The 49,837-nt window shown below is 60.7% G+C and carries 45 protein-coding genes and 6 tRNA genes; 43 read left to right on the forward strand and 8 right to left on the reverse strand.

Annotated elements, in window-relative coordinates:
- Window positions 1–57: 57 nt before the first annotated feature.
- Entirely contained in the window at window positions 58–1,197 is a 1,140-nt protein-coding gene (locus tag PHD22_RS03590; protein ID WP_299862402.1) for a CNNM domain-containing protein, read from the reverse strand.
- Between the two features lie 52 nt (window positions 1,198–1,249).
- Window positions 1,250–2,077, reverse strand: coding sequence for a cytochrome c biogenesis protein CcsA (gene ccsA / locus PHD22_RS03595; RefSeq protein WP_299862405.1), 828 nt, complete (start codon window positions 2,075–2,077; stop codon window positions 1,250–1,252).
- 38 nt (window positions 2,078–2,115) lie between these two features.
- On the opposite strand from ccsA, the gene ffh reads away from it, so the two are divergent.
- The 5 genes from ffh to PHD22_RS03620 all read left to right on the forward strand — a co-directional run bounded on the left by ffh (window position 2,116) and on the right by PHD22_RS03620 (window position 7,429).
- A complete protein-coding gene (gene ffh / locus PHD22_RS03600) occupies window positions 2,116–3,474 on the forward strand; it encodes a signal recognition particle protein (protein ID WP_299862408.1) in 1,359 nt (452 codons plus the stop codon).
- A 5-nt stretch (window positions 3,475–3,479) separates the two neighbouring features.
- Window positions 3,480–5,009 carry a PAS domain S-box protein gene (locus PHD22_RS03605; protein WP_299862411.1) on the forward strand — a complete coding sequence of 510 codons (1,530 nt, stop codon included), beginning with the start codon at window positions 3,480–3,482 and terminating at the stop codon, window positions 5,007–5,009.
- Window positions 5,010–5,102: 93 nt separating this feature from the next.
- A complete protein-coding gene (locus PHD22_RS03610) occupies window positions 5,103–5,711 on the forward strand; it encodes a response regulator (protein WP_299862413.1) in 609 nt (202 codons plus the stop codon).
- Window positions 5,712–5,918: 207 nt separating this feature from the next.
- Window positions 5,919–6,479 carry a phasin family protein gene (locus PHD22_RS03615; RefSeq protein WP_299862416.1) on the forward strand — a complete coding sequence of 187 codons (561 nt, stop codon included), beginning with the start codon at window positions 5,919–5,921 and terminating at the stop codon, window positions 6,477–6,479.
- Window positions 6,480–6,604: 125 nt separating this feature from the next.
- Window positions 6,605–7,429, forward strand: coding sequence for a ferritin-like domain-containing protein (locus PHD22_RS03620; RefSeq protein ID WP_299862419.1), 825 nt, complete (start codon window positions 6,605–6,607; stop codon window positions 7,427–7,429).
- Between the two features lie 20 nt (window positions 7,430–7,449).
- Here the strand turns inward: PHD22_RS03620 and ccsB are convergent, their stop codons facing one another.
- The 3 genes from ccsB to PHD22_RS03635 form a co-directional block, all read right to left on the reverse strand.
- The gene (gene ccsB / locus PHD22_RS03625) at window positions 7,450–8,589 is read right to left on the reverse strand and encodes a c-type cytochrome biogenesis protein CcsB (RefSeq protein WP_299862422.1); all 1,140 of its coding nucleotides are present in this window, start codon (window positions 8,587–8,589) and stop codon (window positions 7,450–7,452) included.
- 15 nt (window positions 8,590–8,604) lie between these two features.
- Window positions 8,605–10,647 (reverse strand): cytochrome c biogenesis protein ResB, encoded by a 2,043-nt coding sequence (locus PHD22_RS03630; protein ID WP_299862425.1) that lies wholly within the window; start codon window positions 10,645–10,647, stop codon window positions 8,605–8,607.
- Window positions 10,648–10,795: 148 nt separating this feature from the next.
- Window positions 10,796–11,431, reverse strand: a complete 636-nt coding sequence (locus PHD22_RS03635) for a c-type cytochrome (RefSeq protein WP_299862428.1) — start codon at window positions 11,429–11,431, stop codon at window positions 10,796–10,798.
- Between the two features lie 110 nt (window positions 11,432–11,541).
- Between PHD22_RS03635 and yihA the strand changes: the two genes are divergently transcribed.
- Window positions 11,542–12,168: a ribosome biogenesis GTP-binding protein YihA/YsxC gene (gene yihA / locus PHD22_RS03640; RefSeq protein WP_299862431.1), complete on the forward strand. Its 627-nt coding sequence runs from the start codon at window positions 11,542–11,544 to the stop codon at window positions 12,166–12,168.
- Between the two features lie 61 nt (window positions 12,169–12,229).
- On the opposite strand, the gene PHD22_RS03645 is transcribed toward yihA, so the two are convergent.
- Window positions 12,230–12,754, reverse strand: coding sequence for a DUF2946 family protein (locus PHD22_RS03645; protein ID WP_299862433.1), 525 nt, complete (start codon window positions 12,752–12,754; stop codon window positions 12,230–12,232).
- 19 nt (window positions 12,755–12,773) lie between these two features.
- Window positions 12,774–13,577, reverse strand: coding sequence for an outer membrane protein assembly factor BamD (locus PHD22_RS03650; protein WP_299862436.1), 804 nt, complete (start codon window positions 13,575–13,577; stop codon window positions 12,774–12,776).
- Between the two features lie 97 nt (window positions 13,578–13,674).
- Here PHD22_RS03650 and PHD22_RS03655 point away from each other — a divergent pair, with 97 nt between their 5' ends.
- The 36 genes from PHD22_RS03655 to PHD22_RS03835 all read left to right on the forward strand — a co-directional run bounded on the left by PHD22_RS03655 (window position 13,675) and on the right by PHD22_RS03835 (window position 47,776).
- Window positions 13,675–14,556 carry an RluA family pseudouridine synthase gene (locus PHD22_RS03655; protein WP_299862521.1) on the forward strand — a complete coding sequence of 294 codons (882 nt, stop codon included), beginning with the start codon at window positions 13,675–13,677 and terminating at the stop codon, window positions 14,554–14,556.
- Entirely contained in the window at window positions 14,553–15,284 is a 732-nt protein-coding gene (pgeF, locus tag PHD22_RS03660) for a peptidoglycan editing factor PgeF (RefSeq protein ID WP_299862439.1), read from the forward strand. The genes PHD22_RS03655 and pgeF overlap by 4 nt, the downstream gene beginning before the upstream one ends.
- 100 nt (window positions 15,285–15,384) lie before the next feature.
- Window positions 15,385–16,191: a ZIP family metal transporter gene (locus PHD22_RS03665; protein WP_299862442.1), complete on the forward strand. Its 807-nt coding sequence runs from the start codon at window positions 15,385–15,387 to the stop codon at window positions 16,189–16,191.
- A 280-nt stretch (window positions 16,192–16,471) separates the two neighbouring features.
- Window positions 16,472–18,211: a class I poly(R)-hydroxyalkanoic acid synthase gene (phaC, locus tag PHD22_RS03675; RefSeq protein WP_299862447.1), complete on the forward strand. Its 1,740-nt coding sequence runs from the start codon at window positions 16,472–16,474 to the stop codon at window positions 18,209–18,211.
- 128 nt (window positions 18,212–18,339) lie between these two features.
- Window positions 18,340–19,080 (forward strand): acetoacetyl-CoA reductase, encoded by a 741-nt coding sequence (gene phbB, locus PHD22_RS03680; protein WP_299862450.1) that lies wholly within the window; start codon window positions 18,340–18,342, stop codon window positions 19,078–19,080.
- Between the two features lie 43 nt (window positions 19,081–19,123).
- On the forward strand, window positions 19,124–19,864 hold the full coding sequence (gene phbB, locus PHD22_RS03685) for an acetoacetyl-CoA reductase (protein ID WP_299862453.1): 741 nt from the start codon (window positions 19,124–19,126) through the stop codon (window positions 19,862–19,864).
- Between the two features lie 197 nt (window positions 19,865–20,061).
- Window positions 20,062–20,670 carry a polyhydroxyalkanoate synthesis repressor PhaR gene (gene phaR / locus PHD22_RS03690; RefSeq protein ID WP_299862456.1) on the forward strand — a complete coding sequence of 203 codons (609 nt, stop codon included), beginning with the start codon at window positions 20,062–20,064 and terminating at the stop codon, window positions 20,668–20,670.
- A 59-nt stretch (window positions 20,671–20,729) separates the two neighbouring features.
- A complete protein-coding gene (gene rimO, locus PHD22_RS03695) occupies window positions 20,730–22,058 on the forward strand; it encodes a 30S ribosomal protein S12 methylthiotransferase RimO (protein ID WP_299862458.1) in 1,329 nt (442 codons plus the stop codon).
- 17 nt (window positions 22,059–22,075) lie between these two features.
- Complete coding sequence (locus PHD22_RS03700) at window positions 22,076–22,984, forward strand: patatin-like phospholipase family protein (protein ID WP_299862460.1); 909 nt, start codon at window positions 22,076–22,078, stop codon at window positions 22,982–22,984.
- Window positions 22,985–23,012: 28 nt separating this feature from the next.
- Window positions 23,013–24,419 carry an FAD-binding oxidoreductase gene (locus tag PHD22_RS03705; protein WP_299862462.1) on the forward strand — a complete coding sequence of 469 codons (1,407 nt, stop codon included), beginning with the start codon at window positions 23,013–23,015 and terminating at the stop codon, window positions 24,417–24,419.
- 223 nt (window positions 24,420–24,642) lie between these two features.
- Window positions 24,643–25,407, forward strand: coding sequence for a PEP-CTERM sorting domain-containing protein (locus tag PHD22_RS03710; RefSeq protein WP_299862464.1), 765 nt, complete (start codon window positions 24,643–24,645; stop codon window positions 25,405–25,407).
- Between the two features lie 147 nt (window positions 25,408–25,554).
- Window positions 25,555–25,630: transfer RNA gene (locus PHD22_RS03715), tRNA-Ala, on the forward strand.
- A gap of 14 nt (window positions 25,631–25,644) precedes the next feature.
- Window positions 25,645–25,720 (forward strand) — tRNA-Glu (locus PHD22_RS03720).
- Window positions 25,721–25,787: 67 nt separating this feature from the next.
- Window positions 25,788–25,864, forward strand: a tRNA-Asp gene (locus PHD22_RS03725).
- 13 nt (window positions 25,865–25,877) lie between these two features.
- Window positions 25,878–25,953: transfer RNA gene (locus PHD22_RS03730), tRNA-Ala, on the forward strand.
- Between the two features lie 13 nt (window positions 25,954–25,966).
- Window positions 25,967–26,042 (forward strand) — tRNA-Glu (locus PHD22_RS03735).
- Between the two features lie 35 nt (window positions 26,043–26,077).
- Window positions 26,078–26,154: transfer RNA gene (locus PHD22_RS03740), tRNA-Asp, on the forward strand.
- Between the two features lie 657 nt (window positions 26,155–26,811).
- Window positions 26,812–28,314 (forward strand): MraY family glycosyltransferase, encoded by a 1,503-nt coding sequence (locus tag PHD22_RS03745; RefSeq protein ID WP_299862467.1) that lies wholly within the window; start codon window positions 26,812–26,814, stop codon window positions 28,312–28,314.
- 15 nt (window positions 28,315–28,329) lie between these two features.
- The gene (locus PHD22_RS03750; protein WP_299862470.1) at window positions 28,330–28,767 is read left to right on the forward strand and encodes a low molecular weight protein-tyrosine-phosphatase; all 438 of its coding nucleotides are present in this window, start codon (window positions 28,330–28,332) and stop codon (window positions 28,765–28,767) included.
- A gap of 114 nt (window positions 28,768–28,881) precedes the next feature.
- The gene (locus tag PHD22_RS03755) at window positions 28,882–30,102 is read left to right on the forward strand and encodes a polysaccharide export protein (protein ID WP_299862472.1); all 1,221 of its coding nucleotides are present in this window, start codon (window positions 28,882–28,884) and stop codon (window positions 30,100–30,102) included.
- Window positions 30,103–30,175: 73 nt separating this feature from the next.
- On the forward strand, window positions 30,176–32,410 hold the full coding sequence (locus tag PHD22_RS03760; RefSeq protein WP_299862475.1) for a polysaccharide biosynthesis tyrosine autokinase: 2,235 nt from the start codon (window positions 30,176–30,178) through the stop codon (window positions 32,408–32,410).
- A 77-nt stretch (window positions 32,411–32,487) separates the two neighbouring features.
- The gene (gene pseB / locus PHD22_RS03765) at window positions 32,488–33,486 is read left to right on the forward strand and encodes a UDP-N-acetylglucosamine 4,6-dehydratase (inverting) (RefSeq protein ID WP_299862478.1); all 999 of its coding nucleotides are present in this window, start codon (window positions 32,488–32,490) and stop codon (window positions 33,484–33,486) included.
- On the forward strand, window positions 33,486–34,640 hold the full coding sequence (gene pseC / locus PHD22_RS03770) for a UDP-4-amino-4,6-dideoxy-N-acetyl-beta-L-altrosamine transaminase (protein WP_299862481.1): 1,155 nt from the start codon (window positions 33,486–33,488) through the stop codon (window positions 34,638–34,640). The genes pseB and pseC overlap by 1 nt, the downstream gene beginning before the upstream one ends.
- On the forward strand, window positions 34,637–35,968 hold the full coding sequence (locus tag PHD22_RS03775) for a hypothetical protein (protein WP_299862484.1): 1,332 nt from the start codon (window positions 34,637–34,639) through the stop codon (window positions 35,966–35,968). The genes pseC and PHD22_RS03775 overlap by 4 nt, the downstream gene beginning before the upstream one ends.
- An 80-nt stretch (window positions 35,969–36,048) precedes the next feature.
- Window positions 36,049–37,302: a hypothetical protein gene (locus PHD22_RS03780; protein ID WP_299862487.1), complete on the forward strand. Its 1,254-nt coding sequence runs from the start codon at window positions 36,049–36,051 to the stop codon at window positions 37,300–37,302.
- Between the two features lie 94 nt (window positions 37,303–37,396).
- The gene (locus tag PHD22_RS03785; protein ID WP_299862489.1) at window positions 37,397–38,158 is read left to right on the forward strand and encodes a hypothetical protein; all 762 of its coding nucleotides are present in this window, start codon (window positions 37,397–37,399) and stop codon (window positions 38,156–38,158) included.
- Between the two features lies 1 nt (window position 38,159).
- Complete coding sequence (locus PHD22_RS03790) at window positions 38,160–39,419, forward strand: hypothetical protein (protein ID WP_299862491.1); 1,260 nt, start codon at window positions 38,160–38,162, stop codon at window positions 39,417–39,419.
- 163 nt (window positions 39,420–39,582) lie between these two features.
- Window positions 39,583–40,269, forward strand: coding sequence for a pseudaminic acid cytidylyltransferase (pseF, locus tag PHD22_RS03795; protein ID WP_299862493.1), 687 nt, complete (start codon window positions 39,583–39,585; stop codon window positions 40,267–40,269).
- 1 nt (window position 40,270) lies between these two features.
- Window positions 40,271–40,732 (forward strand): MaoC family dehydratase, encoded by a 462-nt coding sequence (locus PHD22_RS03800; RefSeq protein ID WP_299862496.1) that lies wholly within the window; start codon window positions 40,271–40,273, stop codon window positions 40,730–40,732.
- Between the two features lie 2 nt (window positions 40,733–40,734).
- A complete protein-coding gene (locus PHD22_RS03805; protein ID WP_299862499.1) occupies window positions 40,735–41,643 on the forward strand; it encodes a CoA ester lyase in 909 nt (302 codons plus the stop codon).
- 65 nt (window positions 41,644–41,708) lie between these two features.
- Window positions 41,709–42,365 carry a hypothetical protein gene (locus PHD22_RS03810; protein ID WP_299862501.1) on the forward strand — a complete coding sequence of 219 codons (657 nt, stop codon included), beginning with the start codon at window positions 41,709–41,711 and terminating at the stop codon, window positions 42,363–42,365.
- Window positions 42,366–42,369: 4 nt separating this feature from the next.
- Entirely contained in the window at window positions 42,370–43,377 is a 1,008-nt protein-coding gene (locus PHD22_RS03815; protein WP_299862504.1) for a hypothetical protein, read from the forward strand.
- 49 nt (window positions 43,378–43,426) lie between these two features.
- Window positions 43,427–44,473 (forward strand): pseudaminic acid synthase, encoded by a 1,047-nt coding sequence (pseI, locus tag PHD22_RS03820; protein ID WP_299862507.1) that lies wholly within the window; start codon window positions 43,427–43,429, stop codon window positions 44,471–44,473.
- A 108-nt stretch (window positions 44,474–44,581) separates the two neighbouring features.
- Complete coding sequence (locus PHD22_RS03825) at window positions 44,582–45,082, forward strand: WbuC family cupin fold metalloprotein (protein WP_299862510.1); 501 nt, start codon at window positions 44,582–44,584, stop codon at window positions 45,080–45,082.
- Between the two features lie 74 nt (window positions 45,083–45,156).
- Window positions 45,157–46,314 carry a glycosyltransferase gene (locus tag PHD22_RS03830; protein WP_299862512.1) on the forward strand — a complete coding sequence of 386 codons (1,158 nt, stop codon included), beginning with the start codon at window positions 45,157–45,159 and terminating at the stop codon, window positions 46,312–46,314.
- Between the two features lie 46 nt (window positions 46,315–46,360).
- Window positions 46,361–47,776: a mannose-1-phosphate guanylyltransferase/mannose-6-phosphate isomerase gene (locus PHD22_RS03835; RefSeq protein WP_299862513.1), complete on the forward strand. Its 1,416-nt coding sequence runs from the start codon at window positions 46,361–46,363 to the stop codon at window positions 47,774–47,776.
- A gap of 138 nt (window positions 47,777–47,914) precedes the next feature.
- Here PHD22_RS03835 and PHD22_RS03840 read toward each other — a convergent pair whose 3' ends face one another.
- Complete coding sequence (locus tag PHD22_RS03840; RefSeq protein WP_299862515.1) at window positions 47,915–49,204, reverse strand: right-handed parallel beta-helix repeat-containing protein; 1,290 nt, start codon at window positions 49,202–49,204, stop codon at window positions 47,915–47,917.
- A gap of 262 nt (window positions 49,205–49,466) precedes the next feature.
- Here PHD22_RS03840 and PHD22_RS03845 point away from each other — a divergent pair.
- On the forward strand, window positions 49,467–49,837 hold a 371-nt coding region (locus PHD22_RS03845), incomplete at its 3' end, for a UDP-N-acetylglucosamine 2-epimerase (RefSeq protein WP_299862518.1).

Below are 49,837 nucleotides of genomic sequence, written 5' to 3' on the forward strand. Positions count from 1 at the left end.
CCCCCGCGATCTTCACCGAAACACCCGACTCGGGGATGTCCTGCAGGTGCTCGAGGATCAGCCCGTTGAGCGTCTTGGGCCATCGATGGGCAGGTTCAGGCCCAGTTTCCGGTTGAGGGCCCGGATGTGCTGGCTGCCATCGGTGACCACCGAGCCGTCCGCACGCCACTCGAGCTTGCTGGCTCCGTCGGGCGTGCTGGTGGTGAATTTGCCGATCAGCTCCTCGATGATGTCTTCCAGGGTCACCAGGCCGAGGATCTCCCCGTACTCGTCCACCACCAGCCCGAGGCGCTCCCGGTTTTCCTGGAAGAACTGGAGCTGGGAATAGATGGGGGTGCTGGCCGGGATGAAATACGGCTTGGTCAGCATCTCCCGCAGGTCCCCCGCCGACAGGCTGTGGTCCAGGGTCTGGGCCAGCACCCGGCGCACGTGAAGGATGCCGATCACCGAGTTCATCTCCCCGTCGAACACCGGCAGGCGGGTGTGATAGCAGGTGGCCAGGTGGCCCTCGATCACGCCCAGCGGATCGGAGATGTCGAGGGCTTCGATCTGGTTGCGGGGGGTCATCACATCCTCGACGGTGATGTCCTCCAGTTCGAACAGATTGAGCAGGATGCTGCGGTGCTTGGGAGGAATGAAGGCGCCGGATTCGATGACCATGGTGCGCAGCTCCTCGGCGGACAGTGTGTGGGCTTCGCCGTCACCGTTGTTGCGGATGCGCAGCAGGCGCAGCAGTCCGGCCACGAACAGATTGACGAACCAGACCACGAAGTAGAGGCCCTTGAGCAGCCCGGTCAGTGGGTAGCTGACGACACAGGCCAGCCGGTTGGCGTGATTGGCGCCAACGACCTTGGGCGTGATCTCCGAGAACACCAGGATCATGAAGGTCACCACCAGGGTGGACAGGCCCAGCACCCACTCCTCGTTGCCCAGCAACTGGATCGTGATCACGCTGACCAGGGTGGCCGCCGCCGCATTGACCAGGTTGTTGCACAGCAGGATGATGCCCAGCAGCTTGTCGGTCCGGGCGAGGAGATCCAGGGCCAGGCGGGCCCCCCGGGAGCCGAGGTTGGCCGCCGAGCGCAGGCGATAGCGGTTGGACGCCATCATGGCCGTCTCGGCCATGGAGAAGAAGCCGGACAGCGCCAGCAGCACCACGAGGATCGTGATCTGGGCGGAGAGGGGAATGCTGTTCAAGCGAAGCTGACGGAATGACGACAAGCCAGTATTCGGCCCGTCCGGAGGCTTGTCAAGCCGCCCGGCCCAGCAGGACGTCGGCCACGAAGCGGCTGCCCACATAGGCCAGCATCAGCGCCACGAAGCCCGCGAGGGTCCAGTAGAGGGCCCTTCGGCCGCGCCAGCCCCAGGCCCTGCGGCCCACCAGCAGGGTGCCGAACAGGGTCCAGGAGATGATCGCGAAGACGGTCTTGTGGTCCAGCCGGAAGGCCCGGTCGAACAGGGCCTCGGAGAACAGGATGCCCGAGCCGAGGGTCAGGGTCAGCAGGATGAAGGCGATGCTGATCAGACGGAACAGCAGGGTTTCCATGGTCATCAGCGGCGGCAGGGCGTCGAAGGCCCGGCTCAGGCGCGCCCCGTGGAGACGCCGTTCCGCCACGGCCATCAGCATGGCGTGGAGGGCTGCCAGGGTGAACAGGCTGTAGGCCAGCATCGCCACCACGAAATGGGCCCGGAACAGGGGGGCATTGACGTTGTCGAGGAGGTGCTGGTCGGGGAAGAAGGCCGGTAACAGGGTGCACAGGGTGGCCACCGGCATGGCCAGGGTCTGCAGACCCTCCAGCCGGGAATACAGGCTCTCGATCCAGTAAAAGAGCACGGCGAGCCACAGCATCAGGGACAGGGCCAGGCTGAAGCCGAAATGGATGCCCTCCGCCGAAAAGAACAGGGAGTGGAGGGAAAAGCCGTGGCTCAGCAGGGCGAAGGCCATGATCACCCGCTCCCAGGGCAGCAGATCCAGGCGATGACCGGGCCGGGGGGCTACCCAGCGGCTATGCCAGAAGTGCACGCCGAGTGCGGCGTACAGGGAGGCGGGGAGCAGATGAAGTAGAATCGCAGGCATTCCTCAAGTTTACTCCAAGGCCTCGGTCACGAACCATCATGCTGGATAACCTTACAACCCGCCTTGCCAAAGTCGTAAAAACCCTTCGCGGTCAGGCCCGCCTGAGCGAAGACAACATCCAGGACGCCCTGCGTGAAGTCCGCATGGCCCTGCTGGAGGCCGATGTGGCCCTGCCCGTGGTCAAGGAGTTCGTTGCCCGCGTCAAGGAAAAGGCCGTCGGCACCGAGGTGCTGAGCTCCCTCACGCCGGGTCAGGCCCTGATCGGGGTCGTCCACAAGGAGCTCACCGATCTCATGGGGGGCGCCCACAGCGGCCTCAACCTCGCCACCCAGCCGCCGGCCATCATCCTGATGGCGGGTCTGCAGGGGGCGGGCAAGACCACCACCACCGGCAAGCTCGGCAAGATGCTCGTCGAACGGATGAAGAAAAAGGTCATGGCGGTGTCCACCGACGTGTACCGCCCTGCGGCCATCGCCCAGCTGCAGACCGTGTCCCAGCAGGCCGACATCGAATTCTTTCCCGCCACCCCCGACCGGAAACCCCGGGATATCGCCCGGGCGGCAGTGGACTTCGCCCGCCGGCACTACATGGATGTGCTGCTGGTGGATACCGCCGGCCGGCTCGCCATCGACCAGGTGATGATGGAGGAGATCCAGGCCCTGCATGCGGCGCTCAATCCCATCGAGACCCTGTTCGTCGTCGATGCGATGCTCGGTCAGGATGCGGTCAACACCGCCCGGGCCTTCAACGAAGCCCTGCCGCTCACCGGGGTGGTCCTGACCAAGCTCGACGGCGATGCCCGGGGGGGCGCTGCCCTGTCGGTGCGCCACGTCACCGGCAAGCCCCTCAAGTTTGCCGGTGTGGGCGAAAAGCTCGGAGGTCTGGAGGAGTTCCATCCCGAGCGGATGGCCAGCCGGATCCTCGGGATGGGCGACATCCTGTCCCTGGTGGAAGACGCCCGGCGCGGCGTGGATGAGGACAAGGCCAAGGAGTTTGCCCAGAAGCTCAAGAGCGGCAAGGGGTTCGATCTCAACGACTTCAAGGATCAGCTGGGGCAGATGAAGAAGATGGGCGGTCTGACCAGCCTGCTCGACAAGCTGCCGGCCCAGTTCGCCCAGGCTGCGGGTCAGCTCCAGGGCGGTGTCGAGGACAAGGCGGTCAGGCGTATCGAGGGCATCATCAATTCCATGACCCCGGCCGAGCGGGCCAAGCCGGAAATCCTCAAGGCGTCCCGCAAGCGTCGTATCGCCGCGGGCGCAGGCGTGACGGTGCAGGAGGTCAACCGCCTGCTCAGCCAGTTCGAACAGACCCAGAAGATGATGAAGCAGTTCTCCAAGGGGGGCATGCAGAAGATGATGCGTGCCATGAAGGGACTGATGCCGGGCGGCCTGCGCTAGGTGTCGTGAGCTCGATCTCCCTGCGTTCGCTCTGCGATCGCCTGCCCATGGGTGATGAAGCCGCCCGTGAAGCCTGTGAGGTCTGCTACCGGGCCGTCTTCGAAGCCGTTTCCGATCCGTGCCTGGTGGTCAACCGCCAGGGCCGGATTGCTTCGGCGAATCCGGCGGCCGGAAAACTCTATGGCGTCGATCCGGCGACGCTGCCTGGGCAGCCCCTGGCGGAGTTCATCGCAGAGGCCCCTCCTGCCGGGCGGCTGTTCCATGAGCGGCCCGAGACCCTGGTGGCCGCCGGTTTCCAGCGGATCGATGGCCGTCACTTCATCGGCGAGGCCAGTGTCGCCTTCATCGGAGCGAACGAGAGCGAACTGGCCATCCTGGTGGTCCGCGATGTCACCGAGGTGCGGGAAACCCGCTCCCGGGTGGAGTCCCTCCAGGCTTCCGAGCGCCTCTGGCAGTTTGCCCTCGAAGGGCATGGGGATGCGCTCTGGGACTGGAATCTGGAAAGTGGCGAGATCCACGTCAGCCCGTCCTTTCAGGCCATCATCGGATGGCCTGACGAGCGCCCTCTGCGGGGCAACGACATCTGGCCGGCCCGCATTCACCCGGATGACCTGCGTCGCGCCATGGGCGCTTTTGCCGCCCACCTGTCCGGTGCCCGGCCGATCACCGAGGTCCAGTGCCGCCTGCGTCTCGAGGACGACAGCTACCGCTGGGTCGCCGTGCGGGGCAAGATCATGGAGCGGGACGAGCAGGGCCAGGCCCGGCGCATGATCGGCTCGGTGCGCGACATCCACGACAACTTTCTCAGTGCCGAGCAGGAAAAACGCCAGCAGCGGGAACTGGAACGAGCCGCCCGCCTGATTCATCTGGGGGAGATGGCCTCGGCCCTGGCCCATGAACTCAATCAGCCCCTCACCGCCCTGCGCAATTTCAGTGCCGTGGCCCTGCGGCGTCTGGACGAACTCGGAGCGGACCCGGCGGGCCTGCGGGAGCCGCTCCAGATGATCGCTGATCAGGCCCTGCGGGCCGGTGACATCGTTCACCAGGTGCGGGGCTTCGTGCGCAAGGGGGGGCGGGTGGTGACGCCGGTGGCCATCAATGAAGTGGTGCGCAGCGTCCGCCGGCTCATGCAGTTTGATGCCCGGGCCCATGGGGTGCAGTGCCAGCTCGACCTGGCCGACGCCCTCCCGCCGGTGCTGGCGGATCAGGGGCAGCTGGAGCAGGTTCTCGGAAACCTGATCAAAAACGGCATCGACGCCATGAGCCTGATGCCCCGGGCGCGGATCCTGCGGGTGAGTACCCGGCTCAACCCTGAGGGACAGGTGGAGGTGGCCGTTGCCGACACGGGGCCCGGCCTGGCTGAGGCCGTACGGGCCGATCCCTTTGCGCCCTTCGCCACCACCAAGCCCGATGGGGTCGGGCTGGGGCTGGCCATCTGCCGCACGATCATCGAAAACCACGCGGGGCGCATGTGGGTGGAGGCGGGTGACTGCGGTGGTGCCACCTTCTTTTTCAGTCTTCCGCCGGCACCCTGAAAAAGTCCGGCAGCCGGGATGAACGTCCCCGCGCCGGAGGGTCAAACTTCATGAAAAAGGTTCTCACCGCTGTCCTTTTGCGAGGAGTCCGCCATGGCTGACAGATTGGTCTGCGTCGTGGACGATGACGATGCCGTTCGTCTCTCCATGGGTCTGCTTGTCGAAACCCTGGGGCTGCCGGTGCGCTGCTATCCGGATGCGGGCAGCTTGCTGGCCGACGAAGGCGCCTTGGCACGCGCCCACTGCCTGATCCTGGATGTGCGCATGCCTGGCCTCTCGGGCATTGGTCTGCAGGAGCGCCTGCTCCGCCTGGGCAGCACGGTGCCCATCATCTTCGTGTCGGCCCACGGCGATGTGCCGATGGTGGCCCGGGCCATGCGTGAAGGCGCCTTCGATTTTTTCCAGAAGCCCTTCAACGAACAGAATCTGCTCGACCGGGTCAATGAGGCCGTACATCTGGCGGCCCGGCGCCGGCAGGAGGATGCCTGGCAGCGGGACATCCACGCACGGCTGGATGGACTCACCCAGCGCGAGCGGGACGTCCTGGACGGCATCCTCGCCGGCCGCCTCAACAAGCAGATTGCGGAAAACCTGGGCATCAGCATGAAGACCGTGGAGCAGCACCGGGCTCGGGTCATGGAGAAGCTGCGGGTGGAGTCCCTGGCCGAACTGGTGCGCATCGTCACCCGCGCCGACCCCTGAGGGATCAGGATTTGCTCAGGGTTAACCCTGATGGAGCGGGGGGAAAGGCCGGATTTGGCTTTTCCGCCGGATTTGCGAACATGATGGCTGTTGCTGTTCGCCGTCAGGCGGACGCGTTTAAGGCCTGCTGCCCGAGCAAACCCGATAGAGGTGGGGGAGACACCCTTCAGGGCGGCATGTCGCAACCACCCAAGGATGGAGTGCCTCATGTCCGTAACGCCAATCGACCACATCAACCGTTTTCACCAGAGCGCCCTCGACCAGTGGATGGGCTTCGGTCAGCTGGTGGCTGATCAATTCGAACAACTCGCCCGCCTGCAGATTGCGGCCGGCTTTGAATCCACCCGGCGTGCCCTCGAGGCGGGCCATGCCCTGGCCGAGGTCCGCACCGCCGAAGGCCTGCTGCAGTGGCAGGGAGCCCACGTTCACCCCGGCATCGAATACGCCACCGAGGTCTCGCGTGAGCACTTCGACGCCCTGCTGGCAAGCCGCGATGTGATCGCCGAGGCCCTGCGCCAGTCGGCGGCCAACGGCACCCACCAGATCCAGGCCGGTCTGGAGCGCCTCGCCGAAACCGCCCCGGCCGGATTCGAAGCCTTCTTTGACGCCCTGCGGGGCAGCTTCCAGGCCCACCTGAACGCCATGGAGCATGCGGAGCGTCTGGGCGAGCAGGTGGACAAGCTCACCGGCGCCAGCGCCCTGGTCAGCCAGATTGCTGCTGCCCAGACGGCAGCGACCCGCGCGCCCGCGCGCCGCAAGGTGGCCTGAGTCCAGCCCGGCCGGCAGAGCCCGGCCCAAGGCGGCTGTCCACCGGCCCTCCCGGTGCTCCGCCGCCCTGCGATGGTGCCAGCCCTGGCCCGAAAATCCGGTCAGGGCTGCTACCATCGCGTCCCATGATGCTCCAGGATGATCTTCATGCCCGGGCCTACGCGGCCCTGATGGCACCCGACCCCGTCACGAAATGCCGCCTTGCCAGCACGCTCCAGGCCGACTGGCTGGACAGTGAGCGCACGCCTCCGCGCTGCAGCGCCACCCCCGTGCTCCCCGTTCCGGATGCCGGCCGTCCCGAACGCCCCGAACTGCTCCCCCACACCGATCTGCCCCGCCGCAAACCCGGAGCGCCGGGGGGCCACGCCGCCCTGCTGCACGCCATCGCCCATATCGAGTTCAATGCCATTAACCTTGCACTGGACTGCATCTACCGCTACCGGGAGCTGCCCGCCGATTACTACACCGGCTGGCTGCAGGTGGCCGTGGAGGAGGCGTATCACTTTGGTCTCATCAGCGACCGCCTGGCGGACCTGGGGCACGCCTACGGGGATTTTCCGGCGCACCGGGGCTTGTGGGACATGGCGGTCAAGACGGCAGAGGATCCTCTCATCCGGATGGCCCTGGTGCCTCGGGTGCTGGAGGCCCGGGGCCTCGACGCGACGCCGCCCATCGTCGCCAGCCTGCGCCGGATCGGTGATCAGGCCTCCATTGGGGTGCTGGACATCATCCTCCGGGACGAGATCGGTCACGTGGCCCTGGGAGACCGCTGGTTCCGCTATTTCTGCGCGCAAAGGGGGCTGGAGCCCGAGGCCACCTACCTGGAGTTGATGGAGGCCTTCGACGCCCCCTGGCCGCCCCGTCCCCTGAATGCGGAAGCCCGCCGTCAGGCGGGCTTCAGTGAGGCCGAGATCGCCCGGCTGGAGGCAGGTAAGCCCCGCCGCCCGTAGGGTACGGCGGGCCCGCGACCTTACAGCGACCCGTAGGAGTGCAGGCCCGACAGGAACATGTTGACGCCGACAAAGGCGAAGGCAGTGACCACCAGACCGACGATGGCCCACCAGGCCAGCAGCGGGCCGCGCAGGCCCTTGGTCAGGCGGATGTGCAGCCAGGCCGCGTAGTTGAGCCACACGATGAAGGCCCAGGTCTCCTTCGGATCCCACTGCCAGTAGGTGCCCCAGGCCTCGGCTGCCCACAGGGCGCCCAGGATGGTGGCGATGGTGAAGAATGCGAAGCCGATGGCGATGGCCTTGTACATCACATCGTCCAGCACCTCGGCGGGCGGCAGGCGGCTGGCCAGGATGCCTTTGCGCACCAGCAGATCGGCCACGCCGACCATCGCCGCCAGGGCAAAGGCCCCATAACCGATGAAGTTGGCGGGCACGTGCACCTTCATCCAGTAGCTTTGCAGGGCCGGGATCAGCGGCTGGATCTCCTGGGCTTCCCGGCTGAAGGTGTACCACAGCAGGAAGGCCACCGCCGCCGAGATCACCAGCAGCACGAAGGCCCCCATCCGGCGGGTGGCGTACTGGCCCTCGTAATACAGATAGAGCAGGCCGGTGATCAGCGAGAACAGCACGAAGACTTCGTAGAGGTTGCTGATGGGGATGTGCCCCACATCGGTGCCGATCAGATAACTCTCGTACCAGCGCACCAGCAGGCCGGTGGTGCCCATCAGGGTGGCCAGCCAGGTCAGGGCCGAGCCGGTTTTGTCGCCAAAGTCCGAGCGGGCGGCCAGGCCGATCCAGTAAGCGCCGGTGGCGATGAAGAAGAGGGCGCTCATCCACATGATCGCCGTCTGGCTGGAGATGAAGTACTTCAGCAGAAACACCTGCTCGGCGCGGGCCAGATCGCCCTGATAGAGGCTGAGGCTGGCCAGCGCCAGCACGGCGGCCGCGGCCAGGAACAGCCGGAAGGGCTGCCAGGCGGCTCCCAGGGCCACCAGGGCCGGGACGGTCAGGAACAGGATGCCCTTGTCGTAGACGTCCATGAAGTCGCCGTACTGGCGCAGGGCAAAGACTGCGCCACCGGCCAGGGCCAGGGCAAACAGCCAGTCCCCGGGATTCAGGCGGCTCAGGAAGGAGGAGTGACCCTTGTGGGCGATTTCCATGGCGGGAACCTCGGATTACTTGGAGACGGAAGGGGCGAGGAGGGTGGCGATGGCATCCCGGTGCTGGCGGAAGCTTTCGTCCACATCCATCGACTTGCGGTTGGAGCTTAGCGCAACCAGCGCTTCGCCGGAGTCCTTGATCAGCACGAAGAGGCGACGCTCCCGGACATACAGCATGGCGAACACCCCCAGCACCAGCAGCAGGGAGCCCAGATAGACGATCGGCTTGCCTGGCGAGCGGGTCACCTGGAGCACGGTGGCACGCACCTCCTCGAACGCCTTCAACTGGAAATAGAGGGGCGCACCGTAGTGCAGGCTGTCGCTGGTGGCGTTGAGGGTATCCCGCAGCAGGCGACCGTTGCCGCCGGTGGCTTCGGGGGCCGGCTGGCCGGACGCCGCACGGGCCATCTTCCAGGCCTCCCAGGCCGTGCCTTCGAGGATCTTGATGAACACGTCGGCGGCCTTGTCCCGTTCGCCCTCGGGAACGCTGCTCTCGATGAACCTGCCCAGACTCTCGAAGCCCCCCTGGGCAAACAGCTCCAGGCTGCGGGCGGTGGTTTCCTGCAGCCGGCTGCGGGTCTCCGGGCCGGCGTCGGCGCCCAGGGCGGCGGCGGTGAAGCGACGGGCGATTTCCTCATGCTTCGTGGGGTCCAGCAGCACCTGGCGAATCGCAAACCAGCTGTCCGGGCGGCCGTCCATGTCCATCGGAATGCGCATGAAGCGGAAGGGGGCCGAGGGTTCGGCGCGCATCCCGGACAGCAGATACCAGGCCCCGTCCTGCTGGATCGGCAGCATGTAGTTCTGGTATTCCCGGGCCTGGCCGGCCGCATCCCGCAGTTTGTACTGGATGCTGGGCCCCACGTTCTGCATGTCCTTCCGGGTGGGTGACTTGGCCCCGCTGCCCAGATTTTTCTGGAGGAGGGCGAGGGTGCCGGTCTCGGCCGGCGCCTCGTTGCTGGCCATGTTCTCGATGTTGAAGGGCTTGAAGCTCACCAGCTCCAGGGTGTATTCCAGCCCGCGGGTGCTGATCTTGAGGCTGTCCCCCACGGCGCCGCCCGTTTCGAAGGGGCTCGCCTGGCTGGCCGGGCGCAGGTCATGGCCGGTGAGCTTCAGCCGGGAGCCGCCATCCTCGAAGCTGGCCTGATACATCATGATGCCGGCGTACTCGAAAGGCTTGTTCACCTCGATGGTCTTCTCCACCGACTGGCCCGTGGCGTTGTCGGTGATGATGATGTCGCTGGCGAAGCGCTTGGGCATCCCGCTCTCGTAGTGGTCCAGATGGAATTTCTTGAGGGACACGGTAAAGGGCAGGTCCTGCAGCAGGATCCCGTCCTTCACGTTGAGGATGCCCACGTTGGCGCTCTTGCCCTCGGGGATGAACACATTGCCGCGATAGCTCCAGTTATCCACGCCGAGCCGGCTTTCCGGCCCGATCTCCGAAATCAGCTGATTGCCTGAGGTGACCTGCTTGCCGCCCAGGGCCATCTGGATCCGGAGGGGCAGGTTGCCATCGAGCAGCCCGCCCACGCAGATCAGCACGATCGCGCCGTGGGCCAGGAAATAGCCCCAGCGGGTCCAGCTGCCCTGCCTGGCCGCCAGCAGCAGGCCGTCGCTGCGCTCGTTGATGCGCAGGGCAAAGCCGGCGCGGGACAGATAGGCGCTCAGCGGTGCCCGGGCGTCGGCCGGGGGCAGGGTCGTCGTGATCCGGTCGTGGTGGGCAAACTGGGCGAGGGAGGCTTCCCTGGCGTTTTCCCGGAAGCTCCGCATGTCCTTCAGCATCGGCCGGGTCTGGCGCACGATGCAGGTGGTGGTGGAGAGCACCAGAAAGGCCAGGATCACCAGGAACCAGGCGCTGTTGTAAACCGCGTACAGGTCCAGCGCCTCGAACACCGGAAACCAGAACGGACCGAACTGGTTGAGGTAATTGTTATAGGGCTCGTTCTGCTTGAGTACCGTCCCGATGATGGAAGCAATCCCGAGAATGGTCAGCAGGCTGATCGCAAAGCGCATCGAGCTGAGCAGCTCATAGAAGGCGCGGGCAGTACTGCGGTTTCGCATGGGGCGTGGCGTGAGGGTATCGGCGTGAAGATCGGACCGGTCAGGGCAGGCCGGGTTCCGCGGTGGCGTATTTCTGGACAGCCATGAAAAAGGGGCGGCCTCAACCACCCCTTTCTTGCAGCCGCTGAGCTCCGGGCGGAGCCTTGATTCAGCGCAGGCCGGCAGCGTAGTCGGCGACTGCCTTGATTTCCGGATCGGTCATCTTGAGGGCAATCGTGCGCATCATCTTGTTGGGGTCGTTGGCCCGCTCGCCCGCACGGAAGGACTTCAGCTGGGTTTCGGTGTACTCGGCAAACTGGCCAGCCAGGCGCGGGTACTGGGCGGGCAGGCCGGCGCCGGCCGGGCCGTGACAGGCAGCGCAGGCGGGGATCCCGCGGGAGACGTCACCGGCACGCCACAGCTTCTGGCCGAGGGTGATGGAGTCCTTGTTCTTGGCAACTTCGGGCTTCAGGGTCTGGCTCGAGAAGTGGGCGGCGAGGCCCTTCATGTCGGCATCGGACAGGCCGGCAACCATGCCTGCCATGATGCCGTTGTTACGTTCGGCGGGCTGGCCGTTTTCGCCCTTGAAATTCCTGAGCTGCTTGTAGAGGTACTCCGCGTGCTGACCCGCGAGCTTCGGGTTGGCGGGGATCTGGCTGTTGCCGTCAGCGCCGTGGCAGGCGCCGCAGATCTGTTCTGCGGTCAGTTTCGCCTTGGCCAGGTCAGGTTGGGCAGCAGTCTTGTCTTGGGCCTGAACCGCGCCAGTGGCCAGAAGCAGCGAAAGCAGCAGGGAACGCTTGATCATGATGTCCTCGGAAAGCCAAGAATATGGAATGTCTCAAACCTGCTATTCTATAGCAATCCCAGTCAGTTGCGCGATGCAATACCGTCTCCCGCGCATCCCAAACACGCCCCATGCCCCTGTTCCAAAACGCCCGGTTCGAAATCTCCATTGCCAAGACCAGCGGTCTGCCGACGCCCATCGGCGCCGAGATCGCCTTTGCAGGTCGTTCCAATGCCGGCAAGTCCAGCGCCATCAACACCCTGGCCAACCATACCCGCCTGGCTTACGTGTCCAAGACCCCCGGCCGGACCCAGCTGATCAACTTTTTCCGCCTGCAGAACGGTGCGGTTCTGGTGGATCTGCCCGGCTACGGGTATGCGGATGTACCCGAGCCGGTTCGGCGCCAGTGGCAGGGCCTGCTCGAGGATTACCTCACCCGCCGGCCCAATCTGGTGGGGCTGGTCCTGATCATGGATTCCCGCCACCCGCTCAAGGATCTGGATCGGCAGATGATCGGCTGGTTCGCTCCCAGCGGCCGCCCGATCCATGTGCTGCTCACCAAAAGCGACAAGCTGACCCGCCGTGAAGCGACCGCGACCCTCGCTGCGGTGCACAAGGAGCTGACCCAGTACGGACCCCAGGTTACCGTGCAGCTTTTTTCAAGTCTCAAGAAAATCGGCACCGAAGAGGTCGAGCGGGTGGTTGGCAGCTGGCTGGCGGATCCGGCCGCCCCGGCGGAGGCGCTGCAGGCCGGCTGAGGCCGGTTGTGCTGCCCGACCGGCCGGGCAGCAGGAATCTGAATCCTGCCGTCCGGTGTGCTCAGGGCAGCTTGGGCTGGGGCACGAAGCCGAAGCGGGCCGCGACATCCTGCCGGGCGATGGGGGCCACAGGCAGCGCCAGGCCACCCCAGTGCAGGTTCAGCGGGCAGTCTGCGTCGGTGGGGTCACCCTCCAGCCTCTCGATGAAAGAGGCCAGATCCCGGTCATCCAGCAGGGCAATTCCGTGCTCCGAGTGCAGCAGCAGGTTGCCTTCCTCGTCCAGCCAAGCGCCATCCAGTCTGTTTACCGCCTGGTCCGTGTGGGTGTGCAGGGTGTCCGGCGTGGCCAGGCGCACCACCACGGGGGTGTAGTCCAGATCCACAAACACCTGCTGGGGCCCGTTTTGCACGTACCACCGGCCATCTGCCGTGGCCAGGTAGTTGCGGCCGATGAAGGCCGTGATGCCGGCATGGCGGATGGGGCCTTCCGGCACCCGCCATTCGCCCCGCCGGGACAGGCGCAGCCAGCCCGTGCATGCCGGCACGTTGGGCCATTTGGCCAGGGCGAGGCGGACGGCTTCATCCATGGGCGTCAGCTCCGTGGGTTCACCACATCTTCCACCAGGGGGCCTTCTTGTCTTCCGGCTGGGCCTGGCTCAGGAAGCGGCTCTGGGGAAAGTTCTGGCGCAGCACCCGTTCGGCATCGCTGCGCAGGTCGGCGATCTGCAGGGCGTCATAGCTCTGCATCATCATGTACAGGGCTTCTTCGGTGGCGCTTGAACCCGGAAAGTCGCGGATCACGGCCTGGGCCCGGTTGGCTGCCGCCAGATAGGCGCCGCGCTTGAAGTAATAGCGGGAGACATGCACCTCATGGTTGGCCAGGGCGCCGACCAGATAACGCATCCGCAGGGTGGCGTCCGGGGCGTAGCGGCTCTCGGGGAAGCGCTCCACCAGCTCCTTGAAGGTGTTGAACGCCTCGCGGGAGGCCTTGGGGTCCCGCTCGGACAAATCCTGGTTGGCCAGCACGCCCAGAAAACCCAGGTCTTCGTTGAAGTTGGCCAGGCCCTTCAGGTAGTAGGCGTAGTCCACATTAGGGTGCTTGGGGTGCAGCTTGATGAAGCGGTCACACGCGGCAATTGCCGAGACGGGCTCGTTCGACTTGTAGTAGGCGTAGGCCACCTCCAGCTGCGCCTGCTGGGCGAAGCGGCCATAGGGATAGCGCGCCTCCAGCTTCTCGAACATCTTGATGGCCCGGTCCCAGGCGCCGTCGGACATGGATTCCTTGGCTTCCGAGTAGAGCTTCTGGGCGCTCCAGCCAACGGTTTCGTCAGCTTTGTCGGACATGCTGCTACAGCCGGCAAGCAGGATGAAGCCGGCAAGCGTTAAACTACGCAGGGTGAAATGCGCCATTGAAGAAAACTCTTTCGAAGAAGACTGGCTCGATTATAGCCCAGTCCCCCCAACTCCTTCCCCGCAACGGGAGGTGATTCCTGCCGACTGTGCAGGGATGCGGGTGGATCTGGCCCTGGCCCGTCTGTTTCCCGAACATTCCCGCAGCCGCCTGCAGTCCTGGCTCAAGGCCGGCCGCATCCGCATTGCGGGGGCCTCCCCTGACGCCAAGACCAAGGTCTGGGGCGGAGAGACCATCGAACTCTCCGCCGAGCCTTCCGAGGCGGTGCTGGCCGAACAGCCCGAGGCCATCCCCCTCGACGTGGTCTTTGAAGATGACACCCTGATCGTCATCAACAAGCCCGTCGGCCTGGTGGTCCACCCGGGCAGCGGCAACTGGTCGGGCACCCTGCTCAACGCCCTGCTGCATCATTACCCGGCGTCCCGGGCACTGCCCCGGGCCGGCATCGTCCATCGCCTCGACAAGGACACCAGCGGACTGCTGGTGGTGGCCAGGACCCTCGAAGCCCAGACCGACCTGGTGCGTCAGCTCCAGGCCCGCAGCGTCAAGCGCCACTACTATGCCCTGGTCCACGGAGCCCCCCAGCCGAGCGGCGAGGTCAATGCCCCCATCGGGCGCCATCCGGTGCAGCGAACCAGGATGGCCGTCACCCCCGGCGGCCGCGAAGCCCTCACCCGTTACCGGGTGGTCGAGCGCTTCGAGCGGGCGACCCTGGTCGAATGCCAGCTGGCCACCGGCCGTACCCACCAGATCCGGGTCCACATGACCCACACCGGCCACCCGCTGATTGGTGACGCCACCTATGGCAAGTCGCGCAGCGCAGACCCGCGCCTCGATGCCTTTCCCCGTCAGGCCCTGCACGCCTGGCAGCTGGGCCTGATTCACCCCGCAAGCGGCGAAGTCTGTCGCTGGCAAGTTCCCCTGGCCGCCGACATGGAGGCCTTGCTGGCCGAACTGCGCAGCCCCCCGAGCCCATGACGGAAACCTTCATCAGCCCCGACTGGCCGGCACCGGTCCGGGTGCGGGCCCTGTCCACAACCCGTGCCGGCGGGGTCAGTCAGGCGCCCTATGCCAGCCTCAACCTGGGCACCCATGTGGGCGACCGGCCCGAGGCGGTTGCCGAAAACCGTCGCCTGCTGGCTGCCCATCTGCCCGCCGAGCCCTGCTGGCTCAACCAGGTCCATGGGGCGCGGGTGGTCGATGCGGCAGGCCCCGGAGGCCTGCCCGATGCCGATGCCGCCTTTGCCCGGGAGACCGGGCAGGTGTGCGCAGTGATGACCGCCGATTGCCTCCCGGTGCTCCTCTGCGACCGCTCCGGTCAGGTCGTGGCGGCGGCCCATGCCGGCTGGCGCGGGCTGCACGGCGGGGTGCTCGAAGCCACGGTGGGCGCAATGGCAGTCCCCAGTAGCCAGATCCTGGCCTGGCTCGGTCCTGCCATCGGGCCGGACGCCTTTGAGGTGGGGGAGGAGGTCCGGGCACGCTTCATGGCCCTCGATCCGGCCTCCGCCAAGGCCTTTCGCCCGGCCCCGGCCCACGGCAAATGGATGGCCGATCTCTACCTGCTGGCCCGTCAGCGCCTTGCCGCCCTCGGCGTCAGCGCTGTCCATGGCGGTGGCGCATGCACCGTCAGTGATGCCCAGCGCTTCTTCTCCTACCGGCGCGACGGCACCACTGGCCGGATGGCCAGCCTGATCTGGCTGGAGTAGGGCGCCCATTCCGGCTGCCCGGGCCGCGCCCGGGGGCATCGGCCGGATGAATCCAATCCTGCAACGCTATAATGACAAGCCTTAATTTTCGTGTAGCCCCATGACCGCCCTGACCTGGATCATCGTAATGAGTTTGGCCGGGGGCCTCATCAGCGTGCTAGTGGCGGCCGGATTCTCCTATGCCGCCCGCCCCAACTGGGTACCGGTGCTGATCAGCTACGCCATCGGGGCCCTGCTGGGGGCCGCCTTTCTCGAAGTCCTGCCCCACGCCATCGAAGCGGCCGAGAGTCCCGAGCACGCCACCATCACCATCCTGGCCGGCATCCTGCTCTTTTTCATCCTCGAAAAGCTCGTCCTGTGGCGCCACTGTCATGACGAAGGCTGCCACGGCCACGGACAGGACCACGCCGGGCACGGCCACGGGCACAGTCACGCCGGCCACGACCATGGCCGCAGCGGCCTGATGATCCTGGTGGGCGACACCTTTCACAACTTCGTCGACGGCGTGCTGATCGCCGCCGCCTTCGTCGAAAGCACCCCCCTGGGCATCGTCACCGCAATGGCGATCATCGCCCACGAGATCCCCCAGGAAGTCGGCGACTTCCTGATCCTGCTTCACTCCGGCTACAGCCGGGCCAAGGCCCTGGCCTTCAACCTGCTCTCCAGTCTGGCGACCCTGTTGGGCGGCATCCTTGCCTATTTTGCCCTGTCCCACGTCCAGGCCCTGGTTCCGGTGTTCCTCGGCCTCGCTGCCGCGAGTATGATCTACGTCGCGGTGGCCGACCTGATTCCGGGGCTGCACAAGCGAACGGAATTGCGCGCTACCATGCAACAGGTATTATTGATTGCCGCCGGCATCGCTTCCGTCGTCCTTGCCCACCCCCTCGCGGAGGGCGCGCTGGGCTGATCTGCGACGGCGGGCCGGAGTGCCGAACAGCCAGAGAAACAGGGAGAGCGGAGCAAGCCCATAGAACAAGAAGGTCAGGACCCCGCCAATGACGGTGGTCTCCGCTGCGGTGGCAAGCAGCGCCACATAAAGCCAACCAATAGCAACGATATACATATCCGGATTCTTCAGGGCCGTTGTTCTGGCCGGCAGGTCTGCGCGGCGGTCAGTTTTGGGCCGTGCAGCACTATACTGGTTCGTCCCGGTCCTGTTTCATCCGTCAGGTACAAAGGAGAGGTGGATGTCTGTAACCCCGGAGCAAACAGCGGAAGCCCTGCAAGGCATGTTCAAGTTCAGCCAGTCGCTGGCGGAAGGTTTCTTCAATTTCCTCGGCAACCACAACGCCGCGGCCCAGCAGGCCGCCCCGGCGGCCGGCAACCCCATCCCCCTGCCAGAAGCCGAAGCCCTGGCGCGCCTGCAGCAGGAACTGGCCGAAGCCCACGCCCGTCTGTGGACCACCATGGCCCAGGCCAAGCCCGGCGAAACGGTCCCGCCCCTGATCACGCCCCAGCCCGGTGACCGCCGCTTCAACGCCCCCGAGTGGTCCTCCAGCCCGTTTTACGACTACATCCGCCAGGCCTACCTGCTCAACGCCAGCTACCTGGACAAGCTGGCCGACGCCCTGCCGGTCACGGACGGCCGCAGCAAATCCCGGATGCAATTCCTCACCCGTCAGTACATCGACGCGATGGCCCCGTCCAACTTTGCGGCCACCAACCCCGAATTCATCCAGACTGCCCTCGCCACCAAGGGTGAGAGCATCACCCAGGGCATCAAGAACCTGATCGCCGACATGGAGAAGGGCCGCATCTCCATGACCGACGACTCGGCCTTCGAGATCGGCCGCAACCTGGCCACCACGCCGGGCTCCGTAATCTACGAAAACGAGCTGATCCAGCTGATCCAGTACGCCCCGATGACCGCCAAGGTCTACAAGACCCCGCTCCTCATCGTGCCGCCCTGCATCAACAAGTTCTACATCATGGACCTGCAGCCGGCCAACTCGCTGGTGCGCTTCATCGTCGAACAGGGTTTCACCGTCTTCCTCGTTTCCTGGAAAAACGCCAAGGCCGAACAGGCCCATCTGGGCTGGGACGACTACCTCGAAAAAGGCCCCATCACCGCCCTCCAGGTGGTGCGTGAAGTCACCAAGGTCGCCAAGCCCAACGTGCTCGGCTTCTGTGTCGGTGGCACCCTCCTGTCGGCCGCGCTGGCCGTCCTGCGCGGCAAGGGCGAAGACCCCGCCGAAAGCCTCACCCTCATGACCACCCTGCTGGATTTTGCCGACGCCGGCGAAATCGGCTGCCTGGTGGATGAAGCGTCCGTTGCCGCCCGCGAAGCCGCCATCGGCCGGGGAGGGGTGTTTTCCGGGCGCGAGCTGGCCCAGGTTTTCTCCAGCCTGCGCTCCAACGACCTGATCTGGAACTACGTGGTCGGCAACTACCTCAAGGGCCAGCAGCCTGAGGCCTTCGACCTGCTCTACTGGAACTCCGACAGCACCAACCTGGCCGGACCCTTCATCGCCTGGTACCTGCGCAACATGTACCTGGAGAACAACCTCCGGGTGCCGGGCAAGCTCGAGATGCTGGGCGTCAAGGTCGACATGGGCAAGGTAGACCTGCCCGCCTACCTGCTGGCCACCCGCGAAGATCACATCGTTCCCTGGACCAGCGCCTACCTGGCACGTCAGATCCTCGGTGGCGACACCACCTTCGTGCTGGGGGCCTCCGGCCACATTGCCGGCGCCATCAACCCGGCCTCCAAAAACAAACGCAGCTACTGGACCAGTGGTGCCACCGCCGCCGTTCCCGAAGAGTGGCTGGCCAGCGCCGTCGAGCACAAGGGCAGCTGGTGGGTGCACTGGATCGAATGGCTCAAGTCCCGCAGCGGCACCCAGGTGAGCGCCCGCAACAAGCCTGGCAACGCCACATACAAGGTCATCGAAGCCGCCCCCGGACGTTATGTAAAGGAAAGCGCGTAAACTACATGGCGCGCCCGGCCACAACGGGCACTTAAAAAAACTAGAAAAACGCACCGTCAGCCAAAAAAAGGGGGAGGTTGAAGGTGTTGGTGTCACCCCCGAAAAAACTGCACTAGGAGGGAAACAACATGGCACGTGTAGCACTGGTTACTGGTGGAATGGGGGGACTCGGCGAGTCCATCTGCGTCAAGCTGGCCGCGCTCGGCTACAAGGTGGTCACCACCCATTCGCCCGGCAACAGCAAGGCCGCCGAATGGCTCCAGACCATGAACAACATGGGTTACGGCTTCCGGGCCTACCCCTGTGACGTCTCCGATTTCGACTCCTGCAAGGCCTGCGTCGACCAGATCGTCAAAGACATCGGCCCCGTGGATGTGCTGGTCAACAACGCCGGCATCACCCGCGACATGACCTTCAAGCGCATGACCAAGGCGGACTGGGACGCCGTCATGAGCACCAACCTCGACAGCGTCTTCAACATGACCAAGCAGGTCATGGACGGCATGGTCGAGCGCAAATGGGGTCGTGTCATCAACGTTTCTTCGGTCAACGGTATCAAGGGGGCCTTCGGCCAGACCAACTACTCCGCCGCCAAGGCCGGCATGCATGGCTTCACCAAGGCCCTGGCCCTGGAAGTCGCCCGGCAGGGGGTTACCGTCAACACCATTTCTCCGGGCTACATCGGCACCAAGATGGTCATGGCCATTCCCCAGGAAGTGCTGGAAAGCAAGATCCTGCCCCACATTCCGGTGAGCCGTCTGGGCAAGCCTGAAGAAATCGCCGGTCTCGTGGCCTACCTCTCGTCCGAAGAGGCCGCCTTCGTGACCGGCGCCAATATTTCCATCAATGGCGGTCAGCATATGTTCTAATCGCCTGTTTGTTTTTTTTGCACCGCAACAAAAGGAAAGTGAAATGACGCAACGCATCGCTCTTGTTACTGGCGCAGTCGGTGGTCTCGGCACTGCAATCTGTAAATCCCTCGCCGCCGCAGGTGTGCGCGTGGTGGGCAACTTCTTCCCGGGCGATCCCGCCAAGGACGCCTGGGTGGAAGCCCGCAAGGCCGAAGGCCTGGACATCCCCGTGTACGGCTTTGATGTCTCCGACTACGAGCAGTGCAAGGCGGCTGTCGAGAAGATCGTCGCTGAAGTCGGCCCCATCGACATTCTGGTGAACAATGCCGGCATCACCCGCGATAAGTTCTTCCCCAAGATGGAAAAGAGCCAGTGGGATGCCGTCATCTCCACCAACCTGAGCAGCCTCTTCAACGTCACCCACACCATCTCCCCCAAGATGGCTGAGCGTGGCTTTGGCCGCATCATCAACATCTCCTCCGTGAATGGCGTCAAGGGCCAGGCTGGTCAGACCAACTACTCCGCTGCCAAGGCGGGTGTGATTGGCTTCACCAAGGCCCTGGCTGCCGAGCTGGCCACCAAGGGCGTCACGGTCAACGCCGTCGCCCCGGGCTACATCGGCACCGACATGGTCATGGCCATCAAGGAAGAGATCCGTAACGCCATCATCGACACCGTGCCCGTCAAGCGTCTTGGCAAGCCGGAAGAGATCGGTGCTGCGGTGGTCTACCTGGCCTCCGACCTGGCCGGCTACGTGACCGGCGCCACCCTGAACATCAACGGCGGCCTCTACAGCCAGTAAGCCTTTCCGTCGTTCCAGGTGTCTCCCGGCCCCGCCTCATGGCGGGGCTTTTCATTGGGGCGGCCGGCAGGACGCACCCGTAAAATCGTCATTGCCGTGTCATCTTTCCGCAAGCCCGGGCGTTTAAAAGACTTTTTTTTGCGCAGCGCAGTATAATTCTCCGCGGCGAGCATCGTCGCCGCTTGGAGAAGAGACCGATGGCAGACCAGATTCGCCTGATAAAAAAATACCCCAACCGCCGCCTGTACGACACCCAGACCAGCTCCTACATCACCCTTGCGGACGTCAAGGCCCTTGTGCTTGAAAGTGGCAACTTCCAGGTCGTGGACGCCAAGACCGGTGAAGAACTCACCCGCAACATCCTTCTCCAGATCATCCTCGAGGAAGAAGCCGGGGGTGCCCCCATGTTCACCAGTGAACTGCTGTCCCAGATGATCCGCTTCTATGGCAATGCCATGCAGGGGATGATGGGCAAGTACCTGGAAAGCAACATCAGGGCCTTCACCGACATGCAGGCCAAAATGCAGGACCAGGTCCGCTCCGTGTACGGTGACAACCCCGCCGTCAATCAGGACCTCTGGGCCCAGTTCCTCAACTTCCAGGGGCCGGCCATGCAAAGCATGATGGGCGCCTACATGGAACAGTCCAAGAAGATGTATTCCCAGATGCAGGAACAGCTCGACAGCCAGACCCGCAACATCTTCTCCGGCTTCCCGTTTCCAGGTTTCCCGCCCCCGGGTTTTACCGGTGAGCCGCGGGATCCCGACACCCCCGAAGCCGAGCCGCCGGTCGCGCCTCACAAATAAAGCCCGGGCCGCGCAATCGTCGCGGCCTTTGCACTTATTCCCCAAAGGTTTTTCTGCCCATGAGCCAAGCCAAAACTGCGGCCGCCCCGAAGGTCGGATTCGTCAGCCTCGGGTGCCCCAAGGCCCTCGTCGATTCCGAAAACATCCTTACCCGCCTGCGTGCCGAAGGCTACGAAATCTCCCCCTCCTACGAAGGGTCCGATCTCGTGGTCATCAACACCTGCGGCTTCATCGACTCCGCCGTCGAAGAATCCCTCGATGCCATCGGCGAAGCCCTCGCCGAAAACGGCAAGGTCATCGTCACCGGCTGTCTGGGTGCCAAGGACGACGTGGTCATGGCCGCCCATCCCCAGGTGCTCGCCGTCACCGGTCCCCATGCCACTGAAGAAGTGATGCACGAGGTGCACAAGCACCTGCCCAAGCCCCACGACCCCTTCATCGACCTGATCCCGCCCCAGGGCATCAAGCTCACCCCCGACCACTACGCCTACCTCAAGATTTCCGAAGGCTGCAACCACCGTTGCACCTTCTGCATCATCCCCTCCATGCGCGGCGACCTGGTCAGCCGGCCCATCGGCGACGTGATGCGCGAAGCCGAAAACCTGGTCAAGGCCGGCGTCAAGGAGCTGCTGGTCGTCTCCCAGGACACCTCCGCCTACGGCGTGGATACCAAGTACCGCACCGGCTTCTGGGGCGGCAAGCCCATGCGCACCAAGCTCTACGACCTGTGCAACGCCCTTGGCGATCTGGGCGTGTGGGTCCGCCTGCACTACGTCTATCCCTACCCGAGCGTGGACGACATCATCCCGCTGATGGCCGAAGGCAAGATCCTGCCTTACCTCGACGTACCCTTCCAGCACGCCAGCCCGCGCATCCTCAAGGCCATGAAGCGCCCGGCCAGCGCCGAAAACACCCTCGAGCGGGTCCGCCGCTGGCGCGACATCTGCCCCGACCTCACCATCCGCTCCACCTTCATCACCGGCTTCCCCGGCGAAACCGAAGAAGATTTCGAGCAGCTCCTCCAGTTCCTTGAAGAAGCCAAGCTCGACCGGGTGGGCGCCTTTGCCTACTCGCCGGTCGAAGGGGCCGCGGCCAACGAACTCCCCGGCGCCGTGCCCGAAGAGATCCGCGAAGAGCGGCGCATCCAGCTCATGGAATTCCAGGAAGACATCTCCACCGAACGCCTCGAGCGTCTCATCGGCCGCGAGATGACCGTGCTGGTGGACGAGATCGACGAAGAAGGCGCCCTGGCCCGTTCCCCGGGGGACGCCCCCGACATCGACGGCCTGGTCATCATCCCCGCCGGCGATCAGCTCGAACCCGGCGAATTCGCCCGCGTCCGCATCACCGACTGCGACGTGCACGACCTCTACGCCGAACCCATCTGATCCGCGCGGGGCTCCCCATGAAGCGCACCCCCCGCATCGGCATCGCCCTTGGCTCCGGCTCCGCCCGGGGGTGGGCGCACATCGGCGTGTTGCGGGCGCTGGCGCGGGAGGGGATCGAGCCCCAGATCATCACCGGCTGCTCCATCGGCGCTTTTGTGGGCGCAGTGGCTGCAGCCGGGGAGGTGGACAAGCTCGGCAGCTGGGTTGAAACCCTCGGCTGGCAGGACGTGGTCGGCCTGATGGACATGGGCCTGCGCGGTGGCCTGCTCAAGGGCGATAAACTGATGGCCTTCTTCGAGCGCCAGTTTGTGGACCGGGACTTCACCGCCCTGGTGCACCCCTTCGGCTGCGTCGCCACCGATCTCCACAACGGTCACGAAGTCTGGCTGCGGGAAGGCAGCATCTCCGCCGCGGTCCGCGCCTCCATCGCGCTGCCTGGCCTCCTCGCCCCGGTCTGGCAGGAGGGCCGCCTGCTGGTGGATGGCGCCCTCGTCAATCCGGTGCCGGTGTCGCTGGCCCGGGCCATGGGGGCCGACCTGGTGATTGCCGTCGAGCTCAACTCCGATGTGGTCGGCTGGGCTGCCCGCAACGGCGCGGACACCGAGCCCGCGCCCCCCGCCGAACCCGGCTGGCCGCAAAAACTCCTCTCCCGCCTGGCCCGCAACGGCCGCAGCCCGGGAGAAGGGGAGGGCAGGAGCGCGCCGGTCGAGCCCCTGCCTTCCATGCTCAGCGTGATGCAGAACAGCATCGCCATCATGTCCGTCCGCATTGCCCGCAGCCGCCTCGCCGGCGAACCGGCGGATGTACTCATCTCTCCCCGTCTGGCCCAGCTCGGCCTGATGGACTACCACCGGGGCGCCGAAGCCATCGCCGAAGGTGAAGCCGCCGTACAGGCGGCCCTTCCCGCCCTCCGCCGACTCCTCTGAGGCCGGATCCGTCCGGCCGGAGCGCCCCATGACCGCCTTCCTCGACACCCTGCGCGCCCTCGTCGGCGCAGCCCACTGCCTTACCGACCCCGCCGACACCGCCCCTTACCTCACCGACTGGCGGGGGCGCTACCGCGGGCGGGCGAGGGCGGTCGTGCTGCCCGGCACGGCGGAGCAGGTGGCCGCCGTGGTGCGGGCCTGTGTCGCGGCCCGCTGTGCCATCGTGCCCCAGGGCGGCAACACCGGCCTGTGCGGCGGCGCCACTCCGCGGGCCGACGAAGGGGACTGCATCGTCCTCAACCTGTCCCGCCTGCGCCAGATCCGCCGCGTCGATGCCGCCAATAACGCCATCACGGTGGAGGCCGGCCTGACCCTGGCCGAAGTCCAGGCCGCCGCCCTGGCGGTGGACCGCCTCTTTCCCCTTTCCCTCGCCAGCGAAGGCTCCTGTGAAGTGGGCGGGGTGGTCTCCACCAATGCCGGCGGGGTCCAGGTGCTGCGCTACGGCAACACCCGCGAGCTGCTCCTCGGGCTCGAAGTGGTCCTGCCCGACGGCGCACTCTGGAACGGCCTGCGCGCCCTGCGCAAGGACAACACCGGCTACGATCTCAAGCACCTTTTCATCGGCGCCGAAGGCACCCTCGGCATCGTCACCGCCGCCAGCTTCAAGCTCTTTCCCCGTCCCCGCACGGTGGTCACCGCCTGGCTTGGGGTGGCCAGCCCCGCCGCCGCGGTGGCCCTGCTGTCGCGCCTGCGGGGCGTGGCGGGTGACCGGGTCACCGCCTTCGAGCTCATCAGCCGGCCGGCCCTTGAGCTGGTCCTCCAGCACATTCCCGGCGCCCGCGACCCGCTGGCCGCCCCCCAGCCCTGGTACGTCCTGGTCGAGCTCAGCGATACCCTGACCATCGACCTGGCCGGCATCCTCGAAGCCGAACTCGCCGCCGCCCTGGCCGATGGCCAGGTGGCAGATGGCACCGTCGCCGCCAGCCAAACCCAGGCCGCCGCCCTGTGGTCCCTGCGGGAGAACATCTCCGAAGCCCAGAAGCGCGAAGGCGTCAGCATCAAGCACGACATCTCCGTGCCGGTCAGCGCCATCCCTGAATTTCTCGACAGGGCAGGGGCCGCCCTCGAAAGCGCCTACCCGGGGGTGCGCATCATTGCCTTCGGCCACCTGGGCGACGGCAACCTGCACTACAACCTGTCCCGCCCCCAGCATGGCGAAAACGCCGCCTTCATCGCCCGTACCCCCGAGGTCGGCCAGATCGTCCACGACCAGGTGCACGCCCTCGAAGGCTCGATTTCTGCCGAACATGGCATTGGCCAGCTCAAGCGCAGCGTGCTTCCCCGCTACAAATCCCCCCTCGAACTGGCCCTGATGGGCCAGATCAAGACCAGCCTCGATCCCCACGGGCTGTTCAATCCGGGCAAGGTTTTATAGCGGTGTCGGCCAGAGGCCGTGCTCCGCGGGTGTCGGATTTTTTTACAGCGCCGCTTTTTTACCGTCTAAGGGAAGAGTCAAGGTTTTGATAAATAAGGGAATGTTGTTTTTGGCACATTACCTGCTTTAAGCTTCGGGTCAGTAAGTCCTAACACTTTTGAGGCAGTTTCAGGCGCCGTGCCTGAGCTGCCTGAATCCCCTCAGATCTTCACGGAGAACTTCAATGAAGAAACTCGTCAAGTTTGCTGCTGTTGCCGCCCTGGCCACCGCCAGCACCGTTGCTTCCGCTGCCGCGACCTACCTCAGCACCGCCCCCAACCTGACCGGCCGTGTCATCGCCACCAACTTTGCCGACCTCAATGGCAGCTTCAATCTTCAGCTGCTGGATCTGCAGGGCCTCGTCACCGTCAACGTTCCGGGCGCAGGTGAAAACTTCATCGTCTCCGCGGGCGGCAAGCTGGAACTCGACTTCTACGAGAACGTTCCTGGTTACGAATTGACCATCGGCCCGGTGGGTCTGACCCCCCTCTTCACGGGTGCCCTGGCAGCCAGCGGCCTGACCCAAGGCGTCTACAACGTTCCCTTTGTCGCTGGCGTTGCCGGTGGCAATGATGGTGCTGGCCTGCCGGTGGGCTTTACCCTTGACTACAATGGCGCCACCACCCCGGGGGTTCTGGCCCTGATCAATGCCCTGCTCGGCACCTCCTTCAGCGGCCTGGATGGCGCAGGCTCCCTCACCGTGAGCGGCTCCCTGTTCTCCGATGGCGCCCAGCTGAGCATCACCGAAAGCAACTTGACCTGGGCTGGTTTCGAGTCCGTTCTGGCTGTTGCGGATGCTCGCTACGGTGCGCCCACCCCCAACTACCTGGATGCCAACTTCCGCCTGACCGGCGCCCAGGTTGCCGTGGTGCCCGAGCCCGCCTCCATGGCCCTCGTGGGCCTGGGCCTGATGGGTCTGGCCGCTGTCCGTCGTCGCAAGTCTGCCTAAGCAGACTGGCTTCACGCAGCACCCAAACGGCGGCGCAAGCCGCCGTTTGCATTGCAGGGCCCGCGCTCACCCGTAAAACCCTTAAAAAGTCTTGAAAGAGGGTTTACACACCCCCGTAGCATCTCTATAATGCGGTCTTCGTTGGACGGGGGTATAGCTCAGCTGGGAGAGCGCTTGCATGGCATGCAAGAGGTCATCGGTTCGATCCCGTTTACCTCCACCAAAAAGTTCGTTCGGGTCCCCATCGTCTAGAGGCCTAGGACACCGCCCTTTCACGGCGATAACCGGGGTTCGAATCCCCGTGGGGACGCCAGGATCAAAAGTCCTGTGCAGCAGTACAGGCAGTTGTAGCGCAAGCGCTGCAGCAGCAAGGTTAAAGCGGAGTGGTAGTTCAGTTGGTTAGAATACCGGCCTGTCACGCCGGGGGTCGCGGGTTCGAGTCCCGTCCACTCCGCCAACGGTTGTAAATTGGGGGTATAGCTCAGCTGGGAGAGCGCTTGCATGGCATGCAAGAGGTCATCGGTTCGATCCCGTTTACCTCCACCAAGAGTTCGTTCGGGTCCCCATCGTCTAGAGGCCTAGGACACCGCCCTTTCACGGCGATAACCGGGGTTCGAATCCCCGTGGGGACGCCAGGATCACACGTCCTGTGCAGCAGCAAGGTTCAAATGGAGTGGTAGTTCAGTTGGTTAGAATACCGGCCTGTCACGCCGGGGGTCGCGGGTTCGAGTCCCGTCCACTCCGCCAACACTTAAAAACCCGTTGATCGTCAACGGGTTTTTTTCATTTTCTGTCACCCAGCAAGCGTCCCGTTCCGGTGTCCCACTTCTTGGGAGACGGAACCTGAACCGCGCATCGCACCCAGCCAAAAACGATCATCTGCTCAACGGGCGTTTCGTCAGAATCGTTGGGTAATCCTGTCCATCCCCTGCAATGAGCTTGGCATAGGGATCGTTGCCGCTCTGGTGTGTCCCGATCCGGGTGATCTGCGTCACTCGCGCCCCGTGCTGTTTTTCCACAAATGTGTCGGGAAATTTTACATTTCCCAGAGTGCGCCTCAGCGGCCTCCGGCAAGCCGCTGTTCTGCCTGCGCTTTTAAAGCGGGCGTGAATTTTGCTTTGCAGCAAAAACTGATTTTAAGCGTGTGTCCAGGGTGTTATTCACACCCCGCCTGAAGTTTTTTTGTAACGCGCCCAAGCCTCTTTGCCCGATACGGGTAATTTTTTTGTATCGGGCCATGATGTTGCATGTAATACCGCAACATTCATATGCAATATTTCGTAAAATGTCGCACTGCGGTATGCAAAAGTCCTTGACCTTGCATGCCAGATAACACTGGGTGGGTCGGCTGCCCGAGTTCGCAAAAAACTGTCCTGGCCGGCAGTTGGGGCGGAAGGAATAAACATGGTTACTGCACTGCTCTTCCTGCTGGGTTTCGTCGTATCGGCGGTTGCCATCCGTTACGCCATCCACGCAGCGTTCCGCTTCAACATCGTCGACAAGCCGGGGGGGCACAAGGCCCACACCCATGTCACCCCCGCCGTGGGGGGCGCGGGGATCCTCGCGGCAAACCTGCTGGCCCTCGGGCTGGTGGGGTATTTCAACCCCGAATTCGGTACAGGTCTGCAGGCCCTGGGCGTGGGCATGGTGATCATGTTTGCGGTGGGCTTTCTGGACGACCTGTTTGCCCTGGGCTACCGGATCCGCCTGGCCATCCAGGCCGGCGTTGCCCTGCTGATGATCTTCTGGGGGGGCGTGATGCTGCAGGATCTGGGCTACCTCGCCGCCGACGGTCTGGTCGGCCTGGGCTGGGTCGGGGTGCCCCTCACCATGGTGGCCACCATCGGCGCCATCAACGCCCTCAACATGATTGACGGCATCGATGGCCTGTCCGGCTCCATTTCCACCATCAGCCTGCTGCTCATCGGCCTCGCCCTGATGCTGGCCGGCGACTGGGTCTACCTGTCCCTGGTACTGATCATGGCCGGCGGGGTGGCGGGCTTCCTGTTCTACAACCTGCGTTACCGCGGCCAGCGCCGGGCGCGCTGCTTCATGGGCGACAACGGCTCCATGCAGCTGGGCTTCCTGTTTGCCTGGCTCCTCACCGACCTGTGTCAGGCCGATGTGTCCGGCCGGGTGTTTTCCCCGGTGACCACCCTGTGGCTGTTTGCGGTGCCCCTCATCGACACCCTCAGCGTCATGCTGCGGCGGCTCTGGATGAAGCGCTCCCCCTTCCGTCCCGACCGTCACCACCTCCACCACCTGTTCCTGCGCGCCGGCTTCCGGGTGCAGGACACGGTGCTCATGCTGGCAATGGCGCAGCTCCTGTTTGGGGCCATCGGCCTGGGCGGCATGTACGCCGGCATCTCCGAGCTCGGCATGTTCATCGCTTTTGGTTTGGCCTTTGGCGGCATCTTCCTGGTGCTGCTGCGCCCCTGGCGCTTTGTGCCGCTGCTGCGGCGTTTTCATCGGCGGCTGGGCTTTACCTCGGTGCATGCGGTTGGGGTGCATGTCTCCGGTCTCGACCCCAGGGGGCTCGGCGAGTGCGCCAGAAAGGTCAATGCCCTCATCGGCGCCGATTTTGATTTCCGGTTTACCGCCTACCGCACGTTTGCAGGCCGCGAGGAGTGCTACGGCATCATCGAGCTGGTGGGTGAAGAAGAAGACCTGCCGGTGGACGACGTCCGCAAGATCATCATCCGCCTGCGCCGCGAACTCAAGCGCGACGGTCTCAAGGTACGCCAGTACATCCAGCGCGACGACGCCCACGACCGCCGGGTGGGGGGCAAACTCCCCCATGACAACCGGCGTCAGGCCGAGCGCCGGGCCCAGATCCGGCGCCCAGCCATTTTCCGGGTGCTCAGCGCTGCGGGCGAACCCTGCATCCAGCTTGCCTTTCAACCCTAAGCCCAAGGCCCCTCCTTGTACGATCGAATCCTCGTGGTGTGCACCGGCAACATCTGTCGCAGCCCGGTTGCCGAATACCTGCTCCGCAATGCCCTCCAACACGCCGGCCGCACGCCCCAGGTAGCCTCTGCCGGTGTGGGCGCCCTGGTGGGCGAGCCCGCCCACGACACCGCCCTGGCCAGAATGGCCGAGCGCAGCGTGGACCTCTCGGCCCACCGTGCCCAGCAAGCCACCCAGGCCCTGTGCCGCTGGGCCGATCTGGTCCTGGTCATGGAAAGCCACCACCGCGAAGCGCTGGGCGACATCGACCCCGCCGTGCGCGGCAAGACCTTTCTGCTCGGGCACTGGAGCAAGGACGAAATCCCCGATCCCTACCGGCGCTCCCAGGCGGTCTGGGACGAAGCCATTTCCCTCATCGACACGGGCATCGCGGCCTGGGTCAAACGGCTTTAAAGGCAGGGTGATCACCATGCGCGCGCCGGTGTGTTGTGCAGCAGTTAATTGCCCCACCTGGCGTGCCCCGTCATGCTGCGCCGTGTGTCAAACAAACATCAAGACAGGTTATCCATGAAGAGCATTCCGAGCGGGCTGCGTGCCCGGGTGGCTGCGCCACGTCAGCGACTTGTGCGGCCCCTGCTTTTGGCGGCCCTGTGTGCCAGCCTGGGGGCGTGCGCCCTGGTTCCGGGTGACAAGGCCTACGGCCTGAGAGATTCCCAATCGGCGGTCAGGCTGCCCACCCGCAGCGCCGACGGTGCCGAGCCCGTACCCGCCAACGTCGCCATCAGGCCCATCACCGCCGAGCTGATCATCGAGCAGATGACCAAAGCCGCGGCCGAACGGCCCACCGCCACCGACACCAACATCAGCGGCCGGGGTGGCAAGGGCGGCGTCAATCCCGTTACTGCCCCCGACTACAAGGTGGGCCCCGGTGACGTACTCACCATCATCGTCTGGGACCACCCGGAGCTCACCACCCCGGCCGGCCAGTACCGCTCTGCCGATCAGGCCGGCACCGTGGTCAACGAAGACGGCACCATCTATTACCCCTACGTGGGCACCCTGCAGGTGGCCGGCAAGACCACCCGCCAGATCCGTGAGCTGCTGTCGGTGCGCCTGGCCAAGTTCATCGAAAAGGTGCAGCTCGACGTACGCATGGCGGCGTTTCGCAGCAAGCGGGTGTATGTGGTGGGTGAAGTGGCCAAGCCCGGCCAGCTCGAAATCACCGACATCCCCATGACGGTGCTCGAAGCGGTTAACCGCGCCGGTGGTTTTGGCCCCGAAGCCGATCACTCCCGCGTGCTCCTGACCCGCAAGGGCACCACCTACCGGGTGGACATCCAGGCCATGTACGAAGCCGGCGCCACCGAGCAGAACGCCCTGCTGGAGCACGGCGACATCCTCAACGTGCAAGACCGCAGCTTCAACAAGATCTTTGTGCTGGGCGAAGTGCAGAAGCCCGGCTCCCTGGTCATGACCAAAAAACGCTCCACCCTCGCCGAGGCCCTGGCCGACACCGGCTACATCGCTCAGGAAAAAGCCAACCCCAAGTGGATCTACGTGATGCGGGGCGAGAGCGACACCCCCGAACTCTTCCACCTGGACGGCTCCTCTCCCGATGCCATGCTGCTGGCCGACCGCTTTCCCCTCCGCCCGCGTGACATCGTGTATGTGGATGCCGCCGACGTGGTGCGCTGGAACCGGGTGATCACCAACGTGCTGCCCACCGCCCAGACCCTGTTCCAGATCAGCGGTACCAGGTACCCGCTGTTTGGCGGCCGCAACCCCTGAGCCGCCCCGCACAACGCTCAGCACCTGAAAGCGAAGCCATTCGCCTGACCCCAACACACGCCAAAACAACCGCATGGAAACCGACAAGCTCAAACCCGCCGCCCTTGCCGGCCAGCAAGTCCCCGATTCCGACGACGCCGGCGAAGGCCTCGCCGTGGGCGAGATCATCGCCGTGGTCATGGAGCACCGCTGGCTGATTGCCGCCGTCACCTCTGCCTTTATTGTGCTGGGTGGCGCCTACAGCCTTGTGGCCACCCCCGTCTACAAGGCCGACGGCCTGATCCAGGTGGAAGAAAAAAGCACCGGCGGCATGTCGGCGGTGATGAAAGACCTGGGCCCGCTGCTGGGCGACAGCACCACCGTCTCGGCGGAGCAGGAGATCCTGACCTCCCGCATGGTGCTGGGCCGGGTGATCACCAAGCTCAAGCTGGACATCGAAGTGACCCCCAAGACCTTTCCGGTGATTGGCCGCGCTGTGGCCCGCCGCTACAAGGGCGACCAACCCGCCAGCCCCTGGCTGGGCATGAACAGCTACGCCTGGGGCGGTGAAGAGGCCCGCGTGGACGCGCTGGAGGTGCCCCGTGTGGCCCTCGACAAGCCGTTGATGCTGGTGGCAGGGGAGGGCGGCAGCTATACCCTGCTGGACGAGGACGACGACGAAATCCTCAAGGGCCAGGTCGGTGAGCGGGCCAGCGGCAAGAAATACGAAGTTTTCATCGCCAAGCTCCAGGCCAACCCTGGCACCCGCTTCGTGCTGGTCAAGCAGTCCCAGGAGATGGCCATCAAGCAGCTGCGTGAAAATTTCGCCGTCAAGGAGCGCGGCAAAAAGTCCGGCATTCTTGAAGCCAGCCTCAGCGGCCCGAACATCGACAAGATCGTCCTGGTGCTGGACGACATCATGAACACCTACGTGCGGCAAAACGTGGACCAGCGCTCTGCCGAAGCCGAAAAAACCCTCAAGTTCCTCGAGACCCAGCTCCCCGCCCTGAAAAAGGAAATGGACGCCGCCGAGGCCGCTTACAACAACTACCGCCAGTCCCGCGGCTCACTGGACCTCAACCTGGAAACCCAGAGCGTGCTGCAATCGGTGGTCGAGGTGGACAACCAGATCGTGGCCCTGCGCCAGGAGCGCGACGAGCTGCGCCAGAGCTTTACCACCGAACACCCCCGGGTGCAGGCCGTGGACCAGCGCCTGCTGCGCCTCAAGGAGCGTCGCGCCCAGTTTGATGCAGATGTAAACAAGCTGCCCGACACCCAGCAAAAGGTGCTGCAGCTGGCCCGGGATGTGGAAGTCTCCACCACCCTGTATACCAACCTGGTCAACACCTCTCAGCAGCTCAAGGTTTCCAAGGCCGGCACCGTGGGTGACGTGCGCATCGTGGATGCTGCTGCTGCCAGCAAAGAACCGGTGGGCATTAAGAAACCAGCGATCCTGGTGGTGGCCCTGCTGCTGGGCCTGATCGCCAGCCTCGCGCTGGTCTGGATCAAGCGCAGCCTGCGGGTGATGATTGAAGACCCCGAGACCATCGAAACCCAGCTCGGCCTGCCGGTGTACGCCACCATCCCCCACAGCAAGGACGAAGTGGGCATCGTCAAGCGCGCCAAGGGCAACAAGGCGGGCGAGCTGCTGGCGGTGACCAACCCCGAAGACGACGCCATCGAAAGCCTGCGTGGCCTGCGCACCACCATCCACTTTGCGCTGATGGACGCCACCCACAACTCCATTCTGATGACCGGCTCCAGCCCCGGCCTGGGCAAGAGCTTCATCTCCAAAAACCTGGGCGCCGTGCTGGCCCAGAGCGGCCAGCGCATCGTGATTGTGGATGCCGACCTGCGCAAAGGCCACATCAACAAGGAATTCGGCCTGCGCCGGGAGCAGGGCGTTTCGGAATACGTATCCGGCACCGCCAGCCTGGAAGAGATCGTCAAGCCCACCAGCGTGCCCAACCTGTGGGTGGTGACCACTGGCCAGATCCCCCCCAACCCCTCCGAACTGCTGATGCACCTGCGCTTTGAAAGCCTGCTCGAAAAGCTTGGCGAGCAGTTCGACACCCTGATAGTGGATGCGCCGCCGATCCTGGCCGTGTCGGACGCCGCCATCATCGGCCGTCTAACCGGCGCCACCCTGATGGTGGCCCGCGCCGGGCGCCATCCGATCGCCGAGCTGGAGCAGGCAGTAAAGCGCCTCAATCACGCGGGAGTGCAGGTGAAGGGCTTTGTGTTCAATGATCTGGATACGGAGCGGCAGCGCTATCGATACGGGTATAAAGGCTACGTTTATCGATATTCGTATTCGAAGTCTGCGTGATGTGCGGAGTGATTTTTGGTTTAAGTTGGTTGTATAAATAGGTTGGGTTTTTCGTTTTATTTTTCTGGAAAAAGCACATGCTTGAAAATTCTACCATTCTGATTACGGGCGGTACGGGCTCCTTCGGTCACAAGTTTGTTCCCATGACGCTGGAGAAATATAACCCGAAGAAAGTCATCATTTATTCCCGTGATGAGATGAAGCAATGGGAAATGGCTAAGCTTTTTCAGGGCGATTCGCGTGTCCGTTTCTTCATAGGCGACGTGCGTGATCGCGAGCGCCTTTACAGGGCTCTTGATGGTGTTGACTACGTGGTTCATGCCGCAGCTACCAAGATTGTTCCGACGGCTGAATACAACCCCTTCGAGTGCGTTAAAACCAACATCAATGGTGCGATGAACTTGATCGATGCGTGCATCGACAAGCGCGTGAAGCGTGTTGTTGCCCTTTCGACCGACAAGGCGAGCAGCCCGATCAACCTTTACGGTGCGACCAAACTCGCTTCCGACAAGCTTTTCGTGGCGGGTAACTCTTATGCCGGGGGGCATGACACACGGTTTGCCGTGGTGCGCTATGGCAATGTGATGGGCTCTCGCGGCTCCGTCATTCCTTTCTTCCTGTCGATAAAAGACAAAGGTGTTCTGCCGATCACCGACGAGCGCATGACCCGCTTCATGATCACCCTCGAACAAGGTGTCGAGCTCGTCTGGCATGCCTTTGAAGACATGGCTGGCGGTGAGATTTACGTCAAGAAAATTCCGTCGATGAAGGTCACTGATGTTGCGTCTGCCGTGGCTCCGGAGGCCCGCCAGGAAGTCGTGGGGATCCGTCCAGGTGAAAAGCTCCATGAGCAGATGATTGGCGCCGAAGACTCGATGTTCACCTATGAATATCCGGAGCATTTCAAGATTCTGCCGGCGATTCATAACTGGAGCAGTGACCCCTTCCGGATCAAGGACGGCAAGCGAGTGCCGGACGGCTTTGTTTATGCCAGCGATAACAATTCCGAGTGGATGGAAGTTAGCGAGCTGCAAGGCTGGATCGAAGCCAACAAGAGCAAGATCGGAGCGATCTGATGACATTTATTCCCTACGGTCGGCAAGACATTACCGATGAAGATATCAAGGCCGTCTGTGAAGTCCTGCGCTCGGATTTTCTGACTCAAGGGCCCGCAATTGAGAAATTCGAGAAGACCGTAGCGGAATATTGCGGTGCTTCACATGCCGTGGCCATGAACAGCGCAACCTCCGCCCTGCATGTTGCGTGTCTGGCTCTGGACCTTGGCCCTGGCGATTGGTTGTGGACCAGTCCCAATACGTTTGTCGCATCGGCAAACTGCGCTCTTTACTGCGGCGCGCAGGTGGATTTCGTCGATATCGATCCGGCGACGCACAACATGAGTATCGAACTCCTGGAGCGGAAGCTTCAGGCGGCCGAAAGTGAAGGGCGTCTGCCAAAGATCGTCATCCCTGTGCATTTTGCCGGCGAGCCGTGCGATCTCAAGGCGATCAAAGCCCTCGCGGAGCGCTACCGCTTCAAAGTCATCGATGATGCCTCGCATGCGATCGGCGGCCGTTATGGTGAGTTCGTGATCGGCGGTGCGCCTTATTCCGACATCACCATTTTCAGTTTCCACCCGGTCAAGATCGTGACGACCGGCGAGGGGGGCATGGCCGTCACCAATAACCCGGAACTCGGGGTAAAGCTGGCACGCCTGAGAACCCACGGAATTACCCGCAATCCGGCAGAAATGACCCGTGAGCCGGACGGCCCCTGGTACTACGAACAGATAGGACTCGGCTATAACTATCGCATCACCGACATTCAGGCCGCGCTTGGGGTGAGTCAGCTCGGGCGTCTCGATGCGTACATCCGCCGCCGTCATGAACTGGCCGCCCGTTACGATGAACTCCTTGCCTCGTTGCCGCTGAAGCGTCCAGTCCGGAATCCGGAGAACCTTTCGGGTTTGCATCTTTATGTGATCGTTTTGAACGACCCCAGTCGTCGCAAGCAGGTATTCGAGACCCTTCGCGCCAATGGAATCGGTGTCAATGTGCACTATATTCCCGTGCATCTGCAGCCCTATTACCGCACGCTGGGTTTCAAGCCGGGAGATTTCCCCGCGGCAGAAGCCTACTACGCGGGCGCCGTCAGTCTGCCCATGTTCGCCACACTGACTAATGAGCAACAGGATCGTGTTGTGAGCGTGCTGTCGGACGCCCTCGCATGAAGATCCTTTTCGTCGAGAACCGGGAGAAGACCCTCTTCTGGGAAAAGGTGGCCCTGAGCCTCATGGCCCGGGGCCACCAGATCGGCTGGATTGTGCAGAACCACATCTTCCGCCCCAGGGAGATGCCGGAGGGCACGCCGATTTATATCTTGCCTTACCCCCTCGGCTCCGCGCCCCCCGCCGCTGATGTAGAGGCTTGGGTGCGTGTCCATCATCCGGAAGTCATCACCGACCGGGGCCGAACCTTCTTCGGTGCTGGTGCGGCCCATTACAGTCATTACAAGGCAAAAATCGGCCACGCCTTGAAAGAGTTCCAGCCGGATCTCGTCATTGGCGAATCCACTCTGTTCCATGAGCTCATCACGATAGACCTGTGCCGGGCTGCAGGGCTGATGTACGTGCAACCCATGGGGACACGCTATCCGAGGGGCCGCTTCAGCCTTCTGGCCTATGATACCCAGGTGCCGGCCATCGAGAGCGGCGACTCATGGACCGACGAGCAGGCCGGTGACCTTGCACAGCGTATCGCAAGCGGTACCGAAGTGCCGGCCTATATGCGCGTTCCTGGGCGTGCCGAAAAGATGCGTCGCAAGGCACGTTGGGCAATTAGCCGTAGCCGGATCTGGTGGGCCCGCATCCAGGGCGAACGCTATAACACGCCCTCCATTGCCCGAAAGTACGCGCTGCAAAAAATCGTAGAGCGTAACACTGCACGCTGGTTTGCCATGCAGAAGGTTCCACAAAGCGCGGCCAAAACAATCCTGTATCCGATGCAGTTGCAGCCTGAGTCAAACGTCGATGTGTGGGGTCGGCCCTATTCGGATCAGGTCGAGACGATCCGGGAATTGCTCTCAGCCGCACCGCGCGATTATCAGATCGCAGTCAAGGCCAACCCAAAAGCCAAGTATGAGCTGAATGAAGACCTGTTCGAGCTCGCCAGCAGCGACCCAAGGGTGTGCCTGCTGCCATTCAAGATGGGCATGCCAGAGGCGCTCGCCGCTTGTATTGGCGCGGTCACGGTTACCGGCACTGTTGGGTTCGAGGCGATCTGTGGCAAGGGCAGGGCCATTTCACTGCGTCACCCGATCATCGAAAACGAGTTCCCGGATTTCCATGCCGCGAGTCCGTCGCTGGCGGTAGAACGGCTGATCAGCGAACCGACGGCGGGGGTTGGCAATCTTGACCTTGGTACGCGGCTGATAAAGCGATTCGTGAACCAGACTTTCATCGGCCGCGTGTCTGATCCGTTTTCAGCGCCAGAATGCGTAGAGCCGAAGAATGTAACTTTAGTTGCTGAGGCGCTTTCTCTTGTTTTGAGACGTGATTAGCGATTGAAGGCTTTTGGCATGATTTTTGTAATTTAGTCTTTGGCCTTGTTCTTTACTTTAAAGCGCATATTGAACTAATCATGCTATTTTTTCCAGAGCGTATAGCCTTGGCTGGTGTCTTGGTATATTTGGTGTTGTTTGCCGTAGCACCTCTTGATGTTGTTTTTTTGCCGGCATGGGACTCACTTGCATATATCGGACTATCGTATAGCGCATTTCTTCTTGGCTGTGCTTTTTGGCGCCGCGCTCGTATAGGAGGGATCAGTCGCATAGCCAAAGAGGTAAAGTTAAGCTCGGGCGCATTTTGGACCTATTCAGCGCTCGGTGCGATAGGAATCTCTATCCGTGTTTACGATCGCTATATTAACCGTGGGGCCAGTGCTGTTGAGTCGGCATTGGAGGTCCGCGAGGTTTTAGCTGACGCTTCGGCTGGGCCTTTGGCTTCACTTGGTGCAGTTCTATATCCTTTTTGTTATATCCCTCTCATGCTTATTTGGGGTGGGTTTGTTTATAGAAGTAATAGTAAATTCGCAAAGTGGGTAGCTGTTGTTTTGTTTGTGTTGCCAGCGCTCGATTCATTGCTTTTGCTTTCGCGATCGCAGTTGATTGTTGCTTGCAGCATGATGTATTTCGCAGCGACGTGCGCGCTTTATGAAGGACGGTCGTTTCCACGTCAAATGGGATTGCCTGTGATTGCGGGTGTGCTGGGATTGGTGGGGGTGTCTGTATTTGCTTTCCTGACCCGCCTTGATCAAATGAATATGGATTTGGCTTTTAGTATTCTGAATTCCGTTTACGGATATACGATAAAGCCGAATGAACTTGCCCTGCATTTGATGAGTCAAGGAGATACTCTTGGACAAGTTGTGGCGAGTGTTATGCCGATATTTCAATACTATTTGCACGGGCTTTTTGAGTTCGGCCTTTTGTGGGATAGGCCGGATGGTCAAGAGTTTGGTTATGGTGTTGGGCATTTTGCACCTTATTTGAAAGCGTTGAGTGTGTTCGGCTTGACGGAGAGCTTAAGTACGGAATCTCTTTATTATCGGAGTGGTATTTTTACTACATTCTTCGGTACGTTGTGGATGGATTTTGGCTGGTTTGGCCCTCTGGTGATGCTTTTTTTTGGACTGATTTGTAAATACGTGGCTGAAAAAGCGCGAGGTGGATATTTGCAGGCGTTGCCGATCTATGTTTATTTTTGTGTAGTGATTTTTTTCATGCCGGTTGTTAGTTTTCTCATCAGTGCTCAAGGTATGTATGTGGTTAATACTTTTGTATTGTTTTGGGTTTTGACCGGAAATAGAGTAAGAAGAACTGCAGTTAAGAGGTAATTTTTATGGATTTTTTTACTGGCGTGTGTTTATGAAAAATAGATGTTTAGAGGAGAAAAATTCAGTCTAGAGTTGATGGACGATTTTTATATTAATGACCGATATGTTGAAAAAGATATTCACGCTAATTCTTTTTTTTCTGTTTCCAACGGGGTTGATAAGGCCGGCTCTGAACTTGATGGGCCACTCTGTTCGGTCTGGTGCAAAGGTTGGATTTACTTTTTTCTGGTGTGATTTTTTTGCTCTCGATAGTGATGTGCGTATAGGTCACTTAAATTTTATTGGTGTTTCTAAATTGCTCATACGAAAGGGTGGGCGTGTCGGACATTTGAATACTGTCAAGGGGCCTTTTTCTCTGGTTCTACGCGAGCGCGCAGCTCTTGGGAATAGAAATCGTATTTTAAGAGCGCGTCCTGGAGTTTCCGTAGGGTTTTCTCAGTTAAAGCTGGGTGCCGGGGCGAAGATTACTTCCGATCATCGTATTGATTGCACACAATCGGTTTTATTTGGAGAGCATAGTATTTTAGCTGGAGCAGGTAGTCAGCTTTGGACTCATGGGTATGTTCATGACGTTGAAGGTTCTGGCAGGTATCGCATAGATGGCCGAATTGTTATCGAAAATAATGTTTATATTGGATCGGCTTGTTTGATTTCTATGGGAGTGAGAGTCGCCAAAGGCATTATCGTTGGTGGGGGCACGTCCGTTGCTACTAGCTTAGTTGAGCCGGGGTTATATGTGTCTGCGTCAATTCGACGACTTTCTAGACCCGCTCTGCCTGATCACCGAGACGACTTAAGCCGTGTTGTTGATAAGCGCCTGATCGAAAAAAAAGTCTATATTAAGCGACGCTCTTGATATGCCGAAATTTTTTCGCTTGTTGGCTTATTTTATTTCGTTTGGTTTTGCTCGTGGAAGTTTGTTTATTGCTCCCATAGTCCTAGCAAATCTTCTGTCACCAGCAGATTACGGGACCGTTGAGTTTGTTCAGGCTGTTGCGACTATGGGTGCCACTTTGCTTGGACTGGGCACGGTTGGTGCTGTGCCTTTGGTTGTTGTTCGAAAGGTGAGCTCAGCTTCGCTGAAATCGATTCTGACCCATCAGTTAGTATGTACAGCGTTTTTAGGGTTGTTTGCTGTATTGGGTTTTTATCTCAATCTTTCAAATATTTGGTGGTTGTCTGCTTTAGGTGTTGGCACCATCATGCTCCAGACTCTTTGGAGTGTTACTCTCAAATCTTTGGGGAGGGGGGAAGCCTCATTGCTTGTTGATGCTGGTTTCTGGTCTCTCTTGGCAATGGCTGCGTCTGGTGCGTATTTCTTTTCTTTAGATTTTTCGACGCGATGGATGTGGGTTGTCTGTGCGCTTATTTTTTATTTTTTTATTTTGATAATTAGAACCTTGCGCCAATTTTTATTGGCAGCAAAGGCTGAAGTAGAAGCATCTTATTTTTCAACTCTTCGAACATCCATGCCGCTGATGCTCGGAGCGTTGCTTTCATTTTTGGCTACTACGTCTGGTCGTATTGGGGTTGGGTTTTTGGCGGCTGCTCCACTTATGGCGGAGTACGCCATACTGTTTCGCGCTACCGCAATTCCAATTGTTGCGCATCAAATAATTTTAGTTGCAGGGTTTAGAAAAATATTTGAAATGCCAGAGCAAGAGCTTGAGAAGAAGTTGCCGATTATTGGTGGTGCGGTAATATTCTGTGTGATTGCTTTTTGGGTGGCTAGTGGTTGGCTGGGCTTTCTTTTGGGGCCGGCGTTCCAAAAATCGTTTGCGGCGAATCAGAGGGTTGGGTTGTTGATTTTGGTACAGTGCATTTTATGGTCTGCAATTTCTATTAACGATCTTGTTAATGCAAGAAGGCAGATTTCTATATTTTCTGTTCGCGCATCTGTTGTTTATTTCGCGATGGCCCTACCCTTAGCTTGGTGGGTCTTGATCCAGGGCGAAGTTACTTTGCAAAAATTCGTGCCTATTCACTCTCTGGTTATGGTTTTTTATTTTCTTACTCAAATTTTAGTCATGTGGAGGCACGGTGTTCGATTGATTCGAACTTGGTCTTTGGCTCTTTTAGGCTTTGTTGGACTGTCCGTTTTAACGCAGGCTTTCTAAAAAAATAAGGGTGTGAAAATGTATTTCATTTATAAGGTGTCGTTCAGAACGTGATGTCAGAAAATGTGGAAGTGCTTTGTTCAAAAATCGGTGTACTTTTCTGAGTTTTGGATTTTTATAGTTCCTGAAATTTTGGTCGAGTGATTACTATAATTGGTGTTTCATGGTGAGTCTGGCGATCATCCCCGCAAGAGGGGGAAGCAAGCGAATTTCAAGGAAGAACGTTAAGTTCTTTCTTGGTAAACCAATTGTCAGCTATTCAATTGAGGTTGCCCTCGGTAGTGGTTTGTTCGACGAAGTAATGGTTTCCACCGATGACCCCGAGATTGCCGAGGTCGCTTTGGCCTGCGGCGCCAAGGTGCCATTCATGCGCAGCCCTGAGACAGCGAACGATTTTGCACCGCTCGCAGACGTCATCGAGGAGGTCAAGGAAAAGTATCTGGCCCTGGGGCGAAGCTTTGAGAACATCTGTTGCATCTTGCCGACCGCACCGTTAATTACGGTAGAGAGTCTTCAGAAAGGCTACGAGTTACTGATTGGCAAGGGGGCGGATTCCGTTCGGCCTTTGGTTCGCTTCGGTTATGCGATAGAGAGAGCACTGAAGATGACGGGCGAGGGGCGTGTGGAGATGTTGCACCCGGAACACAAATACACTCGCTCACAGGATCTCGACCCAGCGTTTCACGATGCGGGTCAGTTTTACTGGATGAAGTCTGCTTGTTGTTTGCGTGGTGACAATCGGTTCGGGTTCGAAATATCCGAAGTCGAGGCGCAGGATATCGATACCGAAATCGACTGGAAGATGGCTGAGCTGAAGTACCAGTACTTGAATCAACTAGGGAGGACTTGAAATGGCAATGCAGATCATGCGTATGGGCAACTACTTCGAAGATTTCGAAGTTGGTGCTGAGATTCGTCACGATCTCTCGAAGACTATTTTTGAGAGCGATAACAATCTCTTTTCTTTGCTGACGATGAATCATCATCCGGTTCATATCAATGCGGATTATGCGAGCAAGAACCAGCATGGCCGGGTTCTGGTAGTCGGGACGCTGGTTTTTTCGCTGACGGTTGGCATTACGGTGGCGGACATCAGTGGTAAGGCGATTGCCAACCTCGGTTATGAAAGCGTGGAGCATCTTGCCCCGGTGCATGTGGGCGATACCATTTACGCTTCCACGAAGATCCTTTCTAAGCGCGAGTCGGAGTCCAAGACCGACCGTGGTGTTGTTTCATTCGAGACGACCGGCTTCAATCAGGACGGCGTTGCGGTTATCCGCTTCAGAAGAAGTGCACTCATCAAGAGGAGCTGATCATGGAGCATTCGGAGAAGTATTTGATCCGCAGCTTGATGTTCGTTCCCGCACACAACGAAAAGCTGCTCAACAAGGCATCTACCAGTGACGCTGATGTGTTGTTGCTCGATATAGAGGACTCGGTTCAGCCGGTCGCTAATAAGGCTGTCGCGCGTTCAAATATCAAAGAATATGTATCGGCTGGTCGGTTCAAGGACTACCTTGTTTTTCCGAGAATTAATGACCGTGAAAGCGGACAGCTTTTACGTGATCTTACCGAGCTCACCATTGACGGTGTCGCGGGTTTCATGTGCCCCAAGTCGTGTAAGGGTGAGGACGTCTATTTTATCGACAAGCTGCTCGAGACGATCGAGTATGAAAAAGGTCTTCCCGTTGGGACCTTCAAGCTGATCCCCCTGATTGAAACAGCGGCCGCAGTTTTGAACGCTCAGGATATTTGTACGGCCTCAACAAGAGTCATTGCCATTGCCTTTGGCTGCGAAGACTACATTACCGATCTTCAAGGCATTCATGACGCAGATGGGCAAAGTATCCAGACTGCACGGGCGATGATAGCGATGGCAGCGCGGGCTAACGGCGTGATTCCGATTGATACGGTTCATATCAAGGTGCACGATCTTGTGGATTTGGAGAAGAACCTCATCTACGTTAAGAATCTCGGTTATGAAGGTATGCTGGTATTGAATCCCAAGGAGTTGCCCTTGGTGCATCGGTATTTCACGCCAACTGAAGAAGAAATTCAGAGTGCGGAGACGATGTTGACGCTCGCGAAGAAGGCCATTGAAGAGGGCCGGGGCGTTGCAATGATCGGTACAAAATTCATCGGGCCACCGATGGTGAAGGCTGCAGCAAAAACTCTTGCGAAGGCACGATTGGTGCAGTCCAGGGTCAAGAGCCGGGTCGAATAATACAGCGGAGCCTGTCGCGGCAGGCTCCAGGCATAATGGTTTTGGTTTTGAGAATCGGGGACGAGATGAAGAAGCTGATTATCATGGGCGGTTACGGAAATGGGTCCGTAGTGCAGTCGACTGTCGAAGACATCAACGCGGTTGAAAAACAGTGGGAGTTGCTTGGGTTTTTGAACGACGGCGATTTGACGGAGGTTAACGGGTACCCCGTACTCGGAAAGATCGACAAGGCGACTGTTGACCGTTACCTTGCCGATCCAGATGTTTATTTTTTCTACACGCTGATTTCCGTCAAGCTCAATTATCGTTATCTGTCGAAGTTGACCGACCTCCAGATCCCGGAAGAGCGCTTCGCCACCATTATCCACCCGACCGCCGTTGTGTCGAAGTTTGCCAAGATAGGTTATGGGGTTTGCATCCAGCCGTTCGTCTCTGTCGGTCCCAACACCCGTATCGGAAATCATGTGCAGATTTTCGCCCAGGCGCTCGTCGGGCACGGTGCCAAGCTCGATAATTACAGCTATGTGGCCAACAACGCTTGCATCGGAGCGGATGTCCATTTGAAGGAAGGCGCTTATCTTGGCACGAACGCGACAACGCTTGAGTTTGTTAGCCTCGGTGAGTGGTCCGTGACGGGAATTGGTTCCGTTGTGCTCAAGGATGTGCCGGATTACGCGAAGGTCGTTGGTAGCCCTGCGCGTGTCATCGGCTCGACGAAGTGACGCGATGAAAATTTTGTTCCGGGTCGATGCGGGTGGGAAGGTTGGGTTGGGCCACTTTTATAGGAGTGTCACCCTCGCCAGGAAGCTTCGGGAGGATGGCCACGAAGTCATCTTCTCATTCTTGGAGTCGCCCTTCTGGTCTGCTCGCCTCGAAGCGGGATTTGATTTTCTGGTGAAGCCGCTTCATGAGGCCGAGGCTGAAGAAGCAACCTGTTCATATATCGCGTCACATGATGTCGATATTTATTATGTGGATGCCATCCTTGACTTCAGTTACGGTTTTATCGAGAGACTGCGTGAGATAAGCAAGGTCGTGTTCTATCAGAACATGAGCGCATCAGGCCCCCGCGCGGATGTTTTCATCTATCCGTCCTCAAGAGTCAATCAGGATTTTTTTGGTCAGTTTGATAGTCGGCCAATGGTTTTCCGCGGCCTCGAGTATGTGGTGTTTCATCCAGATATTTCCTTGCTGCCGATGAAGGGGAGGTTTGCCGGCGGTGTGCATAATGTTGCTGTTTCTGCCGGTGGTACGGACCCGCTTGATACCTTGCGTCGCATCTATGGCGTCGTTCGAAATGATATTTTCAAAGCGTATCGGTTCGTGTTTTTCTACGGAAGCGATTATGCATTCAAGAATGCTATTCCTCGGGACCTTCCATCGAATGTCGAATTCCGGGAGTTCGATCATGGGGAAATCCTGAGGGCGGATGTGCTTTTGACGGCATTCGGCGTCAGTACTTACGAGTTTCTTTCTTTGGGGATGCCGGTGATCGCTTATGGCCATCAGGCCAGCAATGCGATTGCCTCTGATGAACTCGCACAGAGTACGGGGGCGCTGATCAGTCTGGGAGAGATCGGGGCCGTGAATCAGGATGGCATTGCGGATGCCTTGCTGCAGCTTTCCCGGCCCGAGTTTCGAGCCGAAATGCTTCAGCGTGCATCCCGTGCAATCGATATGGATGGGGTTCGCCGCGTGGCGGCAGTATTGCAGACAGCTTGTGGCCCACGCTGAGCGCATCAGGCGTTTGTTGGTTGGATACGAAGGCTAGGAGATTGAATAAATGGTCAAAAGTATGGATCAGTACATCGGTAAGGACATCCGTCCTTTTATAATCGCGGAGATGTCGGGCAATCATAACAAGTCCCTTGACCGGGCTCTTGCGATTGTTGACGCTGCGGCTGAAGCCGGAGCGCAGGCCATCAAACTGCAGACATTCACTGCGGATACGATGACGCTCGACATCACCGAGGGTGAATTTACCATCAACGACTCCAAGTCGCTCTGGGCTGGCCAGGCATTGCATTCGCTTTACCAGCAGGCTTATACGCCCTGGGAATGGCATGCCCCTATTTTTGAGCGTGCCAGAGAAAAGGGAGTGCTGTGTTTCAGTTCTCCTTTTGATGAGACCGCCGTTGATTTTCTTGAGACGCTGGATGCGCCCTTTTATAAAATTGCCTCATTTGAGTGTATTGATCTCCCGTTGATCCGCCGAGCTGCGCAGACCGGAAAACCGTTGATCATTTCGACAGGAATGGCAACGATCGCCGAGATCGCTGAGGCGGTTGATACGGCCAGGGCGGCTGGTTGCAAAGAACTGGTATTGCTTAAGTGCACCAGTAACTATCCTGCTTCTCCTGAGAACTCCAATGTCCGGACCATTGCACACATGCGTGATCTGTTCGGTTGTGAAGTGGGGCTGTCGGATCACACGATGGGTATCGGTGCCGCCGTTGCGGCCGTAGCATTTGGTGCGACGGTGATCGAGAAGCACTTTACGCTCGCGAGGGCCGATGGCGGGGTTGATTCGGCATTTTCCCTTGAACCGGCAGAACTGGCCTCCCTGGTGATCGAGACGGAGCGTGCGTGGCAGTCGATTGGAAAGATTATTTACGGACCTACCGCCGCCGAGGAAAAACCCCGCACCCGGCGCCGTTCTCTTTACATCGGCGCCGATCTTGAGCCGGGTGATGTTTTGACGATCGATAATTTGCGTCGTGTCAGGCCTGGACAGGGTCTCCCGCCGAAATTCTATGAAATGTTGTTGGGGCGTCAGGTCAGAAAGGCTGTCAAGAAAGGTACGCCAGTTTCGTGGGATCTGTTCGACTGAGAACAAGAGATCATTGAGTTTTTTTGATACGTGGCACGACGAGTTGCTTCGTCATGCCCTAGCAAGGTGCCGCGGCGCTCTTTGATTGCGATCTGAGGGGGTGTGTCTGTGCTCACATATGAACGGCTGATTGAGTTGTCGCTGGCGGCGGTGGGCTCAGGTAGGGGGCGTATGCATCTGAATCTCCATCCGAGTTATGTGGACCCCTGTCAGCGTTTGTTCAATGCCATAGGAGAACAGAGCTACATCCGACCGCATCGGCATTCAATCGATCCCCGTGTGGAGACTTTGATCGCGGTCCGTGGGTTATTTGGGCTGATTACCTTCGATGATGAAGGTGTGCCGAGTCGGGTCGAGCTTTTCGGCTCCGAGTTGCACGCAGGTGTCGGATGCACTTCCGTTGGCGTGGAGGTTTTTCCTGATGAATGGCATATGGTTGTGGCCCTTGCGCCGCAGTCAGTTGTCTTCGAGGTCAAAGCAGGGCCTTTCGATCCAGCCGGTGCTAAGGAATTTGCGCCTTGGTCACCACCAGAAGGGACGCAGATGGCAGCCGAATTCCTTGAGGAGATGAGGCGATTCGCAAAGCAATCAACAGGTGTTGGTGTGTGATTGACATGACCATTATTGCCTCTGCTTAGGGCAGGTCTTGCCGTGGCGTTTTTTTCGGCTACGTCGGCGCTGATATGTTTTCTTTGAGCGGATTGGAAAAAATGGCTAAGGTTGTGCATTGGGGTAAGTATTACCCTCCAGATATGGGCGGTATTGAAAGCGTCACGAGTAGCGTGGCGCGTGGGGCACAGGCGGCCGGGCATTCGGTCAGTGTCGTGTGCTTTCGCAAGGGCGAAGCGCCGGACGATGGCGCTTCAGATGGCGTGCGTGTGCTGCGGGCACCGATACAGATGCTGAAGGCATCCCAGCCGATGGGGCTTCGGTATTTCCGCTGGCTCCTTGAAGAGGGGCGCGGGGCGGACCTCATTCATCTTCACGCGCCGAATTTGCTTGCCTCCCTGGCTGCAGCGATGCTCGGACGTGGCCCGCGCCTGGTCATTCATTGGCATAGCGACATCGTGGACAAGGGGCTCATCGGTAAGCTGGTAAAGCCATTGGAAGGCGCAATGCTGAGACGTGCGGATCGTATCGTCTGTACCTCGGAGGCTTACGCCAAGGCGTCGCTCCCGTTGGCGCCTTACACCGACAAGATTTCAGTGGTGCCGATTGGCGTTGCTGATGTAGCACCCCCGCGCAGCGAAGATCTAATTCCGGAAGAACTGGCACGGCGTATCAGGGGACGGCGGATCATTTTGGCCATCGGTCGGCTCGTGCCCTACAAGGGTTTTCCAGTGCTGATCGATGCGGCCCCCCATTTTCAGGGCGATGCTGTGGTGGTGATCGTCGGTACGGGGCCGCGAAAGGCTGAGCTTGAAGCTCAGATCAATCAAGGCGGTTTGGCGGACAAAGTAATCTTGGCGGGCCGGCAGGAGGACAGCGCCTTGCGTGCCCTGTTTCGTCAAGCGGCATTATTTTGCCTGCCGTCCGTCGAGCGCTCTGAAGCGTTTGGTGTCGTGTTGATTGAGGCCATGTCTCACGGATTGCCGATCGTGGCCACCCAGATCCCCGGTTCTGGGGTGTCCTGGGTGAATGCCCACGGAGAGAGTGGTATCAATGTGCCAGTGGCAGACCCGAGGGCCTTGGTGGAAGCGTGTAATGAACTGCTGGCTTCCGGCGAGCTGCGTGAAAAATTTGCCCGTGGGGCAAGACTGCGTTTTGAGACTGAGTTCACCGAACAGGTTTCTACCGAACGGATGATGAAGGTGTATTCCGGGTTGCTTGCCGGCTCGTAAAGCGATCGGATCACGGTTCAATCGTTTTCTACTTCAAGGTTCAACGATGTTAATTCCTGTGATTCTCTCCGGCGGTAGCGGTACGCGCATGTGGCCGCTGTCCCGTGCTGCGTACCCCAAGCAGTTTCTCGCTCTTGCAGGCGAAAAGACCATGCTTCAGCAGACGGCGCTGCGCATTCAGGACATGCCTGACCTGGTGGCTCCGATCATCATAAGTAACGCCGAGCAGCGTTTTGTCGTTGCCGAGCAACTGCGGGCGATCAACGTGAAGCCGTCGTCGATTCTGCTGGAGCCGGTTGGTCGCAATACCGCACCGGCTGTTGCGGTGGCAGCCGTTGCAGCGCTCCGGTTGGACCCGAATGCCGTGCTGCTGGTGTGGCCGTCGGATCATGTGATTCTCGATGAAGATAAGCTGCGGTGTTACGTGGAGCGTGCAGCCCAGTTGGCCAAAGATGATTACCTCGTGACTTTCGGGATCAAGCCGGTGTCGCCGCACACGGGATATGGCTACATCCGCCGTGGCAAGGGGCTGGCTGATGGTGCCTATGAGGTAGAGGCTTTTGTCGAGAAGCCGGATCACAAGACTGCGGAGACGTTTCTGGCCGATGGTGGTTACTACTGGAACAGTGGCATCTTCGTTCTGAAGGCGTCGGTGTACCTGGAGGAACTGGCTATCCACCAGCCGGCGATGCTTGAACAGGCACGCCTGGCCGTCAAGTATGCAAAGGAAGACCTAGACTTTGTGCGCCTTGATGAAGCCGCCTTTTCGGTGTGCCCGTCCGAGTCCATCGATTATGCGGTGATGGAGCACACGAGCCGCGCTGCGGTGGTGGAGGCTGCGGATCTTGGCTGGAGCGACGTGGGTTCGTGGTCTGCGCTGTCCGAGGTGGTGGCGCGGGATGAGTCTGGCAATACGCTCACGGGCGACGTGCTGGTCGAGGACGTGCGCGACTGTTACATCCGTGCGGAGAGCCGGATGGTGGCGGCAATCGGCGTCGAGAATCTGGTGATCGTCGAGACGGCCGATGCGACTCTCGTGACCACCAAGGACCGTACCCAGGACGTCAAGAAGATCGTCGAACGCCTCAACGCCGAAGGGCGGGGGGAGTCGGTATTCCATCGCCGCGTGCTGCGCCCGTGGGGCAGTTATGAGGGCATCGATGCGGGCGAGCGCTTCCAGGTGAAGCGCATCGTCGTCAATCCGGGCGCTGCCTTGAGCCTGCAGATGCACTATCACCGGGCGGAGCACTGGATCGTGGTCAAAGGCACGGCCCGCGTGGTGAATGGAGAGCGGGACATTCTGCTGGGCGAGAACCAGTCCACATACATTCCGCTGGGCGAAAGACACCGCCTGGAGAACCCGGGCAAGGTGCCGCTGGAGCTGATCGAGGTGCAGTCCGGCTCTTACCTGGGCGAGGACGACATCGTGCGTTTCGACGATCAATACGGGCGGACGAAGTAGCGCATGTCACGAAAAGTGATTGAATAGTGCGTGCTATGACCGCAATGACAAAAGGAAACCTTTCTTCCTTATGTCATTGCGGGCCATGGCTGGCATGCTCGTGATCGTTTTGCGCTTGTCCCCGCAGGCATTCGTGAATCAGTCTGCCGTTCTGGGTGCAGGTTGGCGATTTGAGCTGCGGTCGCGATCACGTATCACGTAGCCAAACTCTTCTCCCCGACCTCCCGGGTTGTTGCCACGATAGCGGGTTAAGGCCAAGGTGTTTTTGCTGTTGTCCGAGAAGATTGAACTACGGATTTCGATATCCCTCACGTTGGCGGTATTTACCCAGTCGAACCCAACGGCTTCTCCACCTTTGTCAAACCTGAATATGGATTGACTAAATTCGACGCTGCGAACAGCGGCTCGGGCATCGCCTACGCCGAACTGGACCCCCGCAGACGGACAGAGACGGCCTGCCCTGCACCGATCGTTGAAGATAAACCGGTTGTTCGCAAAGGTGCTGCTGCTGAGAAACCTGGCGCCGATGTGCGCAGTCAGATTTGTATCGAACTCGCAGCCTTCAACCCATTGACGGCTGGTGGCTGTGACGGAGCCGTCGAAGAAGAGCCCCCAGGCTTCCTTGGCTGGCGCCGTGGTTTCGCTTTGCCATCCGCATCCGCTGAAGGCGCATTTGGTGAAGCTATGGGATGAACTCTGGATGTAGGCACCGCCTCGATAGCATAGGCTGAAAATGCAGCGGTCCCAACTCCATGCCGGTGCGCCCTGAGGGCCACCGTCATCGATAAATCCCCACCCTCCGCAGCGTTCGATCAGTACAGAACGGAGGAATAGTACCGGCGCAGTGAAGTCGGGGTTGGCGTTGATTGCCCGGTCAGTTATGGCGCGAATCCCATGACGAGAAAAGCGGGTGATACGGATGTGGCTTAGTTCAGCGTGCCACCAACCGAGAACTTCCAGCGCGTCGTGCTCCGGCCCGCCGTTGTCTCCATCGAATCCCAGGTCTCGCATGCCGCCGCCGCGGAAAAACGTCGAACTTATCGGCCCTTTCACCGGGACGCCCCTGATGCGCAAAAGAGGGCCAGACTGCACTGCGGACTGCAAGACACTTACCTGTTCGCCGTCGCCATAGAAGAGGATAGCTGGCCCACGGGCATTCTCCGGATTGATCATTTCCAGCGTGCGAGAGATCAGATAAACACCTTCGGGGATGTAGATCTGTCCTCCGCTCTTTGTCAGGCGGTTAATTGCCTCTTGAAGCGCATTGGTCGAATCCCTCTTGCCGGATGGGTCCGCGCCAAGATCTTGTATATTGATGACCTTTCTGCTGAGGCGAGTTGTTTGCTCAGTATCCTGACTCAAGGCGAGGCCAGAGAGGCTCCAAAGCGCGGTTCCAAGCAATTTGCCAATGGCGTTTCGACGGTCCATTGCATACCCCCAAGTGTGAGGTAATGATTGTCCAATACTTCGGGGGGAATGTTTTGGTTCTCTTCTTCTGACAATGGTGGGCAGCGGGAGGGCTGGCTCGTTGGTAGAGACAGCTGGGTGTGCTGCGCCGCCTTGCTACTCCACAAGGTGTTTGCCGGCAACTAGGTGTGTTTGCGGACGTGAAGAGCTTCTACGATCCCGATCCGGCAGCGCCGGAAGCGGCGGGCGCCCGGGTGTGGCGGCTGTAATGGGGGCGCGCAGCATGTCCCGTTCCCTGATTTACCTGGTCGCCGGCGCCCGGCCCAACTTCATGAAGATCGCGCCGATCGTGCGTGCCCTGCAGGCGCGGGCCGACCGTTTCGAGTTCCGGATCGTCCACACCGGCCAGCACTACGACCGGGAGATGAGCGATGTCTTCTTCGACGAGCTGGGCATCCCCAAGCCGGATTACCACCTGGAGGCCGGTGGCGGCAGCCACGCCACCCAGACCGCCAAGATCATGGTGGCCTTCGAGGAGATCTGCCAGAAGGCCCGGCCCGACTGCGTGCTGGTGGTGGGCGATGTGAATTCCACCCTGGCCTGCTCCATCGATGCCAAGAAGCTCGACATTCCGGTGGCCCATGTGGAGGCGGG

This window comes from Zoogloea sp. (genome assembly GCF_028693495.1).
Classification (GTDB): domain Bacteria; phylum Pseudomonadota; class Gammaproteobacteria; order Burkholderiales; family Rhodocyclaceae; genus Zoogloea.

Coding starts and splice junctions, on each gene's coding strand:
- ccsA (WP_299862405.1), bottom strand. CDS start 2,077: ATGCCTGCGATTCTACTTCATCTGCTCCCCGCCTCCCTGTACGCCGCA.
- ffh (WP_299862408.1), top strand. CDS start 2,116: ATGCTGGATAACCTTACAACCCGCCTTGCCAAAGTCGTAAAAACCCTT.
- PHD22_RS03610 (WP_299862413.1), top strand. CDS start 5,103: ATGGCTGACAGATTGGTCTGCGTCGTGGACGATGACGATGCCGTTCGT.
- PHD22_RS03615 (WP_299862416.1), top strand. CDS start 5,919: ATGTCCGTAACGCCAATCGACCACATCAACCGTTTTCACCAGAGCGCC.
- PHD22_RS03620 (WP_299862419.1), top strand. CDS start 6,605: ATGATGCTCCAGGATGATCTTCATGCCCGGGCCTACGCGGCCCTGATG.
- ccsB (WP_299862422.1), bottom strand. CDS start 8,589: ATGGAAATCGCCCACAAGGGTCACTCCTCCTTCCTGAGCCGCCTGAAT.
- PHD22_RS03630 (WP_299862425.1), bottom strand. CDS start 10,647: ATGCGAAACCGCAGTACTGCCCGCGCCTTCTATGAGCTGCTCAGCTCG.
- PHD22_RS03635 (WP_299862428.1), bottom strand. CDS start 11,431: ATGATCAAGCGTTCCCTGCTGCTTTCGCTGCTTCTGGCCACTGGCGCG.
- yihA (WP_299862431.1), top strand. CDS start 11,542: ATGCCCCTGTTCCAAAACGCCCGGTTCGAAATCTCCATTGCCAAGACC.
- PHD22_RS03645 (WP_299862433.1), bottom strand. CDS start 12,754: ATGGATGAAGCCGTCCGCCTCGCCCTGGCCAAATGGCCCAACGTGCCG.
- PHD22_RS03650 (WP_299862436.1), bottom strand. CDS start 13,577: ATGGCGCATTTCACCCTGCGTAGTTTAACGCTTGCCGGCTTCATCCTG.
- PHD22_RS03655 (WP_299862521.1), top strand. CDS start 13,675: ATGCGGGTGGATCTGGCCCTGGCCCGTCTGTTTCCCGAACATTCCCGC.
- pgeF (WP_299862439.1), top strand. CDS start 14,553: ATGACGGAAACCTTCATCAGCCCCGACTGGCCGGCACCGGTCCGGGTG.
- PHD22_RS03665 (WP_299862442.1), top strand. CDS start 15,385: ATGACCGCCCTGACCTGGATCATCGTAATGAGTTTGGCCGGGGGCCTC.
- phaC (WP_299862447.1), top strand. CDS start 16,472: ATGTCTGTAACCCCGGAGCAAACAGCGGAAGCCCTGCAAGGCATGTTC.
- phbB (WP_299862450.1), top strand. CDS start 18,340: ATGGCACGTGTAGCACTGGTTACTGGTGGAATGGGGGGACTCGGCGAG.
- phbB (WP_299862453.1), top strand. CDS start 19,124: ATGACGCAACGCATCGCTCTTGTTACTGGCGCAGTCGGTGGTCTCGGC.
- phaR (WP_299862456.1), top strand. CDS start 20,062: ATGGCAGACCAGATTCGCCTGATAAAAAAATACCCCAACCGCCGCCTG.
- rimO (WP_299862458.1), top strand. CDS start 20,730: ATGAGCCAAGCCAAAACTGCGGCCGCCCCGAAGGTCGGATTCGTCAGC.
- PHD22_RS03700 (WP_299862460.1), top strand. CDS start 22,076: ATGAAGCGCACCCCCCGCATCGGCATCGCCCTTGGCTCCGGCTCCGCC.
- PHD22_RS03705 (WP_299862462.1), top strand. CDS start 23,013: ATGACCGCCTTCCTCGACACCCTGCGCGCCCTCGTCGGCGCAGCCCAC.
- PHD22_RS03710 (WP_299862464.1), top strand. CDS start 24,643: ATGAAGAAACTCGTCAAGTTTGCTGCTGTTGCCGCCCTGGCCACCGCC.
- PHD22_RS03745 (WP_299862467.1), top strand. CDS start 26,812: ATGGTTACTGCACTGCTCTTCCTGCTGGGTTTCGTCGTATCGGCGGTT.
- PHD22_RS03755 (WP_299862472.1), top strand. CDS start 28,882: ATGAAGAGCATTCCGAGCGGGCTGCGTGCCCGGGTGGCTGCGCCACGT.
- PHD22_RS03760 (WP_299862475.1), top strand. CDS start 30,176: ATGGAAACCGACAAGCTCAAACCCGCCGCCCTTGCCGGCCAGCAAGTC.
- pseB (WP_299862478.1), top strand. CDS start 32,488: ATGCTTGAAAATTCTACCATTCTGATTACGGGCGGTACGGGCTCCTTC.
- pseC (WP_299862481.1), top strand. CDS start 33,486: ATGACATTTATTCCCTACGGTCGGCAAGACATTACCGATGAAGATATC.
- PHD22_RS03775 (WP_299862484.1), top strand. CDS start 34,637: ATGAAGATCCTTTTCGTCGAGAACCGGGAGAAGACCCTCTTCTGGGAA.
- PHD22_RS03780 (WP_299862487.1), top strand. CDS start 36,049: ATGCTATTTTTTCCAGAGCGTATAGCCTTGGCTGGTGTCTTGGTATAT.
- PHD22_RS03785 (WP_299862489.1), top strand. CDS start 37,397: ATGACCGATATGTTGAAAAAGATATTCACGCTAATTCTTTTTTTTCTG.
- PHD22_RS03790 (WP_299862491.1), top strand. CDS start 38,160: ATGCCGAAATTTTTTCGCTTGTTGGCTTATTTTATTTCGTTTGGTTTT.
- pseF (WP_299862493.1), top strand. CDS start 39,583: ATGGTGAGTCTGGCGATCATCCCCGCAAGAGGGGGAAGCAAGCGAATT.
- PHD22_RS03800 (WP_299862496.1), top strand. CDS start 40,271: ATGGCAATGCAGATCATGCGTATGGGCAACTACTTCGAAGATTTCGAA.
- PHD22_RS03805 (WP_299862499.1), top strand. CDS start 40,735: ATGGAGCATTCGGAGAAGTATTTGATCCGCAGCTTGATGTTCGTTCCC.
- PHD22_RS03810 (WP_299862501.1), top strand. CDS start 41,709: ATGAAGAAGCTGATTATCATGGGCGGTTACGGAAATGGGTCCGTAGTG.
- PHD22_RS03815 (WP_299862504.1), top strand. CDS start 42,370: ATGAAAATTTTGTTCCGGGTCGATGCGGGTGGGAAGGTTGGGTTGGGC.
- pseI (WP_299862507.1), top strand. CDS start 43,427: ATGGTCAAAAGTATGGATCAGTACATCGGTAAGGACATCCGTCCTTTT.
- PHD22_RS03830 (WP_299862512.1), top strand. CDS start 45,157: ATGTTTTCTTTGAGCGGATTGGAAAAAATGGCTAAGGTTGTGCATTGG.
- PHD22_RS03835 (WP_299862513.1), top strand. CDS start 46,361: ATGTTAATTCCTGTGATTCTCTCCGGCGGTAGCGGTACGCGCATGTGG.
- PHD22_RS03840 (WP_299862515.1), bottom strand. CDS start 49,204: ATGGACCGTCGAAACGCCATTGGCAAATTGCTTGGAACCGCGCTTTGG.